Annotated in this window: 53 protein-coding genes, 1 tRNA gene and 7 pseudogenes (2 of these 61 running past the window's edge); 20 read left to right on the top strand and 41 right to left on the bottom strand. The window is 58.4% G+C overall.

Annotated elements, in window-relative coordinates:
* The 3 genes from JFV26_RS15745 to treP all read right to left on the bottom strand — a co-directional run.
* Window positions 1–583 carry the 5' portion of a maltoporin gene (locus tag JFV26_RS15745; RefSeq protein ID WP_201193749.1) on the bottom strand. 641 nt of this gene lie to the left of the window's left edge, so only the first 583 of its 1,224 coding nucleotides appear in the window; the start codon lies at window positions 581–583; its stop codon lies beyond the left edge, outside the window.
* Window positions 584–678: 95 nt separating this feature from the next.
* Window positions 679–2,328, bottom strand: coding sequence for an alpha,alpha-phosphotrehalase (gene treC / locus JFV26_RS15740; protein ID WP_201193747.1), 1,650 nt, complete (start codon window positions 2,326–2,328; stop codon window positions 679–681).
* A 134-nt stretch (window positions 2,329–2,462) separates the two neighbouring features.
* The gene (treP, locus tag JFV26_RS15735; protein ID WP_201193745.1) at window positions 2,463–3,905 is read right to left on the bottom strand and encodes a PTS system trehalose-specific EIIBC component; all 1,443 of its coding nucleotides are present in this window, start codon (window positions 3,903–3,905) and stop codon (window positions 2,463–2,465) included.
* Between the two features lie 236 nt (window positions 3,906–4,141).
* On the opposite strand from treP, the gene treR reads away from it, so the two are divergent.
* Window positions 4,142–4,846: a trehalose operon repressor gene (gene treR, locus JFV26_RS15730; RefSeq protein WP_201193744.1), complete on the top strand. Its 705-nt coding sequence runs from the start codon at window positions 4,142–4,144 to the stop codon at window positions 4,844–4,846.
* Window positions 4,847–4,918: 72 nt separating this feature from the next.
* Here the strand turns inward: treR and guaA are convergent, their stop codons facing one another.
* The 4 genes and pseudogenes from guaA to JFV26_RS15710 all read right to left on the bottom strand — a co-directional run bounded on the left by guaA (window position 4,919) and on the right by JFV26_RS15710 (window position 9,760).
* Complete coding sequence (gene guaA / locus JFV26_RS15725) at window positions 4,919–6,496, bottom strand: glutamine-hydrolyzing GMP synthase (protein ID WP_201193742.1); 1,578 nt, start codon at window positions 6,494–6,496, stop codon at window positions 4,919–4,921.
* Window positions 6,497–6,579: 83 nt separating this feature from the next.
* Window positions 6,580–8,049: an IMP dehydrogenase gene (gene guaB / locus JFV26_RS15720; protein ID WP_201193740.1), complete on the bottom strand. Its 1,470-nt coding sequence runs from the start codon at window positions 8,047–8,049 to the stop codon at window positions 6,580–6,582.
* A 218-nt stretch (window positions 8,050–8,267) separates the two neighbouring features.
* Window positions 8,268–8,816, bottom strand: a complete 549-nt coding sequence (locus JFV26_RS15715; RefSeq protein WP_201193738.1) for a sugar ABC transporter ATPase — start codon at window positions 8,814–8,816, stop codon at window positions 8,268–8,270.
* Between the two features lie 177 nt (window positions 8,817–8,993).
* Window positions 8,994–9,760, bottom strand: a pseudogene (locus JFV26_RS15710) (sulfite exporter TauE/SafE family protein).
* Window positions 9,761–9,860: 100 nt separating this feature from the next.
* On the opposite strand from JFV26_RS15710, the pseudogene JFV26_RS15705 reads away from it, so the two are divergent.
* The 4 genes and pseudogenes from JFV26_RS15705 to leuA form a co-directional block, all read left to right on the top strand.
* Window positions 9,861–10,741, top strand: a pseudogene (locus tag JFV26_RS15705) (LysR family transcriptional regulator); the annotation flags it as partial.
* A gap of 245 nt (window positions 10,742–10,986) precedes the next feature.
* Window positions 10,987–12,287, top strand: a pseudogene (xseA, locus tag JFV26_RS15700) (exodeoxyribonuclease VII large subunit).
* Between the two features lie 3 nt (window positions 12,288–12,290).
* A complete protein-coding gene (locus tag JFV26_RS15695) occupies window positions 12,291–13,112 on the top strand; it encodes a peptidoglycan DD-metalloendopeptidase family protein (RefSeq protein WP_201193737.1) in 822 nt (273 codons plus the stop codon).
* A 546-nt stretch (window positions 13,113–13,658) separates the two neighbouring features.
* Window positions 13,659–15,341: a 2-isopropylmalate synthase gene (gene leuA / locus JFV26_RS15690; protein WP_201193735.1), complete on the top strand. Its 1,683-nt coding sequence runs from the start codon at window positions 13,659–13,661 to the stop codon at window positions 15,339–15,341.
* A gap of 150 nt (window positions 15,342–15,491) precedes the next feature.
* On the opposite strand, the gene JFV26_RS15685 is transcribed toward leuA, so the two are convergent.
* The 21 genes from JFV26_RS15685 to trmJ form a co-directional block, all read right to left on the bottom strand.
* Window positions 15,492–16,283 carry an amidohydrolase gene (locus JFV26_RS15685; RefSeq protein ID WP_201193733.1) on the bottom strand — a complete coding sequence of 264 codons (792 nt, stop codon included), beginning with the start codon at window positions 16,281–16,283 and terminating at the stop codon, window positions 15,492–15,494.
* Complete coding sequence (locus tag JFV26_RS15680) at window positions 16,271–17,419, bottom strand: pyridoxal phosphate-dependent aminotransferase (RefSeq protein ID WP_201193731.1); 1,149 nt, start codon at window positions 17,417–17,419, stop codon at window positions 16,271–16,273. The genes JFV26_RS15685 and JFV26_RS15680 overlap by 13 nt, the downstream gene beginning before the upstream one ends.
* 248 nt (window positions 17,420–17,667) lie before the next feature.
* Complete coding sequence (der, locus tag JFV26_RS15675) at window positions 17,668–19,137, bottom strand: ribosome biogenesis GTPase Der (protein ID WP_201193729.1); 1,470 nt, start codon at window positions 19,135–19,137, stop codon at window positions 17,668–17,670.
* A gap of 140 nt (window positions 19,138–19,277) precedes the next feature.
* A complete protein-coding gene (bamB, locus tag JFV26_RS15670) occupies window positions 19,278–20,429 on the bottom strand; it encodes an outer membrane protein assembly factor BamB (RefSeq protein ID WP_201193727.1) in 1,152 nt (383 codons plus the stop codon).
* A complete protein-coding gene (locus JFV26_RS15665) occupies window positions 20,422–21,063 on the bottom strand; it encodes a tetratricopeptide repeat protein (protein ID WP_201193725.1) in 642 nt (213 codons plus the stop codon). Before JFV26_RS15665 ends, bamB begins: the two co-directional genes overlap by 8 nt.
* Before the next feature lie 40 nt (window positions 21,064–21,103).
* Entirely contained in the window at window positions 21,104–22,393 is a 1,290-nt protein-coding gene (gene hisS, locus JFV26_RS15660; protein WP_201193723.1) for a histidine--tRNA ligase, read from the bottom strand.
* Window positions 22,394–22,416: 23 nt separating this feature from the next.
* Complete coding sequence (gene ispG / locus JFV26_RS15655; RefSeq protein WP_133840204.1) at window positions 22,417–23,526, bottom strand: flavodoxin-dependent (E)-4-hydroxy-3-methylbut-2-enyl-diphosphate synthase; 1,110 nt, start codon at window positions 23,524–23,526, stop codon at window positions 22,417–22,419.
* 3 nt (window positions 23,527–23,529) lie between these two features.
* Window positions 23,530–24,537, bottom strand: coding sequence for a RodZ domain-containing protein (locus JFV26_RS15650; RefSeq protein ID WP_201193721.1), 1,008 nt, complete (start codon window positions 24,535–24,537; stop codon window positions 23,530–23,532).
* Window positions 24,537–25,295, bottom strand: coding sequence for a type IV pilus biogenesis/stability protein PilW (gene pilW / locus JFV26_RS15645; protein ID WP_201193719.1), 759 nt, complete (start codon window positions 25,293–25,295; stop codon window positions 24,537–24,539). The genes JFV26_RS15650 and pilW overlap by 1 nt, the downstream gene beginning before the upstream one ends.
* A 12-nt stretch (window positions 25,296–25,307) precedes the next feature.
* Window positions 25,308–26,456, bottom strand: coding sequence for a 23S rRNA (adenine(2503)-C(2))-methyltransferase RlmN (gene rlmN / locus JFV26_RS15640; protein WP_169373238.1), 1,149 nt, complete (start codon window positions 26,454–26,456; stop codon window positions 25,308–25,310).
* Window positions 26,457–26,484: 28 nt separating this feature from the next.
* Window positions 26,485–26,910: a nucleoside-diphosphate kinase gene (gene ndk / locus JFV26_RS15635; RefSeq protein WP_007916882.1), complete on the bottom strand. Its 426-nt coding sequence runs from the start codon at window positions 26,908–26,910 to the stop codon at window positions 26,485–26,487.
* Between the two features lie 205 nt (window positions 26,911–27,115).
* Entirely contained in the window at window positions 27,116–27,316 is a 201-nt protein-coding gene (gene iscX, locus JFV26_RS15630; protein ID WP_201193717.1) for a Fe-S cluster assembly protein IscX, read from the bottom strand.
* Between the two features lie 14 nt (window positions 27,317–27,330).
* Entirely contained in the window at window positions 27,331–27,672 is a 342-nt protein-coding gene (fdx, locus tag JFV26_RS15625) for an ISC system 2Fe-2S type ferredoxin (protein ID WP_201193715.1), read from the bottom strand.
* Between the two features lie 3 nt (window positions 27,673–27,675).
* Window positions 27,676–29,538, bottom strand: coding sequence for a Fe-S protein assembly chaperone HscA (gene hscA / locus JFV26_RS15620; protein WP_201193713.1), 1,863 nt, complete (start codon window positions 29,536–29,538; stop codon window positions 27,676–27,678).
* A 51-nt stretch (window positions 29,539–29,589) separates the two neighbouring features.
* Window positions 29,590–30,111 carry a co-chaperone HscB gene (hscB, locus tag JFV26_RS15615; protein WP_201193855.1) on the bottom strand — a complete coding sequence of 174 codons (522 nt, stop codon included), beginning with the start codon at window positions 30,109–30,111 and terminating at the stop codon, window positions 29,590–29,592.
* An 8-nt stretch (window positions 30,112–30,119) separates the two neighbouring features.
* Window positions 30,120–30,443, bottom strand: a complete 324-nt coding sequence (gene iscA / locus JFV26_RS15610) for an iron-sulfur cluster assembly protein IscA (RefSeq protein ID WP_007903589.1) — start codon at window positions 30,441–30,443, stop codon at window positions 30,120–30,122.
* Window positions 30,444–30,477: 34 nt separating this feature from the next.
* Window positions 30,478–30,864, bottom strand: a complete 387-nt coding sequence (iscU, locus tag JFV26_RS15605; RefSeq protein WP_003185157.1) for a Fe-S cluster assembly scaffold IscU — start codon at window positions 30,862–30,864, stop codon at window positions 30,478–30,480.
* Between the two features lie 83 nt (window positions 30,865–30,947).
* Window positions 30,948–32,162: an IscS subfamily cysteine desulfurase gene (locus JFV26_RS15600; RefSeq protein ID WP_201193711.1), complete on the bottom strand. Its 1,215-nt coding sequence runs from the start codon at window positions 32,160–32,162 to the stop codon at window positions 30,948–30,950.
* A gap of 50 nt (window positions 32,163–32,212) precedes the next feature.
* On the bottom strand, window positions 32,213–32,704 hold the full coding sequence (gene iscR, locus JFV26_RS15595) for a Fe-S cluster assembly transcriptional regulator IscR (protein ID WP_054045389.1): 492 nt from the start codon (window positions 32,702–32,704) through the stop codon (window positions 32,213–32,215).
* A gap of 311 nt (window positions 32,705–33,015) precedes the next feature.
* The gene (gene cysE, locus JFV26_RS15590) at window positions 33,016–33,792 is read right to left on the bottom strand and encodes a serine O-acetyltransferase (protein WP_201193709.1); all 777 of its coding nucleotides are present in this window, start codon (window positions 33,790–33,792) and stop codon (window positions 33,016–33,018) included.
* Window positions 33,793–33,795: 3 nt separating this feature from the next.
* On the bottom strand, window positions 33,796–34,566 hold the full coding sequence (trmJ, locus tag JFV26_RS15585; RefSeq protein WP_201193707.1) for a tRNA (cytosine(32)/uridine(32)-2'-O)-methyltransferase TrmJ: 771 nt from the start codon (window positions 34,564–34,566) through the stop codon (window positions 33,796–33,798).
* A gap of 146 nt (window positions 34,567–34,712) precedes the next feature.
* Between trmJ and suhB the strand changes: the two are divergent.
* Window positions 34,713–35,527, top strand: a pseudogene (suhB, locus tag JFV26_RS15580) (type III secretion system regulator SuhB).
* 245 nt (window positions 35,528–35,772) lie between these two features.
* On the opposite strand, the gene JFV26_RS15575 reads toward suhB, so the two are convergent.
* From JFV26_RS15575 to queA, 6 genes are all read right to left on the bottom strand, one after another.
* Complete coding sequence (locus JFV26_RS15575; protein ID WP_201193704.1) at window positions 35,773–36,321, bottom strand: glycine zipper 2TM domain-containing protein; 549 nt, start codon at window positions 36,319–36,321, stop codon at window positions 35,773–35,775.
* Window positions 36,322–36,442: 121 nt separating this feature from the next.
* Window positions 36,443–37,357, bottom strand: coding sequence for a protein translocase subunit SecF (gene secF, locus JFV26_RS15570; protein ID WP_201193702.1), 915 nt, complete (start codon window positions 37,355–37,357; stop codon window positions 36,443–36,445).
* A 9-nt stretch (window positions 37,358–37,366) separates the two neighbouring features.
* Window positions 37,367–39,235 (bottom strand): protein translocase subunit SecD, encoded by a 1,869-nt coding sequence (gene secD, locus JFV26_RS15565; protein WP_201193700.1) that lies wholly within the window; start codon window positions 39,233–39,235, stop codon window positions 37,367–37,369.
* Window positions 39,236–39,298: 63 nt separating this feature from the next.
* A complete protein-coding gene (gene yajC / locus JFV26_RS15560; protein ID WP_201193698.1) occupies window positions 39,299–39,637 on the bottom strand; it encodes a preprotein translocase subunit YajC in 339 nt (112 codons plus the stop codon).
* Window positions 39,638–39,680: 43 nt separating this feature from the next.
* Window positions 39,681–40,796 (bottom strand): tRNA guanosine(34) transglycosylase Tgt, encoded by a 1,116-nt coding sequence (gene tgt / locus JFV26_RS15555; RefSeq protein ID WP_201193853.1) that lies wholly within the window; start codon window positions 40,794–40,796, stop codon window positions 39,681–39,683.
* 5 nt (window positions 40,797–40,801) lie between these two features.
* Window positions 40,802–41,866, bottom strand: coding sequence for a tRNA preQ1(34) S-adenosylmethionine ribosyltransferase-isomerase QueA (gene queA / locus JFV26_RS15550; RefSeq protein WP_201193696.1), 1,065 nt, complete (start codon window positions 41,864–41,866; stop codon window positions 40,802–40,804).
* 108 nt (window positions 41,867–41,974) lie between these two features.
* On the opposite strand from queA, the gene JFV26_RS15545 reads away from it, so the two are divergent.
* A tRNA-Leu gene (locus tag JFV26_RS15545) sits at window positions 41,975–42,059 on the top strand.
* Between the two features lie 157 nt (window positions 42,060–42,216).
* A pseudogene (locus JFV26_RS15540) lies at window positions 42,217–42,545 on the top strand (hypothetical protein).
* 93 nt (window positions 42,546–42,638) lie between these two features.
* Here the strand turns inward: JFV26_RS15540 and JFV26_RS15535 are convergent.
* Together JFV26_RS15535 and JFV26_RS15525 are read right to left on the bottom strand one after the other, a co-directional pair.
* On the bottom strand, window positions 42,639–42,908 hold the full coding sequence (locus JFV26_RS15535; protein ID WP_201193694.1) for a hypothetical protein: 270 nt from the start codon (window positions 42,906–42,908) through the stop codon (window positions 42,639–42,641).
* A 949-nt stretch (window positions 42,909–43,857) separates the two neighbouring features.
* Entirely contained in the window at window positions 43,858–44,238 is a 381-nt protein-coding gene (locus JFV26_RS15525) for a hypothetical protein (RefSeq protein WP_201193689.1), read from the bottom strand.
* Window positions 44,239–44,917: 679 nt separating this feature from the next.
* On the opposite strand from JFV26_RS15525, the gene JFV26_RS15520 reads away from it, so the two are divergent.
* Window positions 44,918–45,229: a DUF3077 domain-containing protein gene (locus JFV26_RS15520; protein ID WP_201193687.1), complete on the top strand. Its 312-nt coding sequence runs from the start codon at window positions 44,918–44,920 to the stop codon at window positions 45,227–45,229.
* A gap of 224 nt (window positions 45,230–45,453) precedes the next feature.
* On the opposite strand, the pseudogene JFV26_RS15515 reads toward JFV26_RS15520, so the two are convergent.
* Both JFV26_RS15515 and JFV26_RS15510 read right to left on the bottom strand, forming a co-directional pair.
* Window positions 45,454–45,639 (bottom strand): annotated as a pseudogene (locus JFV26_RS15515) (PH domain-containing protein); the annotation flags it as partial.
* Window positions 45,640–45,671: 32 nt separating this feature from the next.
* Window positions 45,672–46,280: a LysE family translocator gene (locus tag JFV26_RS15510; protein ID WP_201193685.1), complete on the bottom strand. Its 609-nt coding sequence runs from the start codon at window positions 46,278–46,280 to the stop codon at window positions 45,672–45,674.
* Between the two features lie 104 nt (window positions 46,281–46,384).
* On the opposite strand from JFV26_RS15510, the gene JFV26_RS15505 reads away from it, so the two are divergent.
* The 7 genes from JFV26_RS15505 (at window position 46,385) to JFV26_RS15475 (ending at window position 50,676) form a co-directional block, all read left to right on the top strand.
* Entirely contained in the window at window positions 46,385–47,302 is a 918-nt protein-coding gene (locus tag JFV26_RS15505; protein WP_201193683.1) for a LysR substrate-binding domain-containing protein, read from the top strand.
* A gap of 13 nt (window positions 47,303–47,315) precedes the next feature.
* On the top strand, window positions 47,316–47,837 hold the full coding sequence (locus JFV26_RS15500) for an adenylate kinase (protein ID WP_242487841.1): 522 nt from the start codon (window positions 47,316–47,318) through the stop codon (window positions 47,835–47,837).
* 22 nt (window positions 47,838–47,859) lie between these two features.
* Window positions 47,860–48,321 (top strand): bleomycin resistance protein, encoded by a 462-nt coding sequence (locus JFV26_RS15495; RefSeq protein WP_201193681.1) that lies wholly within the window; start codon window positions 47,860–47,862, stop codon window positions 48,319–48,321.
* A gap of 45 nt (window positions 48,322–48,366) precedes the next feature.
* The gene (locus JFV26_RS15490) at window positions 48,367–48,951 is read left to right on the top strand and encodes a DedA family protein (RefSeq protein WP_201193680.1); all 585 of its coding nucleotides are present in this window, start codon (window positions 48,367–48,369) and stop codon (window positions 48,949–48,951) included.
* Window positions 48,941–49,201: a hypothetical protein gene (locus tag JFV26_RS15485; protein ID WP_201193679.1), complete on the top strand. Its 261-nt coding sequence runs from the start codon at window positions 48,941–48,943 to the stop codon at window positions 49,199–49,201. The genes JFV26_RS15490 and JFV26_RS15485 overlap by 11 nt, the downstream gene beginning before the upstream one ends.
* 467 nt (window positions 49,202–49,668) lie before the next feature.
* The gene (locus JFV26_RS15480; RefSeq protein WP_201193678.1) at window positions 49,669–49,971 is read left to right on the top strand and encodes a hypothetical protein; all 303 of its coding nucleotides are present in this window, start codon (window positions 49,669–49,671) and stop codon (window positions 49,969–49,971) included.
* A 420-nt stretch (window positions 49,972–50,391) separates the two neighbouring features.
* On the top strand, window positions 50,392–50,676 hold the full coding sequence (locus JFV26_RS15475) for a hypothetical protein (protein WP_201193677.1): 285 nt from the start codon (window positions 50,392–50,394) through the stop codon (window positions 50,674–50,676).
* A gap of 153 nt (window positions 50,677–50,829) precedes the next feature.
* Here JFV26_RS15475 and JFV26_RS15470 read toward each other — a convergent pair.
* Window positions 50,830–52,004 (bottom strand): annotated as a pseudogene (locus tag JFV26_RS15470) (acetylornithine/succinylornithine family transaminase).
* Between the two features lie 102 nt (window positions 52,005–52,106).
* Between JFV26_RS15470 and JFV26_RS15465 the strand changes: the two are divergent.
* The 4 genes from JFV26_RS15465 (at window position 52,107) to JFV26_RS15450 (ending at window position 55,041) form a co-directional block, all read left to right on the top strand.
* Window positions 52,107–53,012 carry a LysR family transcriptional regulator gene (locus JFV26_RS15465; RefSeq protein ID WP_201193676.1) on the top strand — a complete coding sequence of 302 codons (906 nt, stop codon included), beginning with the start codon at window positions 52,107–52,109 and terminating at the stop codon, window positions 53,010–53,012.
* A gap of 75 nt (window positions 53,013–53,087) precedes the next feature.
* Window positions 53,088–54,101 (top strand): sensor domain-containing diguanylate cyclase, encoded by a 1,014-nt coding sequence (locus tag JFV26_RS15460; RefSeq protein ID WP_201193674.1) that lies wholly within the window; start codon window positions 53,088–53,090, stop codon window positions 54,099–54,101.
* On the top strand, window positions 54,098–54,502 hold the full coding sequence (locus tag JFV26_RS15455) for a GNAT family N-acetyltransferase (RefSeq protein WP_201193672.1): 405 nt from the start codon (window positions 54,098–54,100) through the stop codon (window positions 54,500–54,502). The genes JFV26_RS15460 and JFV26_RS15455 overlap by 4 nt, the downstream gene beginning before the upstream one ends.
* Window positions 54,503–54,546: 44 nt before the next feature.
* Window positions 54,547–55,041, top strand: coding sequence for a GNAT family N-acetyltransferase (locus JFV26_RS15450; RefSeq protein WP_201193670.1), 495 nt, complete (start codon window positions 54,547–54,549; stop codon window positions 55,039–55,041).
* 7 nt (window positions 55,042–55,048) lie between these two features.
* Here the strand turns inward: JFV26_RS15450 and msrA are convergent, their stop codons facing one another.
* Both msrA and JFV26_RS15440 read right to left on the bottom strand, forming a co-directional pair.
* Entirely contained in the window at window positions 55,049–55,756 is a 708-nt protein-coding gene (gene msrA / locus JFV26_RS15445; protein WP_201193668.1) for a peptide-methionine (S)-S-oxide reductase MsrA, read from the bottom strand.
* Between the two features lie 31 nt (window positions 55,757–55,787).
* Window positions 55,788–56,673, bottom strand: the 3' portion of a protein-coding gene (locus tag JFV26_RS15440) for a cytochrome c biogenesis protein DipZ (RefSeq protein WP_201193666.1). 878 nt of this gene lie beyond the right edge of the window; 886 of the gene's 1,764 nt are visible here — the last part of the coding sequence; its start codon lies beyond the right edge, outside the window; it ends in the stop codon at window positions 55,788–55,790.

The following is a 56,673-nucleotide window of genomic DNA, read 5'->3' as shown; positions in this document are numbered from 1 at the left end:
TCTTGAACCCGGCGACGTTGAAGTCATGCCGGTTGATGTAGTTCTTCTGGTACAGGTTGTCCTTGCGCGAGAGGGCGTAGCTGTATTTCAGATCGCCGATCTGCACGTCCTCGATACCGCCGCCGGTGGCGCTCTGGTTCCAGTAGTAGAAGTCGGAAATATGGATGTCGTTCCGTTTGTAGTAACGCCGCCCGGCCCACAGCGAACCGCCATTGAGGCTTGGCAGGTTCGACCACTGCGCATACATCTGCGGCATGCGCACCGAGCCGTTGTCTCCGTTGAAGGTCAGGTCCTTGTCGTACTGGTTGTACAGCGACGCCATGCCGTCAACGCTCAACACCGAACCGTCGTCCAGGGTGAACAAGTCCTGGCGCAGTTCAAGTTCGGCGTACTGCTCGCATTCGTTGCCCAAGCGGTATTTCGACTGCGCCCCCGGCAATTGGAAACACTGTTGTTTACCGCTGTTGACCGAGGTTCCGACGCCACTACGCAAGTAACCGGCGAACTCCAGTGCCTGGGCCGACAGAGGCAAAGCCAGGCACACGCCCGCTGCTACAAGGCTGCGATTTATTGTTGTTTTCAAGAGCCACCCCATTATTTTTATTGTGTGCTGCAGCAAAAAACGGCGCGCAAAACTCCCCGCGCAGCGTTCTGCGTGTTGTTTAAAACTGGTGTTTTTTAGTCGTTAGTCAGGTGCAGGACGAATGACTCAAAGGGCCGCAGAAACACCTGCCGATTGCGCGGTGGACCGTCCGGGTAGTTGCTGATGACCAGCCGTTGCGACATCGCTTCGCTGATCACTTCATCCGGTAATTCAACTTCACAGGTTGTGCCGTAGAAGTTGTTCAACACCAGCAAACGCTCGCCCTGACCTTCACGCACATACGCCCAGATTTGCGAGTGTTCAGGCAGCAACTGCCGGTACACGCCGTCGGACATCAACGCTTGCGTGCGACGCAAAGCGATCAACTGGCGATAGTGATGCAGCACCGATTCCGGGTCGTCGAGTTGGCTGGCAACGTTGATCTGCGCGGCGTTGGCCGGCACGCCGATCCATGGCTCGGCGGCACTGAAACCGGCGTTCGGTCCGGCATTCCAGTGCATCGGCGTACGGCCGTTGTCCCGGGACTTCTGCATGATCGCGGCCATGTTGTCGGCATCGCTGACACCGGCCTCGCGCTTGAGGCGATGGATGTTCAGGGTCTCGACATCGCGGTATTGATCGATGTGATCGAAGCCCGGATTGGTCATGCCCAGTTCTTCGCCCTGGTACACAAACGGCGTGCCCTGAAGGAAGTGCAGCGCGGTGCCGAGCATCTTCGCCGACACCACCCGATGCTCGCCGTCATCACCAAAACGCGAGACCACCCGCGGCTGATCGTGGTTACACCAGAACAACGCGTTCCAACCGCCACCAGCCTGCATGCCGCTCTGCCAGTCGGAGAGGATGCGCTTGAGTTGGAGGAAGTCGAAGTCGGCGCGAATCCACTTTTGCAGGTTCGGGTAATCAACCTTCAAATGATGGAAATTGAAGGTCATCGACAGTTCTTTCGACTCTGGCCGCGAGTAGCGAATGCAGTGCTCGAGGCTGGTGGAAGACATCTCGCCGACGTTGATCAGGTCATGACCTTCAAACACTTCACGGTGCATCTGCTGCAAGTACTCGTGGACATTCGGGCCGTCGGTGTAGAAGCGCCGACCGTCACTGTTGTCCTCGGGGAAGTCCGTCGGTTTGGAGATCAGGTTGATCACGTCCAGGCGGAAACCACCGACGCCTTTGTCACGCCAGAACTGCATCATCTTGAAGACTTCGGCGCGGACCTTCGGGTTGTCCCAGTTCAAGTCAGCCTGGGTGTGGTCGAACAGGTGCAGGAAGTACTGGCCGGTCTGGGCTTCGTACTCCCAGGCCGAACCGCCGAACTTGGATTCCCAGTTGTTCGGCTGGTCGCGCCAGATATAGAAGTCGCGATACGGGTTGTCGAGGCTGCTGCGGGCCTGCTGGAACCAGGTGTGTTCGATCGAGGTGTGGTTGACCACGATGTCGAGCATCAACTTGATCCCGCGCTTGCCGGCCTCGGCGATCAGCAACTCGCAATCGGCCATGGTCCCGTAACTCGGGTCGATGGCGTAGTAATCGCTGATGTCGTAACCGTTGTCGCGCTGGGGCGAACGCAGGAACGGCGTGATCCACAGGCAATCGACACCCAGCCACTGCAGGTAGTCGAGCTTGGCCACGACGCCGAGCAAATCACCCGTGGGGTTGCCGGCGTGGCTGTGAAAACTCTTCGGGTAGATCTGGTAGATCACCGAACGTTGCCAGTCTTGCATGGCGGACTCCTTCATCAATTTTGTACAAATCCCGGTAGGAGCTGCCGAAGGCTGCGATCTTTGGCTTGAGACTCAAGTGAACCCAAGAGAAAAGATCGCAGCCTTCGGCAGCTCCTACGCGCGAATGCAATCTGTCAGGCAACCCGAAAACCGGGACGAACAATCTTCATGCTCAACCCACAGGTCAAAACAAACGGCACGACCATGGCGATGATCATCCCGATCACAAACATCGGAATGAACTGCGGAATGATCGAGATAAAACCGGGCAAGCCACCGACGCCAATCGCCGAGGCCTGGACCTTGTTCAGCGACAGGAAGATGCAGCCCAGTGCCGAGCCGATCAGGGCTGAATAAAACGGGAATTTGTAGCGCAGGTTGACCCCGAACATCGCCGGTTCAGTGATGCCGAAATATGCCGAAATCGCCGAGGTCGAGGCCATGCTTTTGTCCCGCACGTTGCGGGTCATGTAGAACACCGCCAGCGCCGCGCTGCCCTGGGCGAGGTTGGACATGACGATCATCGGCCAGATAAACGTGCCGCCCTGGGTCGAGATCAGCTGCAGGTCCACAGCGAGGAACATGTGGTGCATGCCGGTGATCACCAGCGGGGCATAGAGCAGGCCGAAAATCGCCCCACCGACCATTGGCGCCAGGTCAAACAAGGTGACCACGCCTTCGGTGATCAGAATCCCCAGATGCCGGGTCACCGGACCAATCACCGCCAGCGCCAGTACGCCGGTGACAACGATGGTGGTGATCGGCACCACCAGCAATTGCACGGCATTTGGCACCCGCGCCCGCAGCCATTTCTCGATGACGCTCATCACGTAGGCCGCCAGCAGGATCGGCAGGATCTGGCCCTGATAACCGACCTTCTCGATCTTGAACCAGCCAAAAATATCGAAGTACGGCAGGCTCTGGCCGTCGAGCCCGGCCACGGCCTTGCCGTAGTTCCAGGCATTGAGCAGGTCCGGGTGTACCAGCATCAGGCCGAGCACGATGCCGAGGATTTCGCTGCCGCCAAAACGCTTGGCCGCCGACCAGCCCACCAGCGCCGGCAGGAATACAAACGAGGTGTTGGCCATCAGGTTGATCAGGCTCCAGATGCCATCAAGGCCCGGATAGGCATCCAGCAGCGTCTTGCCCTCGATGAACATGCCCTTGGCGCCGATCAGGTTGTTGATGCCCATCAGCAGGCCGGCAATAATCAGCGCCGGCAAAATAGGCATGAACACGTCGGAGAACACCCGCACCAGCCGTTGCATGGCGTTGATCTTGTCGGCGCTCTTTTGTTTAACGTCGGCAATGGTCGAGGCAGCAAGACCGGTCTGTCGGCGCAGTTCGGCGTAGACCTTTTCCACTTCGCCGGGGCCGATGACCACCTGGAACAGGCCACCGGTGAAGAACGAGCCTTTGACCAGATCGATCTGGTTCAACGTGGCGCTGTTGACCAGGCTCGGGTCCTTGAGGGCCAGGCGCAGACGAGTGACGCAATGCGCGGCCTGCTCAAGATTGTCGCTGCCACCGAGGCTGTGCAGCAGCTCGCTGGCGATATTCGGATAGTCGTGGCTCATGCTTTTTCTTCCGTTGTAGTTTTTTGTTATTGGCAGCACGCCGAAACGAAAAGTACTCGTCTGTACGAGTTAAAGCAACAACTCGTACAGACGAGTTTGATTTTGTTTATCTCGAACCCGACCGGCGGTGATACTTCCTACCTTCGAAGTCAAAGAAACCCAATGCCGAATGGACAAACTCCTACCCTGCCCTTAAGGTTCCAAGCCTTGAGTACAGCGCGGCGTAGATCCATCCCATGAGTAAATACAACCAGATCTACACCGATCTGCTTGCCAGCATTACCACCGAACGTCTGGAACGCGGCGCCCGGTTGCCTTCCGAAACCGAACTGATGGACAGCTACCAGGCCAGTCGCGGCACCGTGCGTAAAGCCATCGAACAGTTACAGGAGCGCGGTTTCGCCCAGAAAGTCCACGGCAAAGGCACCTTTGTGCTGTCGACCAACCCGATCGAATTCCAGCTCGGCGGCATCGTCAGCTTTCAGGAGACTTATCCGCGGCTGGGCAACGACGTCAGCACCGAGGTGGTCGAGTTCGATCAGATTCCGCTGGAGGGCGCGCTGCTGGAACACATCAAGGCCGACGAAGGCAGCCTGATCACGCGGATCAAACGCGTACGGCGGATCGACGGCAAACGGGTGATCCTCGACATCAACCATTTTGTCAGCCATGTGATTCCCGGCCTGTCCCGGGACATCGCCGAGCAATCGATCTACGCCTTCATCGAACAGACCCTGCAACTGCAAATCGCCTACGCCCAGCGCACCATCGAAGCGGTGCCTCGGAGCAAGGACGATCAGTTGCATCTGGACCTCGACGGCCAGAGTCATGTGATCGTGGTGAGTAACCAGACGTTCCTGCAGGATGGCCGCCAGTTCGAGTACACCGAGTCGCGACATACGCTGGATAAGTTCTACTTTTCGGATGTGGCGCGGCGCTGAAACGCAAAAAGCCCCGTGAACTCGCGTTCACGGGGCCTTTCAGGTGTTACGGACGATCAGTTACAGCCGGGATCACTCCCACTCAATCGTCGCTGGCGGCTTGCTCGACACGTCGTAGGTGACGCGGGAGATGCCTTCGATTTCATTGATGATGCGGCCGCTGACGGTTTCCAGCAGTTCGTAAGGCAGGTGAGCCCAACGCGCGGTCATGAAGTCGATGGTTTCTACGGCACGCAGGGCCACGACCCAGGCGTAACGACGGCCATCGCCTACCACGCCAACCGATTTGACTGGCTGGAATACCACGAATGCCTGGCTGACCTTGTGGTACCAGTCGGCTTTACGCAGTTCTTCGATGAAGATGTGGTCGGCGCGACGCAGCAGGTCGGCGTATTCCTTCTTCACTTCACCAAGGATCCGCACGCCCAGGCCCGGGCCCGGGAACGGGTGACGGTAGACCATGTCGTACGGCAGGCCGAGTTCGAGGCCCAGACGACGGACTTCGTCCTTGAACAGCTCGCGCAGCGGCTCAATCAGCTTCAGGTTCATCTCTTCCGGCAGGCCACCCACGTTGTGGTGCGACTTGATCACGTGAGCCTTGCCGCTTTTGGCGCCAGCCGACTCGATCACGTCCGGGTAGATGGTGCCTTGGGCGAGGTACTTGATGTTGTCCAGTTTGTTGGACTGGGCATCGAAGACGTCGATGAAGGTACGGCCGATGATCTTGCGCTTCTTCTCTGGGTCGGACTCGCCGGCCAGGTTGTTCAGGAACTGATCTTCAGCGTTGGCGCGGATCACCTTGACGCCCATGTTCTCGGCGAACATGGCCATCACTTGCTCACCTTCGTGCAGACGCAGCAGGCCGTTGTCGACGAAGACGCAAGTCAGTTGCTCGCCGATGGCCTTGTGCAACAGCGCGGCAACGACCGAGGAGTCCACACCGCCGGACAAGCCGAGCAGTACGTTGTCGGTGCCGACCTGGGCGCGAATGTTGGCGATGGCGTCTTCGGCAATTTTCGAAGGCGTCCACAGGGCTTCGCAGCCACAGATGTCTAGGATAAAGCGCGAGAGGATGCGACCGCCCTGCTTGGTGTGGGTCACTTCCGGGTGGAACTGCACGCCGTAGTAGCCGCGAGCGTCGTCGAACATGCCGGCAATCGGGCAGCTCGGGGTGCTGGCCAGGATGTGGAATTCCTGAGGCATCCTGGTGACCTTGTCACCGTGGCTCATCCATACGTCGAGGCCGAACAGGCCGTCGGCGTCGATGTGGTCTTCAATGCCGTCGAGCAGACGGCTCTTGCCGACTACATCAACGCGGGCATACCCGAACTCACGCAGCTCGGAACCTTCGACCTTGCCACCCAGCTGTTCAGCCATGGTTTGCATGCCGTAGCAGATACCGAAGACCGGTACGCCCAGGTCCCAGACAGCTTGCGGTGCTCGCGGGCTGTCGGCAACGTGTACGGACTCGGGGCCGCCGGCGAGGATGATCCCCTTCGGTGCGAATTCGCGAATCGCTTCGTCGTCCATGTCGAACGGATGCAGTTCGCAGTACACGCCGATTTCACGCACGCGGCGGGCAATCAGCTGGGTGTACTGGGAACCGAAGTCGAGGATCAGGATGCGGTGGGCGTGAATGTCGAGGGCCATGGAGTCAGTCTCGTCTATGGAATTCAGAAACAACTCGGGGCTGAATCAAACAGCCCCGGTTACTTAGCTTTTTGCTGGAAGGCTCAACCTACGCGGTAGTTTGGCGCTTCTTTGGTGATCTGTACGTCGTGAACGTGGGACTCGGCCATGCCAGCGCCAGTGATCCGCACGAACTCAGGCTTGGTGCGCATTTCTTCGATGTCGGCACTGCCGGTGTAGCCCATCGAGGAGCGCAGGCCGCCCATCAGTTGATGGATGATGGCGCTCAGGGTGCCCTTGTACGGAACACGTCCTTCGATGCCTTCAGGTACAAGCTTCTCGGCGCCTGCCGAGGAATCCTGGAAGTATCGGTCGGAGGAACCTTGGGCCTGGGACATGGCGCCCAGCGAACCCATGCCGCGGTAAGCCTTGTACGAACGACCCTGGAACAGTTCGATCTCGCCCGGCGCTTCTTCAGTACCGGCGAACATCGAGCCCATCATTACGCAGGAAGCACCGGCTACGATGGCCTTGGACAGGTCACCGGAGAAACGGATGCCGCCGTCGGCGATCAACGGAACGCCAGTGCCTTCAAGGGCAGCGGCGACGTTGGCGATGGCACTGATTTGCGGGACGCCGACACCGGCAACGATGCGGGTGGTGCAGATCGAGCCAGGGCCGATACCGACCTTGACGGCATCGGCGCCCGCTTCGGCCAGGGCCTTGGCGGCAGCGCCGGTGGCGATGTTGCCGCCGATGACCTGCACTTCAGGGAAATTCTGTTTAACCCAGCGAACGCGGTCGATCACGCCTTTGGAGTGACCGTGTGCGGTGTCGACCACCACCACGTCAACGCCGGCAGCAACCAGTGCGGCAACGCGATCGCCGGTGTCTTTACCGGTGCCGACCGCAGCGCCGACGCGCAGACGACCTTGATCGTCCTTGCTGGCCAGCGGGTAAGCCTTGGCTTTTTCGATGTCGTTGACGGTCATCATGCCTTTGAGGGCAAACTTGTCGTCAACGATCAGGACGCGTTCAATGCGGTTTTTATGCAACAACTCGCGGACGTCGTTCTTGTCGGCGCCTTCCTTGACCGTGACCAGGCGCTCTTTAGGCGTCATCACTTCACGGACGGAGGCATCCAGGCGGTTCTCGAAACGCACGTCACGGGAAGTGACGATGCCGACCAGGTCGCCATCGTGCAGTACCGGAACGCCGGAGATGTTGTGCATGCGGGTCAGTTCGAACAGTTCACGAACCGTGGCGTCAGCCTCGATGGTGATCGGGTCCTTGACCACGCCGGCTTCGTAACGCTTGACCTTGCGCACTTCGGCAGCTTGCTGCTCGATGGTCATGTTCTTGTGGATAATGCCGATGCCACCTTCCTGAGCCATGGCAATTGCCAGACGGGCTTCAGTGACGGTGTCCATGGCGGCAGAAACCAGAGGAATATTCAGCTCGATGCCACGGGTTAGGCGGGTCTTGAGACTGACTTCGTTAGGAAGCACCTCGGAATAACCGGGCACTAGGAGAATGTCGTCGAATGTCAGAGCTTCTTGGCTGATACGCAGCATCGCGGGGGCTCCCGAGCGGGAAAATGGAAGCGCGCCATTATAGTCAGACACCCTCTCGGGTTCAATGTAAAACTCTGTCTATTATCGACCTTATAGATATACGGAACATATCGCCCCTGTAGGAGCTGCCGCAGGCTGCGATCTTTTGATCTTGCTTTTGAAGATAAAGGTCAAGAGATCGCAGCCTGCGGCAGCTCCTACAGGGTGGGGTGCAGTGATCAGAGTTCGACTTTTACCCAACTGACCGGTTGATCCAGCCAATCGGCGAATTCATCGATAAAGCTCTGCTTGAACCCGGCCTCGGCCCAGTTGTTGAAGATGAAACCCAGGTTTGAGAAACCGCATTCCTGCAAAAACAGAAACCCGTTGATGTCATCTTCATGCCCGCACTCGGGGCAGGTGAAGTTGTCGGTGCGCCCCGGCATCCACTCTTCCAGGCTATCGAACAGCGCTTCGCCGACTTCCTTGCGGCACTCGGCGCAGCCCGCCTCCTCCAGGAAACCCTTGGCCGGCGTGTAGATGCAGCGTTTGGTAATGATTTCCAGGCCATTGACCGGCTCGCCGAACGGCAGGGCCTCCGGGTGCAGCACCACGGCGCGCGCGCCGTCTGCCAGCGCGTAACCCATGCGATTGCCGGTGCGCCCGCAGGTGGTCAGTTCTTCCTTGATGATGTTCTTGCGCACCAGCCACCGAACGATTGCCCGGGCCTGGGGTTCGTGCACCGGCAAAGTGGAGATTTTCGGGACGATGATGCTTTGGGAATTCATGGTGCAAGCCTACTGCGTCAAATGGATGTTTCTGCGGCGTTCCAGTTGACGTCTTCGCGGGCAAGCCTTGCTCCTACAGGATTGTGTGATTTCGCGATTACCGCAAAACCTGTAGGAGCGAGGCTTGCCTGCGAAGGCGTCAGGACGGCCGGCAGCTTAATCCCTGACACACTGAGGTCAAGTACTCAAATACCGTCCGATCAAGGCAATACCACTGGCCAGCACCAACCAGGTCACCAGCCGTACAAAGGCCTCCGGGACAATCTCATGGTCAAGCGCCGACCGATCCACAACCCCAGCGCCATGGCCGGCAACAAGCACACGGCCAATACCAATAAGGGTAGCTCGGCATACACACCGGCGACGGCAAACAGGCTCAAACGCACCACGGTACTGCAACTGATCAGAGCACTCTGGGTCGCCCGGGCCGCGTCCTTGGGCAGACGACTGTTCAGATAGATCGCATATAAAAAACCGCCGCTGCCAAACAATGCCCCAAACATCCCGCCCACCGTGCCCATCGGCACTGCCCAACCGGCAGACAACTGCGTCGGACGGGTTTTGACCCACAAGCTGTAGACCGCATAAGCGCTGATAAACAGCCCCATCAACAACAGCAACAGATCGGATTTGAGGTTGAGCAGGAAAATCACCCCCAACGTACAGCCCACCGCCATGCACGGCAGCAGTCGCAGCAGCTCGGGTTTGTCCACATCCCGCCGTGAAGGCAGCCAATTGCCGAACGCCGCGACGAAATCCAGCAGCACCAGCAACGGCACGATTTTCGACAGTGGCATAAACAGGATCAGGATCGGCCCGGCCACCAGCGCGGTGCCAAACCCGGCAATGCCAAACACGATGTACGCCAGGACGATGCCCAGCCCGATCACCAGCCAATCGCTCGCGCCGAACGGCCATTGGCTCAACAACTCAAGCACATTCATTCCCAGTCTTTCCTTGAATACCTGTGATGACTTTAGCCAGCGCCAAGCGTTGCGACTAATATCTTCAAAGTCGCCCACCCATCTCGAAAAGGCATGCCTCGTGCTTTCAACCCGCCAATTGCGTTACTTCGTTGAAATCGCCGAGTGCGGCAGTTTCAGCGCTGCGGCCGAACGCCTGTTTATCGCGCAGTCCGCCCTGAGCCGGCAGATCAAGGACATGGAAACCCGCTTGCAAACACCGCTATTCGAACGTACCGCGCGCCAACCCCGACTGACCGCCGCCGGAGCAAGCTTTTTACCCGGGCCAGAAACCTGTTGCTTGAGCTGACCAGGGCCAGCGAGATGGCGACTCAGGTCGGCAACGGCCAACTCGGCACTTTGCGCCTGAGCCATTCCAGCACTGTGCCGATGAGCGGCCGCCTGTTACGGGGCATCAGCGCTTATCTGGATCAGCATGCCGGCGTGTCCATGGACATCGTCAAACTGTCCTCCGAAGCGCAGTTGGAAGCGTTGGCCGAAGGTCGTCTGGATGTCGGTCTGTTGCGCTTGCCGGTGCTGCGTCAGCGTGAAGGCGTGCAGATTGTTCCTTTATATAGCGAGCGTTTGCTGTTGGCGGTGCCACCGAATCATCGACTGGCTGTGGATAAGTCAGGGCAAGGCATCGATCTGGCGCAGTTGAAGGATGAAGCGTTTATCTCGATTCCTCACCCACAGCGTGGGGGCTTGAGCTACTTGTCTGCCGAGTTGTGCATGCGCCAGGGTTTCTTTCCCAAGGCCGCTCGGGTCGTGTCGCGCAAAACCACGCAACTGCAATTGATCCAGGCCGGGTTCGGCCTTGCCCTGCTGCCAGAGTCGATGCAGGACATCGCCCCGCCGGATATCCATTTCCTGCCATTGGCCGACCCGGATTGCTACAGCACCGTCGCCCTTGCCTGCCGGCAGAATCCCACAGTATTGGTCCAACAATTCACCCAACACATCACCGCCCCCTGTAGGAGCTGCCGCGGGCTCGGGCCGCGTTCGGACGATCTTTTGATTTTGATTTTGATTTTTAAGATCAAAAGATCGTCCGAACGCGGCCCGAGCCCGCGGCAGCTCCTACAGGGGGGTCGTGCATTGCGCAGGAGAATGCCTTTATCATGCGCCCCATGATTAAAGATCCCTTTGCAAGACTCGGCCTGGACCGTGAAGTCCTGACTGTCAGCCAGCTCAACGGCCGCGCGCGGGTGTTGCTTGAAGACGTGTTCAGCAATATCTGGGTCGAAGGCGAAATATCCAACCTCGCCCGCCCGGCGTCAGGCCATGTGTATTTCACCCTCAAGGACAGTGGCGCCCAGGTCCGTTGCGCGCTGTTTCGGCAAAATGCCGCACGGGTTCGTCAGGCGTTGAAGGATGGCCTGGCGGTCAAGGTCCGGGGCAAGGTCTCGCTGTTCGAGGGCCGTGGCGACTATCAACTGATCCTCGACACCGTGGAGCCGGCCGGTGACGGCGCCCTGCGCCTGGCCTTCGATGCGCTGAAAGAAAAACTCAGCGCCGAAGGCCTGTTCAGTGCCGAACGCAAAGTGCCGTTGCCGGCGCATCCGCAACGCATCGGCATCATCAGCTCGCCCACCGGCGCGGTGATTCGCGACATCATCAGCGTGTTCCGCCGCCGCGCGCCACAGATCCAACTGACGCTGATTCCGACCGCCGTGCAGGGCCGCGAAGCCACTGCGCAGATTGTCCGCGCCTTGAAACTGGCGGACGCCCGAGGCTTCGATGCATTGATCCTGGCCCGTGGCGGCGGTTCGCTGGAAGACCTCTGGTGCTTCAACGAAGAAGCCGTGGCCCGTGCCGTGGACGCCTGCGTAACGCCGATTGTCAGCGCCGTCGGCCATGAAACCGACGTCTCGATCAGTGACTTCGTCGCCGACGTTCGCGCCCCGACGCCTTCCGCCGCTGCCGAATTGCTGGCGCCGGATTCCAGCGATCTGGTGCGCCGGGTCGAGAGCCTGCACCGCCGATTGGTGATGCGGATACGCGACCGCTTGATGCGTGATCGCCTGCGCCTGGAAGGCATGTCCCGTCGCCTGCGTCATCCCGGCGAACGCCTACGCCAGCAAGCCCAGCGCCTGGACGACCTGGACATGCGCCTGCGCCGCGCGTTCGAACGTAGCCTCAATACCCGTCGCGAACGGCTGATTCGCCTGGAAACCCGCCTCGCCGGGCAACATCCGGGGCGGCAGTTGGCGATGCTGCGCCAGCGCCTCGACAGCCTCGCCGAACGTCTGCCCCGGGCCATCCGCGAAGGCCTCAAAGCCGTCGCCTGCAACTGCAAAGCCAGGTGCAGACGCTGCAAGTGGTCAGTCCGCTGGCGACCCTGGCCCGTGGCTACAGCATTTTGCTGGACGAGCGCGGCAACGCGATCCGCAGCGCCGGGCAGACCTACAACGGCCAGCGCCTGAAAGCCAAACTGGGCGACGGCGAGCTGCAAGTGCGCGTCGAAGACAATCACCTGACGCCTGTCACCCTTTCTTTACTGGATTGAACCATGCCACGTTTTTTAGCTCCGTTGCTCTTGTTGTGCCTGACCCTCAACGCCCACGCTGACAGTTACATCACCCGCCTGTTGAACAAACCGGTGCCGGGCGGCGTGGCTGTGGTAGACCTGGGCACCGCTGCCCAGGCGCCGAAAGCCACGTATCAAGGCAAACCGGTGCTGGTGGTCAAGGAACAGAGCAATTGGCTGGCCATCGTCGGTGTGCCGCTAACGGTCAAACCGGGGACCCAGCAAGTGAACAGCGGCGGCCGTAATCTGAGCTTCACGGTCGGCAACAAGAAATACCCGGAACAGCACATCACGCTGAAGAACACCCAGCAGGTCAATCCGAACCCGGCGAACCTGAAGCGTATCGAAGGCGAACTGGCCGAACAGATCCAGGCATATCGCAGCTTCAGCCCCGTCACCCCGAGCAACCTGCTGCTGGACAAACCGGTCAACGGCCCGCTGTCGAGCAAGTTTGGCGTGCGTCGGTTCTTTAATGGTGAAGAACGTAATCCCCATGCCGGGCTGGACTTTGCGGTGCCGGCGGGTACGCCGATCAAGACGCCGGCGGCGGGTAAGGTGATTTTGATCGGCAACTACTTCTTCAATGGCAACACGGTGTTTGTCGACCATGGCCAGGGCTTTATCAGCATGTTCTGCCACATGTCGAAAATTGATGTGAAGGTTGGCCAGCAACTGGCCCGTGGTGGCGTGGTAGGCAAGGTCGGTTCGACCGGGCGCGCGACCGGGCCGCATATGCACTGGAATGTCAGCCTGAATGATGCGCGGGTTGATCCGGCGATTTTTATCGGGGCGTTTCAGCCTTAAGCAAAATCAAAAGATCGCAGCCTTCGGCAGCTCCTACATCGACCGGGTACATCCGTGGAGTTGCTGCACACACACAATCTGTAGGAGCTGCCGCAGGCGGCGATCTTTTTCCGCATCGAGGTCCGAAATCCCACGCGCAGCCCGACGCTCCAGATAGCGTTTTATTTCGAGGCGCAATGGCTCACTGAAACCTAGCAAGCTTACCCCGCCACTTCAGCACCAACTTTCAATTGCGCAGCATTCCCACCCCACGCAAACATAAAAACAATCACGCCATATCACAGCAATAAAATCTCGCAAATCTCGCCTTTTCGGATATTCCTCTCAATTTTTTCCGACTGCTTGCCAACCTTAACCCCGGCGGTTAGGGTTGAAGACATGAAAACCTCTCACACCCTCATTCAGCTTCGCCAGCACCGCAGCCTGTGCCTCGTCAGTGCACGACTGCCGGGCTGAATTGCGGTGCCTCGCCTGACACGTATCCCCAAGAACTTTTGATCCACCGGCAGGCCGCCTTTTTTCGGCCCACACAATAAGGATTTCCCGATGAGCATGCTCAAAGACCCGTCTTCGAAATACCGCGCGTTCCCGACTATCGACATCCCGGACCGCACCTGGCCGTCGAAGACCATCACCGCCGCGCCGATCTGGTGCAGCTCGGACTTGCGTGACGGTAACCAGTCGCTGATCGAGCCGATGGACGCGGTCAAGAAGCTGCGTTTCTGGAAAACCCTGGTACAAGTGGGCGTGAAGGAAATCGAAGCGTCGTTCCCGGCGGCTTCGCAAACCGACTTCGACTTCGTGCGGACCCTGATCGAAGACGGCCACATCCCGGACGACACCACCATTCAGGTGCTGACCCAGGGCCGTGAAGACTTGATCGAACGCACTTTCGAATCCCTGCGTGGGGCGAAGAAAGCCATCGTTCACCTGTACAACGCGACTTCCCCTTCCTTCCGCCGCATTGTCTTCAACCAGGACAAGGACGGGATCAAGGCCATCGCCGTGAACGCTGCCAAGCTGTTCGTCAAATACGCCGCCCTGCAGCCGGACACCGAGTGGACCTTCGAATACTCGCCGGAAACCTTCAGCGCCACCGAACTCGAGTTCGCCAAAGAAGTCTGCGATGCGGTGATCGAAGTCTGGAACCCGACGCCTGAGCACAAGGTGATCCTCAACCTGCCGGCCACCGTCGAATGCGCGACCCCGAACATCTATGCCGACCAGATCGAATGGTTCGGCCGTCACATCAACCGTCGTGACAGCGTGATCATCAGCCTGCACACCCACAATGACCGTGGCACTGGCGTTGCCGCCACCGAGCTGGGCCTGATGGCTGGCGCCGACCGTGTCGAAGGCTGCCTGTTCGGCAACGGCGAGCGCACCGGTAACGTTGACCTGGTCACCGTCGCGTTGAACCTCTACACCCAGGGCATTCACCCTGAGCTGGACTTCTCCGACATCGACGGCGTGCGCAAAGTCGTCGAAGAGTGCAACCAGATCCAGGTTCACCCACGTCACCCGTACGTCGGCGACCTGGTGCATACCGCGTTCTCCGGCTCGCACCAGGATGCGATCCGCAAGGGCTTCGCCCAGCAGAAACCGGACACCCTGTGGGAAGTGCCGTACCTGCCGATCGACCCGGCCGACATCGGCCGCAGCTACGAGGCGGTGATTCGCGTCAACAGCCAGTCGGGCAAGGGCGGTATCGCCTACCTCCTGGAACAGGAATACGGCATCAGCTTGCCGCGTCGCATGCAGATCGAGTTCAGCCAGGTCGTGCAGCGTGAAACCGACCGCCTGGGTCTGGAGATGACCGCCCAGCAAATCCACGCACTGCTGCACAGCGAGTACTTGCAGGCCAACACGCCTTACGCGCTGGTCAGCCATCGCTTGCAGGAAGAGAACGGCAACAGCTCGGTCGAAGTGGAAGTCTCGGGCAAGGGCCAGGGCGAAACCAACCTGCACTGGCGCGGCAAGGGCAACGGCGCCCTGGAAGCACTGGTGGCCGGGTTGCCGATCCCGGTGGAAATCATGGACTACAACGAACATGCCATCGGCGCGGGCACCCATGCCAAGGCGGCGGCCTACATTGAACTGCGGGTTGACGGCCAGCGTGCGGTGCATGGCGTGGGTATCGATGAAAACATCACCACCGCCAGCTTCAAGGCCCTGTTCAGCGCGCTGAACCGCTCGCTGAGCCAGCCGCAAGCGAAAGAAGCGGCGTAAGCGTTCGCTGAAATGCAAAAGGCCCGGGGTGAAAACCTTGGGGCCTTTTTATTTGTGCCGTTTGAAGATCAAAAGATCGTAGCCTTCGGCAGCTCCTACAAGAGATCGCACTCCTGTAGGAGCCGCCGAAGGCTGCGATCTTTTCGGGTATCAGGTGAACTCGAAGGTATCGGCATCCAGATTCGCCGGAAACCGCGTGCGATAAGCCGCCAGTTCCGCCGCCTCCAGCACCACCTGAAACACGCCATCCGCGTCGCCTGCGCTGAGCAATGTCTCGCCCTGGAAATCCAGCACCTGACTGTCGCCGGTATACCCAAAGCCCTTGCCGTCAGTACCAATCCGGTTCACCGCCGCCACATAGCACAGGTTCTCGATCGCCCTCGCCGGCAGCAAACGGTTCCAGTGCTGACGCCGTGCACCTGGCCAATTGGCGGTGTACAGCAGCAAATCGGTGTCCTGGGCATCACGACTCCAGACCGGGAAGCGCAGGTCGTAGCAAATCAGCGGCCGAACACGCCAGCCCTTGAGTTCAAACTGCACCTGGCGCTCGCCGGGGGTGTAGTGGTTGTGCTCGCCAGCCATGCGGAACAGGTGACGCTTGTCGTAATGCAACACTTCGCCATCCGGCCGCGCCCAGAGCAGGCGATTGCGGTGGCTACCATCGGCCGCCTGAACAATCACGCTACCGGTAATCACAGCGTCCAGCTTCGCAGCCTGAACCTTCAGCCACTTAGTGGTTGGACCATTCTGCGCTTCGGCGAGGGTCTCGGACTGCATGGAGAACCCGGTGGTGAACATCTCCGGCAGGATGATCAGGTCCGCGCCGCGGGCCTGTTCCAGCAACTGCTCGAAATGCTCCAGGTTGGCCTGGCGGTCGTGCCAGGCCAGGGTGGTCTGGATCAACGCGACATTCAGGTTGGGCAGCACACTCAGATCACGCATAGCTTTTCCGCTGCTTCACGCAGGGTCTCCTCACGTTTGGCGAAGCACAGCCGCACCAGGCGCTGGCCGACCGGTGGGTTCTGGTAGAACACCGAAACCGGGATGCTCGCCACGCCGTGTTCGCGGGTCATCCACATGGCCATCTCGACGTCGTTAAGGTCCGGGCGAATCTGCGAATAATCGACCAACTGGAAATAGGTGCCGGTCACTCGAGTGAAGCTAAAGCGCGACGGCGCCAGCAGATCGCAGAACAGATCGCGCTTGGCCTGATAGAAGCCTGGCAGCTCCTCGACGTGTTCCGGATGCTCGGCCATGTAATCGGCCAACGCATATTGCAGCGGCGTCACGCCACAGAAGCTGACGTACTGGTGGACCTTGCGCAGCTCCGCCGTGAGGGCCGGAGGTGCGACGACGTAGCCGGTTTTCCAACCGGTGACGTGGTAAGTCTTGCCGAACGAACTGACGACGAAGGCACGTTTATACAGCTCTTCGTGGGCCAGAACACTGACGTGGGGCACGCCGTCGAACACCAGGTGTTCGTAGACCTCGTCACTGATCACATAAATGTCGCGGTCGCGGATCAAGGCGGCCAGTTGATCCAGCTCGGCACGGCTGATCAGCGCGCCACTGGGGTTGTGCGGGGTGTTGAGGATGATCATCCGCGTACGCGGGCTCAGGGCTTGCGCGAGCTTCTGGAAGTCGATGGAGAAGTCCTTCAGGCCCAACTGCACATGAACGCAACGGCCACCGGCCAGCTCTACCGCCGGCTCGTAGCTGTCGTAGGCCGGGTCGAACACAATCACTTCATCGCCGCTGTGGATAACCGCCTGAATCGCGCAGAAGATCGCCTGGGTCGCGCCGGGGGTGACGGTTACTTCATGGTCGGCATCAACATGGGCGCCGTAGCTGCGGGCGATCTTTGCCGCAATCTGCTGCCGCAACACCGGCAAGCCGGTCATCGGCGAATATTGGTTGTGGCCGCTGGCGATATGCCGCCCGACCGCATCGCGCAAGGCTTGAGGGCCGTCGAAATCGGGAAAACCCTGGGACAGGTTGATTGCCCCGGTTTGCGCCGCGAGTTGGGACATCTGAGTGAAGATAGTGATGCCGACATTCGGCAGCTTACTGGTGATCATCGGTGGTTCCCTGCTCTACACCCGGCTCTAACGGCGGCGCGGGAGAGCCCGAGGATAGCCCAAACGGCGTCCATAAAAAAGGGCGCTCTGGTGAGCACCCTTTTTATGATCGAACCCTGTAGGAGCTGCCGCAGGCTGCGATCTTTTCAGCGATCACACAGCCCAAGATCAAAAGATCGCAGGCTTCGCCAGCGCCTACAAAAGCCGATGAGCATTCCCACACATGAAGGCGGGAACGATCATCTCAATCAACGCTTGTCGCGGCGCTTCTTGTCGGCTTTCTTGTGGTGCGACATCATCCGACGCTTCTTGTTGACCTGACGGTCGGTGAGCGAATTCTTGTTGCCTTCGTACGGGTTCTCGCCGCCCTTGAACTCGATGCGGATCGGCGTACCAACCAGCTTCAAGACCCGACGGTAAGTGTTTTCCAGATACCGCACATAAGACTTCGGCACCTTCTCGATCTGGTTACCGTGAATCACGATAATCGGCGGGTTGGCACCACCCAAGTGGGCATAACGCAGCTTGATCCGGCGGTTGTTGACCATCGGTGGCGCGTGCTCACCGACCGCATCTTCCAGAATCGTGGTCAGGCGGTTGGTTGGCCAGCGGGTGACCGCGGACTTGAACGAGTTCTGAACCGAGGCGTAGAGGTTACCCACGCCAGTGCCGTGCAGCGCCGAGATGAAGTGGATATCGGCGAAGTCGACGAAGAACAGCCGACGTTGCAGCTCGACTTTCACGAAGTCGCGCTCGCCTGGGGTCATGCCGTCCCACTTGTTGATCGCGATCACCAGCGCACGACCGGCTTCAAGGGCGAAGCCCAGCAGGTTGAGGTCGTGGTCGACGACACCTTCACGGGCGTCCATCACGAAGATGACGACGTTGGCGTCTTTGATCGCTTGCAAGGTTTTGACCACGGAGAATTTTTCGACTTCTTCGTGGATCTTGCCGCGCTTGCGCACACCGGCGGTGTCGATCAGCGTGTACTTCTCGTCGTTACGCTCGAAAGGAATGTAGATACTGTCGCGAGTGGTGCCGGGCTCGTCATACACGATTACCCGGTCTTCACCGAGCATACGGTTGACCAGCGTCGACTTGCCGACGTTCGGACGGCCGATGATGGCGATCTTGATCCCGTCTTTTTCGCTTGGGCCAGGAATGCGCTTGGCTTCCTCGCCTTCGGCAACGATCTCTTCCTCGCCGTCTTCTGGCTCTTCTTCGTCTTTCGGGAAGGTGCTCAGGGCGATTTCGAGCATCTGGGTGATGCCACGACCGTGGGCACCGGCGATCGGAATCGCGTGGCCCATGCCCAACGGGGCAAACTCGGCGCGGGCCATTTCAGGGTCGATGTTGTCGACCTTGTTGGCAACCACGTAGGAACGCTTGTTACGTTTGCGCAAATGCTCGGCGATCATCTGGTCGGCGGCGGTGAAACCGGCCTTGGCATCTACCAGGAACAGAACGACATCGGCTTCTTCAATGGCCAGCAGCGACTGCTCGGCCATTTTTTCGTCCATACCGTGCTCGTCACCGGAGATACCGCCGGTGTCGACCAGAATGTAGGAACGCCCTTGCCACTTGGCCTCACCGTATTGGCGATCACGGGTCAGACCGGACAAGTCGCCGACGATGGCGTCACGAGTCCTGGTCAGGCGGTTGAACAAGGTGGACTTGCCGACGTTCGGTCGGCCCACCAGGGCGATTACGGGAACCATGCGGCTCTCCACTTCGTTATTTCAGAAAATACAAAAGCCGCTGCGAGGCAGCGGCTGGTGCTCGGGGCAGCGCTTGAAGGCGCCGCAAGCCTTGCAGAACAAGGCCGCTTGGGGGTTAAACCCCAAGCATAGTCAAATCTTTACTTAATGGTCAGGGCTTCCAGTTTGCCACTGTTGCCATATACATAAATCGTGTCACCCACCACCAGCGGACGGGCGCGCAGGCCGTCGCTGTCGATGCGTTCGCGGCCGACGAAGCGACCGTCCACCTGGCTCAGCAGGTGCAGGTAGCCTTCCATATCGCCGACTGCAACGTAGCTGGAGAACACTTCCGGAGCCGACAGCTGACGGCGAGCCAGCGAATCGTTGGTCCACAAGGCTGTGGTGGAACGCTCGTCAACGCCTTCGACGGTGCCCGAAGACAGGCTCACGTAGACGCTGCCAAAACCCTGGGCGACACCGGCATAGCTGGAAGCATCACGCTGCCAGAGCTGACGACCGCTTTCCAGGTCCAGTGCCGCAACGCGACCCTGGTAGCTGGCAACGTACAGTGTACCGCCGGACAGCAGCAAACCGCCGTCGATGTCGACCACGCGTTCCAGTTCCGAACGACCCTGTGGAATCGCAACCCGCTGTTCCCACACCGGCACGCCGTTGGTAATGTCGAGCGCGACCACTTTACCGGTCGACAGGCCCGCCACTGCAAGGCGGTTGGTGACGATAGGGGCACTGGTGCCGCGCAGGGTCAGGACCGCTGGCGTGCTGTCATACAACCAGCGCTGGGTACCGGTGGAAGCATCCAGGCCGATCAGACGATCGTCCTGAGTCTGAACCACTACAACGTCACCGTTGTTGGCCGGCGGTGCGAGTACTTCGCTGGAGACGCGAGCCTTCCATTTCTCTTCACCGTTGCTGGCGTCCAGGGCAACGATTTCGCCCTTGAGCGTACCGATCAGAACCAGACCGTAACCTACGCCAACGGCGCCGGAGACAGGCAGGTCGAGATCTTTCTTCCATTTGACGTCACCAGTGTTGCGATCCATCGCCACCACAACGCCTGTGACGTCGGCCGCATAAATGGTATCGCCATCGATCGCCGGCACCAGCATGTTGTAGGTTTCGCCCTGACCGTCACCGATCGAACGACTCCACTGCTTGTGCAGGACCACTTCTTCTTTGAAGTCGACCAGCTCGGCCGGCGGCAATTCTTTTTTGCTGTTGCTGCTGCAACCCGCGGCCAAAATGGCCAGGGCCAGCAATGCTGCATGTTTCCAACGGATCACGTCACGCATCCCCTTTGGCCAGGTCGTCCAGCTTGATTTGTAGGCCGCCGACTGCCGCTTCATCCGACAGTGCCGCCTTGGCTTTTTGATACGCCGTGTTCGCTTCGTCGGTACGACCCAACTGCACCAGCAGGTCGCCCTTGAGTTCTTCGCGAGTGGCCAGGAACGACTTGTCGGCATCGCCTTCAAGCAGTTTCAAGGCGTCTTCGACCTTGTTCTGCGCCGCCAGCACCTGCGCCAGACGCTGACGGGCGATTTCGCCCAGTGCCGGGTTCGCCGGTTTGTCGGTAATGGCTTTCAGCTCGCTGGCAGCATCGTCCAGCTTGCCGCTGTCGACCGCGACTTTCGCCACGAACAGGCTGCCGTATTGCGCATAAGCAGAACCGCCGAACTCGCTGTTGAGCTTGCCGGCCAGGTCCGCAACACGGGCTGCGTCAGGCTTGCCGTCAGGCGTCAGCGTGGTTTCCAGCAGTTGCTGATAGAGAATCGAGGCGCCTTGCGACTGATTGCTCTGATACTTGTGGAAGGCCTGCCAGCCGAACACGATGACCAGCGCCAACAGGCCGCCAGTGACCAGGGGCTTGCCGTTACGTGTCCACCAGTCCTTAAAATCCGCCAGTTGTTCGTCTTCGGTACTCGACACCCCAATACTCCTTAATCGCTAAATCGGCTGTTTGACAGCTTCAACCCTGCACGACGCAGGTGGCCAGGTGTGCAGCGAGCGCATCCCAGGCAATGCTTTGTTGTTCGCCCTGGCCACGCAGGGGTTTGAAACCTACCACTTGCTGGGCCATCTCGTCGTCACCGAGGATCAGCGCATACAGCGCACCGCTCTTGTCGGCTTTCTTGAACTGACTTTTGAAACTGCCAGCGCCGGCATTGACTTGCAGGCGCAGGTTGGGCAACTGGTCACGAACACGTTCACTCAAGGCCAGACCGGCCAGCTCGGCGGCTTCACCGAAGGCGCAGAGGTAGACGTCGACCTGACGGGAAATCTCTTGCGGAATCTGCTCCAGGGTTTCCAGCAACAGCACCAGGCGCTCGATGCCCATGGCAAACCCAACGCCGGTGGTCGGCTTGCCGCCCATCTGCTCGACCAGGCCGTCGTAACGACCACCGGCACACACTGTGCCCTGGGCGCCCAACTTGTCGGTGACCCATTCGAAAACGGTCTTGCTGTAGTAGTCCAGCCCGCGAACCAGCTTCGGGTTGATCACGTAAGGAATACCGGCAGCGTCGAGGCGAGCCTTGAGGCCCTCGAAGTGCACGCGCGATTCGTCGTCGAGGTAGTCGGCCATTTTCGGCGCATCGACCAATACCGCTTGAGTGTCGGCGTTCTTGGTATCAAGAACTCGCAGCGGGTTGGTTTTCAGACGACGCTGGCTGTCTTCGTCGAGCTTGTCCAGGTGAGCCGACAGGAACTCGACCAGGGCTTCGCGATAACGACCGCGAGACTCGGCGGTGCCCAGGCTGTTGAGCTCAAGCTTGACCGCATCACGGATACCCAGCTCGCCCCACAGGCGCCAGGTCAGCACGATCAGCTCGGCATCGATGTCCGGACCATCCAGGTTGAAGACTTCGCAACCGATCTGGTGAAACTGGCGATAACGACCTTTCTGTGGACGTTCGTGGCGGAACATCGGGCCGATGTACCAGAGTTTCTGCACCTGGCCACCGCCGGTAATACCGTGCTCGAGCACCGCACGTACGCAGGCCGCCGTGCCTTCAGGGCGCAGGGTCAGGGAGTCGCCGTTGCGGTCGTCGAAGGTGTACATCTCTTTTTCAACGATGTCGGTCACTTCACCGATGGAGCGCTTGAACAGCTCGGTGAATTCGACGATCGGCATGCGGATCTGCTTGTAACCGTAGTTATCCAGCAGACGCGAGACGGTGCCCTCGAAATGACGCCACAGGGGCGTCTGCTCGGGCAGGATGTCGTTCATGCCACGAATGGCTTGCAGAGACTTGCTCACTATAAATCCTTAAATTCGTTCGATCAGCCGCGAGCGATTACTGCTGCGTCGGCTTCGACCTTTTCGGCCGCTTTCTGGCGGATCAAGCGTTCAAGCTCATCCACCAGATTATCATTCGTCAGTTTCTGCGCTGGCTTGCCGTCGATGTAAATCAGGTTTGGCGTGCCGCCAGTCAAGCCGATATGGGCTTCCTTGGCTTCGCCCGGCCCGTTGACCACGCAACCGATGACCGCGACATCCAGCGGCACCAGCAAATCTTCGAGGCGCCCTTCCAGCTCGTTCATGGTTTTGACCACATCGAAGTTCTGCCGCGAGCAGCTCGGGCAGGCGATGAAGTTGATACCACGGGAACGCAGGTGCAGGGATTTGAGAATGTCGTAGCCGACTTTCACTTCCTCGACCGGGTCAGCCGCCAACGAGATGCGAATAGTATCGCCAATCCCTTCGGCGAGCAGCATACCGAGGCCCACGGCGGATTTCACCGTGCCTGAACGCAAACCACCGGCTTCGGTGATGCCCAGGTGCAATGGCTGGACGATTTCCTTGGCCAGCAAGCGGTAGGCAGCGACGGCCATGAACACGTCGGACGCCTTCACGCTGACCTTGAAGTCCTTGAAATTCAGGCGTTCCAGGTGTTCGACGTGGCGCAGGGCCGACTCGACCAGCGCGGCCGGGGTCGGCTCGCCGTATTTCTTTTGCAGGTCTTTTTCCAGGGAACCGGCGTTCACGCCGATGCGGATCGGGATCCCACGGTCACGGGCCGCATCGACCACGGCACGCACGCGATCTTCACGACCGATGTTGCCCGGGTTGATGCGCAGGCAGTCAACGCCCAGTTCGGCCACGCGCAAAGCGATCTTGTAGTCGAAGTGAATGTCGGCAACCAACGGCACCTTGACCAGTTGCTTGATCTTGCCGAAAGCCTCGGCGGCGTCCATGTCCGGCACGGAAATGCGCACGATATCGACGCCAGCGGCTTCCAGGCGATTGATCTGGGCCACGGTGGCGGCCACGTCATTGGTGTCGCTGTTGGTCATGCTCTGCACAGCGATAGGCGCATCGCCGCCAACAGGCACGTTACCGACCCAGATCTTGCGGGATTCGCGACGTTTGATTGGAGATTCGCCGTGCATGACTTATTGACCCAACTTCAGGCGAGCAGTCTCGCCACTGGTGAACGGAGCGACATCAACCACCTGCCCGTTGTAGCTGACTTGCGCGCCACGGGCAAAGCCCAGACGCACGGCAAAGGGTGGCTTGCCGCTGACGGATACGTTTTCGCCTTTGCGCTTGAGACCGCTCAACAGCACTTTGCCGCTGCCGTCAGTCACTTGCGCCCAGCAATCAGCAGTGAATTGCAGTTGAACCTGGCCCTGGCCGGCCACCGGAGCGGCTGCGGCAGTCGCGGCGGGTGCAGCAACAACCGGAGCAGCCACCGTCGGCGCGGGAGCGACTGGAGTTGCAACGACAGGCGCCGCATTGTGAACCGGTGCCGCAGGCGTTACAGCCGGGACTACGGGGACTGGAGCAGGCGTGGTCGGTTCTGCTTCGGCCGGGGCTTGAGCCGAAGTCTCGGCTGGCGGCGAGGCAAGCGTGGTTGCACCTTCAGTCTGACCTAGCGCGACAGCCTGGTCTTCCGGCTCGTCCAGCGGATGGATCTGGGTGGTGCCGTCGGCGCCTTCGACTTCAACGTGTTCCGGGGTCAGGCTGGCCAGGTCCTTGGTGCGAAGCGAAGTTTGATCCTGCCACCAGACAAAACCACCGCCAATCACCGCGATCAGCAACAGCAGGCTGACAATTCGCAAAATGGTGTGGGAAACCCGAACCGGCTCTTCAATACGACCCAGGCTATGGACGTTACTGCCCTGGGAGTCGGTGCCGGTGGACTGGTCGAACTGCTGGACCAGTACGGTCTGGTCCATACCGAGCAATTTGGCGTAAGCGCGAATATAGCCGCGAGCAAAGGTATGCCCTGGCAGCTTGTCGAAAGCGCCGGATTCCAGATTACCCAGGGAACTGACGGTGAGGTTGAGCTTGAGAGCCACTTCGGCCAGCGACCAGCCATTGCTTTCGCGGGCCTGGCGCAAAGTCTCACCGGGATTAACGCGATTCGCTGCTACAACTTCGGGATGCGCCGCTTTCATCATTGCTCCGACAGGTATTGCTGATATTCCGGCGTACCGGGATAGAGTCGTTTTAATTGCAGGCCAAAACTGGCGGCCTTGTCGCGATCTTCAAACACTTTTGCCAGCCGAACGCCGAGCAATAGACTACGTGCATTTTGCTCGGTGAGCAGGCTAAAACGGTCGTAATAGTCACGTGCGGGCACATAATGCCTGTCTTCGTAAGACAACTCAGCCATTTCCAGCAATGCGCGTGGTTGTTGGCGGTTCAAACGCAGGGCTTTTTCCAGTTGCTGGCGGGCCAGATCACGCTGGCCAAGCTTGGAAGCGGTCATGCCCAAGCTCTCGAACACCCGCGAACGCTCAGGATACAGGGTATCGGCGGCGGCCTGCTCAAAGCGTTCGTACGCTTCCTTGTAGCGTTTTTCTTCGTACAGAAAACTGCCGTAGTTGTTCAGGATTCGAGCATCGCCGGGACGGGAAGACAGCGCCTTGCGAAAATGCTGGTCGGCCAGCTCCGGCTCCATCTCCGCCTGAAACACCAGACCCAGCGCCGCGTTGGCGTCAGGGTCCGAATCATCCAGATCCAGCGCCTTTTTCAACGGCACTTTTGCCCGCTCGGTCATCCCTTGCTGCAAGTACCCCAGCCCCAGCTGCACGTAGGCGGCACGCGCTTCGTCGCGGCCCTTGCTGGTCTTCATCGGGTTGAAATCACCCGACAGGACACAACCAGCACAGAGGCTGGCCAACAGCACAAGCAGCGCAAAGCGCAGGGACATAGAGATCCTCTCTTAATTATTGTTCGCGGCGTTCTGTGCCAAATCGTTCTCGGCGCTCAATTCACGCACCGCGATATAACGCTCGCTGCGACGGGTGCGATCCAGCACCTGCCCTACCAATTGGCCACACGCGGCATCGATGTCTTCACCACGCGTAGTACGCACGGTGACATTGAAGCCGGCATGGTGAAGCTGATCCTGGAAACGGCGAATGGCGTTGTTGCTTGGACGCTCATAGCCGGAATGCGGGAACGGGTTGAACGGAATCAGGTTGATCTTGCAGGGTACATTCTTGAGCAGTTCGATCATCTCGACGGCGTGCTCAACCTTGTCGTTGATGTCCTTGAGCATGGTGTACTCAATGGTCAACACACGTTTCTCGCCCAAGGTCGCCATGTAGCGCTGGCACGATTCGAGCAGCATCTTAAGCGGATATTTCTTGTTGATCGGCACCAATTGGTTACGCAATGCGTCATTGGGTGCGTGCAGCGACAACGCCAGGGACACGTCGATGTGCTTGGACAGCTCATCGATCATCGGCACCACGCCCGAAGTGGACAGGGTCACGCGGCGCTTGGAGATCCCGTAGCCCAGGTCATCCATCATCAGATGCATGGCAGCCACGACGTTGTCGAAGTTCAGCAGCGGCTCACCCATGCCCATCATCACCACGTTGGTGATGGCACGGTCGGCGGTCGCCGGGATGCTGCCGAACGATTTATTGGCAATCCACACCTGGCCGATCACTTCGGCCGCGGTGAGGTTGCTGTTGAAACCTTGCTTGCCGGTGGAGCAGAAACTGCAATCCAGGGCACAGCCTGCCTGGGACGAAACGCACAACGTGCCGCGTTTGCCCTGGGGAATGTAAACGGTCTCGACGCAGCTGCCGGACGCCACGCGCACCACCCACTTACGGGTGCCGTCGGTGGAAATGTCCTCGCTGACGACCTCAGGACCGCGAACTTCAGCAATGACCTTGAGCTTGTCACGCAAGGCTTTGCTGACGTTCGTCATGGCGTCGAAATCATCGACGCCAAGGTGGTGAATCCATTTCATTACCTGACCGGCACGGAAACGCTTCTCCCCGATTGAGTCGAAGAATTTTTCCATTTCCAGCTGAGTCAGACCCAGCAGGTTAGTTTTAACAGTCGATGTAGTCATGGATTCACCTTCACTCATAAGCCAATGCTTAGCGAGTGGTTACTTCAGTAGCTGCGAAGAAGTACGAGATTTCGCGAGCAGCAGCGGCTTCGGAGTCCGAACCGTGTACAGCGTTGGCGTCGATCGAATCAGCGAAGTCAGCGCGGATGGTGCCGGCAGCAGCTTCTTTAGGGTTGGTAGCGCCCATCAGCTCACGGTTCAGAGCGATAGCGTTTTCGCCTTCCAGAACCTGAACGACAACCGGACCGGAGATCATGAAAGCAACCAGGTCGCCGAAGAAACCACGAGCGCTGTGCTCAGCGTAGAAGCCTTCAGCTTCAGCTTTGGACAGTTGCTTCAGTTTCGAAGCTACAACGCGCAGGCCAGCTTTTTCGAAACGAGTGGTGATCTCGCCGATAACGTTTTTTGCAACAGCGTCAGGCTTGATGATGGAGAAAGTACGTTGAACAGCCATGGTGTAACTCCAGAAACGGTAATTTGTGAAAAATTAAACCCGCGAATTATACGCGGGTTCTTGGGTATTGCCTAACTGCGTGCGGGCAGCGACCTCTGCCCTTTGCAGGAGCTGCCGAAGGCTGCGATCCTTTGATCCTGGTCTTGGGCTTGAGATTCAAGTGGCACAGGGGAAAAGATCGCAGCCTCGCTTCGCTCGTCAGCTCCTACTCTGCTTCTTCGATCCAGGCGGCCTGAATGGCTTCAAGCACCTTCTCGCCACCGCGGGTCGGATCATCACTGAACTCCGGCAATGCCAGCACCCATTTGTGCAGATCGACGAAGTTCACGTAACGCGGGTCCGTATCCGGCTTGGATTCAGCCAGTTGGATCGCGATTTCCAGCACATCAACCCATTTCAGACTCATGTCACTTCCTTGAATCAGTGCGGCGCTTCAGCCGCATGGTTGAGCGAGTATTTCGGAATTTCAACGGTCAGGTCTTCAGTCCCGACAATCGCCTGACAGCCTAGACGAGATTGCGGTTCCAGACCCCAGGCCCGATCGAGAAAGTCTTCTTCCAGCTCATCGGCTTCTTCGAGCGAGCTGAAACCTTCACGAATGACGCAGTGACAGGTGGTGCAGGCGCAAACGCCACCACAGGCGCTTTCCATCTCGATGTGGTTGTCATGGGCCACTTCGAGAATGGACTTACCGGTTTCAGCCTCGACAACCATACCGTCCGGGCAATGCTCGGCGTGAGGCAGAAAAATGATCTGCGGCATCAGTTATTCCTCGATTTCATTCAGGTTGCGCCCCGCCAGAGCGGCTTTCACCGTCGAATCCAGGCGGCGGGCAGCAAAGGCATCGGTCACTTGCGACAGACGCTTGGTCTGCTGCTCGATGGCGAAACCATCGGTGCCTTTCATCAATTCGGTCAGTTCCTGCATCTGCAACTCGATGACCATGCGCTCTTCGGCGTCGAGCAGGCGTTCGCCGTCGACATCAATGGCGCCCTGCACCGCTTCGATCAGGCGCTGGGCATCGACTTGCTGCTCACGCAGTACACGGGCGACTTTGTCGTCGTTGGCGTACTCGAACGAATCCTTGAGCATTTTGGTGATTTCGCCGTCGGTCAGGCCGTAGGACGGCTTGACCTGAATGCTGGCTTCAACACCCGAACCCAGCTCGCGTGCCGCGACGCTGAGCAGACCGTCGGCATCGACCTGGAAGGTCACGCGAATCTTCGCCGCACCGGCCACCATTGCCGGAATGCCGCGCAATTCAAAGCGTGCCAGGGAGCGGCAGTCGCTGATCAGCTCGCGCTCACCCTGCAAGACGTGGATCGCCATGGCCGACTGGCCATCTTTATAAGTGGTGAAATCCTGGGCGCGGGCGACGGGGATGGTGGTGTTGCGCGGAATCACCTTCTCCATCAGGCCGCCCATGGTTTCCAGCCCCAGAGACAACGGAATCACGTCGAGCAGCAGCAGTTCGCCACCGTCACGCTTGTTGCCTGCCAAGGTATCGGCCTGGATCGCGGCACCGATGGCCACCACTTGATCCGGATCGATTTCGGTCAACGGCTGGCGACCAAAGGCTTCGGCAACAGCGTCGCGAACACGAGGCACGCGGGTCGAACCGCCGACCATGACCACGGCGTGCACTTCATCCAGCTCGATGCCGGAATCACGTACGGCGCGACGGCAAGCTTTCAGGCTGCGGGCAACCATCGGCTCGATCAGCGCATCGAAGGCTTCGCGAGTCAGTTGGGCTTTCCAGTCACCATAAGCAACTTCAACGGTCGCGACGGTGGTCAGCGCTTCTTTTGCTGCACACGCAGCTTGCAGCAGATGACGTTGTGCCCCCGGATCGAGGTCGGCGGACAAACCGGCGCTCTCGATGATCCAGCCAGCGATGGCGTGATCGAAGTCGTCGCCGCCCAGGGCGCTGTCGCCACCGGTAGCTAGCACTTCGAACACACCGCCGGTCAGGCGCAGAATCGAAATATCGAAGGTACCGCCGCCCAGGTCATAAATAGCGACCAGGCCTTCGGCGTGTTGATCCAGACCGTAAGCCACAGCGGCAGCGGTCGGCTCATTGAGCAGACGCAGCACGTTCAGACCGGCCAGTTTGGCCGCATCCTTGGTGGCTTGACGTTGAGCATCGTCGAAATAGGCCGGAACAGTGATCACCGCGCCTACCAACTCACCGCCCAACGTCGACTCGGCGCGCTGACGCAGCACCTTGAGGATTTCGGCGGAGACTTCGACCGGGCTTTTCGGGCCTTGCACAGTGTCGATGAACGGCATGTGCGACTCGCCACCGACAAAGCGGTACGGCAGTTGGTCGCCCAATTGCTTGACGTCGGACAGACCACGACCCATCAAGCGCTTGACCGACAGCACGGTGTTCAAGGGATCAGTAGCGGCGGACAGCTTGGCGGATTCGCCCACTTCCACGCTATCAGCGTGATAGCGCACGGCAGACGGCAGGATGACCTGCCCGTCGGCGTCGGCCAGAGGTTCGGAAAGACCACTGCGCAATGCAGCGACCAGCGAATTGGTAGTGCCCAAGTCGATCCCCACAGCCAGACGACGCTGGTGCGGTTGAGGACTTTGGCCGGGTTCGGCGATCTGCAGTAGGGCCATCGTAATCAGGACTTATCTGTATATCAGGCGTGCGACCGGAGCGGCACTGGGTTAATCGTCGAGGCGCTCTTCTAACTGGCGCACTTCGTAGGTGAGCTTGTCGAGAAACTGCATGCGCCGCATCAGGCGTTCGGCCTGTTCACGTTGCGCTGCGTCATCCCAACAGGCTGCGAAGCTTTCGTTCAGCTCATCCTGCGCGACCTTCAAGCGGCGCTTGAACACGGCAATGCCGGCCAGGTCGGCGCTGTCTTGCAGGTCTTCGAGTTCTTCGCGCCATTGCATCTGCTGCAGAAGAAACTCCGGATCATGCACCGTGACCTCCAGCGGCAACTCGCGACCACCCATGGCGAGCAAGTAACGCGCGCGTTTTGGGGGATTCTTGAGCGTCTGGTAGGCCTCGTTGAGGTTCGCGGATTGCTCGAGCGCCAACCGCTGCTCGCGCTCGGAAGCGTCGGCAAAGCGATCCGGATGAACACCGCGCGCCAACTCACGATAGCGCGTGGCCAACTGCTCGAGATCCAGACGGAAACTCGGCTGCAGTTCAAATAAAGCGAAATGACAAGGAATACCCACGCGCAGCCTCAGATGTTGAAGCTTTCGCCGCAGCCACATTCACCGCGTACGTTGGGATTGTTGAACTTGAAGCCTTCGTTCAACCCTTCCTTGACGAAATCGAGCTCGGTGCCGTCCAGGTACGCCAGGCTTTTCGGGTCGATAATCACTTTCTCGCCGTGACTTTCGAACACCTGATCCTCTGCAACCACCTCATCGACGAACTCCAGCACGTAGGCAAGGCCGGAACAGCCCGTGGTGCGAACACCCAGGCGAATCCCTTCACCTTTGCCGCGCCCGTTGAGGGAGCGTCGCACGTGTTGAGCAGCCGCTTCTGTCATGCTGATAGCCATCGGTGACTCCTTACTCGTCGCCAAATCTTGAAAGTCAGATCAAGCCTTTCTTCTGCTTGTAGTCGCGAACGGCCGCTTTGATAGCGTCTTCAGCGAGTACGGAGCAGTGGATTTTCACTGGCGGCAAGGCCAGTTCTTCGGCCAGCTGAGTGTTCTTGATGGTCTCTGCTTCATCCAGAGTCTTGCCTTTCATCCACTCGGTCGCCAGGGAGCTGGAGGCGATAGCCGAACCGCAACCGTAGGTCTTGAACTTGGCGTCTTCGATGATGCCTTGCTCGTTAACCTTGATTTGCAGACGCATCACGTCGCCGCACGCCGGGGCGCCGACCATGCCAGTGCCGACATCAGGGTCTTGCGCGTCCATCTTGCCGACGTTGCGCGGGTTCTCGTAGTGGTCGATGACCTTTTCGCTGTAAGCCATGATTCTTAATCCTCACTCATCAGAGAGTCGCTCTTGAGCCCTGAAACCTTAAGTTCACAGGGCCGGTTTGCGGCGACTTGAAATCAGTGTGCCGCCCACTCGATTTTCGAAATGTCGACACCGTCTTTGTACATGTCCCACAGCGGCGACAAAGTGCGCAGCTTGGTAACGGCCTCGCAGACTTTCTGCGCGGCATAGTCGATTTCTTCTTCGGTGGTGAAACGGCCGAAGGTGAAGCGAATCGAGCTGTGTGCCAGTTCGTCGTTGCGGCCCAGGGCGCGCAGTACGTACGAAGGCTCAAGGGAAGCCGAAGTGCAGGCCGAACCGGACGAAACCGCCAGATCCTTGAGGGCCATGATCAGCGACTCGCCTTCAACGTAGTTGAAGCTCAGGTTCAGGTTGTGCGGTACGCGGGCGGTCATGCTGCCGTTGATGTACAGCTCTTCCAGGTCTTCGACCTGTTTGAAGAAGCGGTCGCTCAAGGCTTTGATGCGCACGTTCTCGGCAGCCATGTCTTCCTTGGCTACGCGGAAGGCTTCACCCATGCCGACGATCTGGTGGGTCGCCAGGGTGCCGGAACGCATGCCACGCTCGTGACCGCCGCCGTGCATGGTCGCTTCGATGCGAACACGCGGCTTGCGGCTGACGTACAGCGCGCCGATGCCTTTAGGGCCGTAGGTTTTGTGGGCAGAGAACGACATCAGATCGACTTTCAGCTTCGACAGGTCGATCTCGACCTTGCCGGTGGACTGAGCCGCGTCAACGTGGAACAGAATGCCCTTGGAGCGGGTCAGTTCGCCGATGGCTTCGATGTCGTTGATGGTGCCGATTTCGTTGTTCACGTGCATGACCGAAACCAGGATGGTGTCGTCACGCAGTGCTGCTTCGATCATTGCCGGCGTTACCAGACCATCGGTCTGAGGCTCGAGGTAGGTCACTTCGAAGCCTTCACGCTCCAGTTGGCGCATGGTGTCGAGGACAGCCTTGTGCTCAATCTTGGTGGTGATCAGGTGTTTGCCCTTGGTCGCATAGAAATGCGCCGCACCCTTGATTGCCAGGTTGTCGGACTCGGTGGCGCCGGAGGTCCAGACGATTTCACGCGGGTCGGCGTTGACCAGGTCAGCGACCTGACGACGAGCGTTTTCGACGGACTCTTCAGCTTTCCAGCCGAACACGTGGGAACGGGACGCCGGGTTACCGAAGTTTCCGTCGACCAGCAGGCATTCACTCATCTTTTGCGCGACACGCGGATCAACCGGGGTGGTCGCAGAGTAATCAAGGTAAATCGGCAATTTCATGGACTATCTCCTAAATCAGGCTGGCTGGCGTGCCGCTAGCTCTTTGGCTGTCATTCGACGGCGGACGCTTCAATCTTGTCCAGGCGTGGCGCCTTGCCATTGCAACGGCGCTGATCCTGACGCTGGGCTACTTCTTGCACCTCACGGCGAGTCACAAGATCAGCCAAGCTGATACCACTCAAAAATTCGTGAATCTGCAGGCTCAGATCGCACCACAAGTGGTGGGTCAGACAGGTGTCGCCTTGATGGCAATCACCCTGGCCCTGGCATTTGGTTGCATCAACCGATTCGTTGACCGCATCGATCACCTGGGCGACCTGGATGCCCTGCATGTCGCGGGACAGTTGGTAGCCACCGCCCGGGCCACGAACGCTGGAGACCAGATTGCTACGACGCAATTTGGCAAAAAGCTGTTCGAGGTAGGACAGGGAGATGCCTTGGCGCTCGGAGATATCGGCCAGGGACACCGGCCCGTGCTGCGCATGCAACGCCAGGTCGAGCATGGCGGTTACGGCGTATCGGCCTTTTGTAGTCAGTCGCATGGACAATTACCACGGAGTTCAGAATGGGGCGAGTATGCAATTCCCGAGTATTTAAGTCAACTATAAGACCTAGTACTTTAGTCAGGTTTACCCGCAAAAGAGCGCGCGCATCATAGCAGGGTCTGCGGCCTAATGGCACACCGGTCAACGCCGTGCCATTGCCTGATTGCGACCTGTGACGATACTGCCGCTGATTGCAAACCCTGACACAACCTATTATGTAGGAGCTGCCGAAGGCTGCGATCTTTTGATTTTGCTTTTATAAAGCGCAGATCAAAAGATCGCAGCCTTCGGCAGCTCCTACAAAGGGCTTAGCCGGCTTTGGTTTCGTCCTTGCCTTTGACGCAGGCGAAGTCTTCTTCGCGCAATTCAGGCAAATCCTTGGCGCAGTAATTACTGCCCAGATCCTTCAAGGCGCCGCACATTCCCTCCAGACGACCATCGACCGCCTGCAGGTGATCCAGCAACTGACCAATGGCACGCGCCACCGGGTCCGGCATGTCTTCACCGACGCCATAGGCATCGAAGCCGATCTTCTCGGCCATGGCCTTGCGCTTGGCATCTTGCTCTTCATCGGACTTGACGATGATCCGCCCCGGAATCCCGACGACCGTCGCACCCGGCGGAACAGCCTTGGTCACCACCGCATTGGAACCGACCTTGGCCCCGGCGCCGACCGTAAACGGGCCCAGCACCTTGGCGCCCGCGCCGACGACGACACCGTCTTCGAGGGTCGGGTGGCGCTTGCCTTTGTTCCAGCTGGTGCCTCCGAGGGTCACCCCTTGATAAAGGGTGACGTCGTTGCCGATTTCGGCGGTTTCACCGATGACAATGCCCATGCCATGGTCAATAAAGAAGCGACGACCGACCTTGGCACCTGGATGAATCTCGATCCCGGTCAACCAGCGCCCGAAGTTCGAAACCACCCGCGCCAGCCACTTCCAGCCCATGCCCCACAGGGCCGACGACAGGCGATGAATCCAGATGGCATGCATGCCGGGGTAGCAAGTCAGGACTTCAAAAGCGTTACGCGCTGCCGGATCACGGTGGAAAACACTCTGGATATCTTCACGCAAACGCTCAAACATTTTTCAATCCTTCCGTTTAAGAAGCTCACCACGGGCCGCTTTCTGGGTTTCCGTGAGGATGCCACGCAATATATTCATTTCCGCCCGGCTGACCGAGCTTCGTCCGTACAACCGACGCAGGCGCGCCATCAAGTGCCGCGGTTTTTCCGGGTCGAGGAATTCGATGGCCACCAGGGTTTGTTCCAGGTGCTCATAGAATCGCTCCAGCTCATCCATGGTCGCCAGTTCACCACTCTTGGTGGACGCCACTTCATCCTTCTCGACCTTGCTCGGCTGACCTTGGGCCGCGAGCCAGGACATGCGCACTTCATAACTCAACACCTGCACCGCTGCCCCAAGGTTCAGCGAGCTGAACTCGGGGTCTGATGGGATATGCACGTGATAATGACATCGCTGCAGCTCTTCATTGGTCAGGCCGGAATCTTCACGACCAAAGACCAAGGCGATTTCTGCGCCCTGCCCGGCTTCCTCGACCACTTTCACACCGCATTCGCGGGGATCAAGCAGCGGCCAGGGAATGCGCCGGTCTCGGGCGCTGGTGCCGAGGACCAGATTGCAGCCGACCAAGGCATCTTCCAAGGTGGCGACGACTTGCGCGTTTTCAAGGATGTCACCGGCACCGGAGGCACGGGCATCGGCCTCGTGATGCGGGAATAACCGCGGCTCGACCAGCACCAGCCGCGACAGGCCCATGTTCTTCATGGCACGCGCAGCCCCGCCGATATTGCCGGGATGGCTGGTATTGACCAGGACGACACGAATGTTTTGCAGCACGGGAGGCGATCTCGAACACTAAATTGGGGAGCAGAATCTTACAGCTCAACCTACCGTTAAGCTATGAAAGCGAACACCGACCTTCACCTGTAGAAACTTTCTGATAGAATGCCCGGCTTTCTTTAACAACCTTAGGTGACACATCCATGCAGCCCATGCTGAATATCGCGCTGCGCGCCGCCCGCAGCGCCAGTGAATTGATCTTCCGCTCCATCGAGCGCCTGGATACCATCAAGGTCGACGAAAAAGACGCCAAGGATTACGTATCCGAGGTGGATCGCGCCGCCGAACAGAAAATCATCGACGCGCTGCGCAAGGCCTACCCTACCCACGGCATTCTCGGCGAAGAAACCGGCATGCACCCGGCAGCGGCGAAGGCGAAGAATACCTGTGGATCATCGATCCGCTGGACGGCACCACCAACTTCCTGCGCGGCATTCCACACTTCGCTGTCAGCATCGCCTGCAAATACCGCGGTCGCCTGGAACACGCTGTTGTTCTGGACCCGGTTCGCCAGGAAGAATTCACCGCCAGCCGTGGTCGCGGCGCTCAACTGAACGGTCGTCGCCTGCGCGTCAGCGGTCGCACCAGCCTGGACGGCGCCCTGCTGGGTACCGGCTTCCCGTTCCGTGACGACCAGATGGACAACCTCGACAACTACCTGGGCATGTTCCGCGCCCTGGTTGGCCAGACTGCCGGCATCCGCCGCGCCGGTTCGGCGAGCCTGGACCTGGCCTACGTGGCTGCCGGCCGTTTCGATGCGTTCTGGGAATCGGGCCTGTCCGAGTGGGACATGGCGGCAGGCGCCCTGCTGATCCAGGAAGCTGGCGGCCTGGTGAGCGACTTTACCGGCGGTCACGACTTCCTTGAGAAAGGCCACGTCGTTGCCGGCAACACCAAATGCTTCAAGGCAGTCCTGACGGCCATCCAGCCGCACCTGCCGGCTTCGCTGAAACGCTAAGCAAGCGCCACAAAAAAAGCACCCTTCGGGGTGCTTTTTTTATGCCTGCACTATTCAAAACCTGGCCCTGTAGGAGCTGCCGAAGGCTGCGATCTTTTGACTTTGATTTCTGATCTTTAAGATCAAAAGATCGCAGCCTTCGGCAGCTCCTACATGATGAGTGGCCTGTATCGCGCACCCTGAGTTTTCAGGGCACAAAAAAGCACCCTTTCAGGTGCTTCTTTTTGATTCTGGCAATCAGCTCATCACTGAGCCGGTTCGTTCTGCGACAAAACCAGCTTGCCTTCCTTATCGACCGGAATCTGATTACCCGGATCGCGATCCATCCGCACCTTGCCTTCCTTGCCGTCCAGCGAGTAACGGACGTCGTAGCCGACAACCTTGTCGCTGATGTCATTCACAGTGTTACACCGGGTCTGAGTCGTGGTGTAGGTATCACGGTTCTGCATGCCTTCCTGGACCTTGTTGCCGGCATAACCGCCGCCAACAGCGCCCGCAACGGTGGCAAGCTTCTTGCCATTACCGCCACCGACCATGTTGCCCAACAGGCCACCACCGACCGCACCGAGCACCGTACCCATGATCTGGTGCTGGTCCTTGACTGGCGCTTGCCGAGTTACTGCAACGTCCTTGCACACTTCACGTGGAGTCTTGATCTGTGTTTTTACCGGCTCAACGGCCAACACTTGCGCATACTCAGGGCCGCTTTTTACCAGGCTGTAGGTGGCAACAGCGCCCCCGGCAGTCACACCGACAGCACCCAGTACCGCACCAACCAGCAACGACTTGTTCACATGAACCTCCTGACCATCACATGCGGGTCAAAGCCCGCGCTTCTCCCAGCCTTGGAGCATAAAAAAAGGCGCGAGTTCAACTCGCGCCTTTTTTGGCTGACCGCTGGAAAAACGATGGCCGTTATGGACGGTCGTCGATTTCCTTCTCGGTAGCCGCAGGAGGAATCAGATCCTCGCTGTTCAGGTTCAGCCAGATCAGCACCACGTTCGCGATGTAGATCGACGAGTAGGTACCCGCCAGCACACCGATGAACAGGGCAATGGAGAAGCCGAACAGGTTGTCACCACCGAAGAACAACAGCGCCGAGATCGCCAGCAAGGTGGAGATCGACGTCGCCATGGTCCGCAGCAGGGTTTGCGTGGTCGAGATGTTGATGTTCTCGATCAGGCTGGCCTTGCGCAGTACACGAAAATTCTCACGAACCCGGTCGAATACCACGATCGTGTCGTTGAGCGAGTAACCAATGATCGCCAGCACCGCCGCCAACACCGTCAGGTCGAAGGTGATCTGGAAGAACGACAGGATCCCGATGGTCACGATCACGTCGTGGATCAAGGACACGATGGCGCCGACTGCGAACTTCCACTGAAAGCGGAAAGCCAGGTAGATCAGGATGCCGCCCAGCGCCATCAGCATGCCGAGGCCGCCCTGGTCGCGCAGCTCTTCACCGACCTGCGGGCCAACGAACTCGACGCGCTTGACCACCGCCGGGTTGTCGCCGCCGACCTTTTTCAAGGCATCGGCCACCTGGTGACCCAACTGCGGATCTTCACCCGGCATACGCACCAGCAGGTCAGTGGTCGCACCAAAGCTCTGAACGATGGCCTCGTGGTAACCCGACTCAGCGAGCTGAGTACGCACCTTGGCCACATCGGCCGGACGCTCGTAGGTCAGCTCGATGAGCGTACCGCCGGTGAAATCCAGCCCCCAGTTCATGCCCTTGTGCCAGCAACTGAACAGTGCCAGTGCGGTAAGGAACAATGTGACGCCGAACGCAACGTTGCGAACGCCCATGAAGTTGATTGTACGTAACATGGCAGCCCCTTAAATCCACAACTTCTTGAAGTCCCGACCGCCGAAGATCAGGTTGACCATCGCGCGGGTCACCATGATGGCCGTGAACATCGAGGTCAGAACCCCGAGGGACATGGTCACTGCGAAGCCTTTGACCGGGCCGGTGCCCATCGCAAAGAGAATCCCGCCGACCAACAGTGTTGTCAGGTTGGCGTCGAGAATCGCGGTGAATGCCCGGCCGAAGCCTTCGCTGATTGCCCGTTGCACCGTCATGCCTGCCGCGATCTCTTCACGAATCCGCGAGAAGATCAGTACGTTGGCGTCGACCGCCATACCCATGGTCAGCACGATACCGGCGATACCCGGCAGGGTCAGCGTTGCACCCAGCAGCGACATCAAGGCCAGCAGCAACACCATGTTCACGCCCAGCGCGACGGTGGCGATGATGCCGAAGAAACGGTAGATGGCGATGATGAACAGCGAGACGAACAGCATGCCCCACAGCGATGCATCGATACCCTTGGTGATGTTGTCGGCACCCAGGCTCGGGCCAATGGTGCGCTCTTCAGCGAAGTACATTGGTGCAGCCAGACCACCGGCACGCAGCAGCAGCGCCAGTTCGGAGGATTCACCCTGACCGTTCAGGCCGGTAATACGGAACTGAGCACCCAGCGGCGACTGGATGGTCGCCAGGCTGATGATCTTCTTCTCTTCCTTGAACGTTTGAACCGCGACGTCTTTCTCGACACCATCAACCAATTGCTTGGTGTAGGTGGTCACCGGACGTTGCTCGATGAAGATCACCGCCATGCTGCGACCGACGTTGCTGCGCGTCGCACGACTCATCAGCTCGCCACCATGACCATCCAGGCGGATGTTCACTTCTGGCGTGCCGTGCTCGCCGAAGCCAGCCTTGGCGTCAGTGACCTGGTCACCGGTGATGATCAGGCCGCGCTCGATCTGTGCCGGCGGACGCTTGCCTTCACGGAACTCGAAGGTTTCGGAAGTGGCTTTCGAAGCGCCAGGCTCTGCAGCCAGACGGAACTCGAGGTTGGCCGTCTTGCCGAGGATACGCTTGGCTTCTGCGGTGTCCTGCACGCCCGGCAGCTCAACCACGATGCGGTTGGCGCCCTGACGCTGGACGATCGGTTCGGCAACACCCAGCTCGTTGACGCGGTTACGTACCGTGGTCAAGTTCTGCTTGATGGAGTATTCACGGATTTCCGCCAGCTTGGCCGGGGTCATCGCCAGACGCAGTACCGGTTGGCCATTGAGGTCGGCCGGAACAATATCGAAATCGTTGAAGTTCTTGCGGACCAGCGCACGGGCCTGCTCGCGGGTTGCTTCATCAGTGAAGCCCAGCTGAATGGCGCCACCCAGTTGCGGCAGGCTGCGATAGCGCAGCTTCTCTTTACGCAGCAGGCTCTTGACGTCGCCTTCGTACACTTTCAAGCGGGCGTCGAGGGCTTTGTCCATGTCCACTTCCAGCAGGAAGTGCACACCACCGGACAAGTCCAGACCCAGCTTCATCGGGTGCGCGCCAAGGCTGCGCAGCCATTGCGGGGTGGTTTGTGCCAGGTTCAGTGCAACAACGTAGTCATCGCCCAACGCCTTGCGCACGACGTCTTTGGCCGGCAACTGGTCTTCAGCCTTGGTCAGACGGATCAGGCCGCCCTTGCCGTTCGCCGACAGCGTGGCTGCCTTGACGTTGATCCCGGACTCCTTGAGCGCAGTGCTCACACGGTCCAGATCAGCCTGATTGACCAACAGTGCAGTACTTGCACCGCTGACCTGAATCGCCGGGTCATCAGGGTAAAGATTGGGAGCGGAATAAATCAGACCGACCGCCAGCACCGCCAGGATCAGAATGTATTTCCACAGAGGGTATTTGTTCAGCATCACGCCGCCCGCTTATGACGCGGGGCGCCTTGCGCGCCCCGTCGATTGAGTAGAAGTTGGAACTTAGATCGCTTTGAGCGTGCCTTTTGGCAGCGTGGCGGCGATGGCGCCTTTCTGGAACTTCATTTCCACGGTGTCGGAAACTTCCAGAACCACGAAATCATCAGCCACTTTAGTGATCTTGCCGGCGATACCGCCGGTGGTCACAACTTCATCGCCTTTTTGCAGGCTACCCAGCAGGTTCTTCTGCTCTTTGGCGCGCTTGGCCTGTGGACGCCAGATCATCAGGTAGAAGATGACCAGGAAGCCGACCAGGAAAATCCACTCAAAGCCGCCGCCCATTGGGCCTGCAGCTGCGGGTGCAGCACCATCGGCCATGGCATTAGAGATAAAAAAGCTCATTTAGCACTCCAGTTGCAAATGTTGAATCTTGGGGTCAGAAAACTCAGTCCAAAGGCGGAACGGGAAGCCCGCGTTTGGCGTAGAAGGCATCGACAAAGGCGGCCAATGTACCCTGTTGAATAGCCTCGCGCAAACCAGCCATAAGCACCTGGTAATGGCGCAAATTGTGGATGGTATTCAACATGCTACCCAGCATTTCGCCGCACTTGTCCAGATGGTGCAGATAAGCACGGGAGAAGTTCTGGCAGGTGTAGCAATCACAGGTCGGATCCAGCGGCGTATCATCATGGCGATGGAACGCGTTACGGATCTTCAGCACGCCGGTATCAATGAACAGATGCCCATTGCGGGCATTACGGGTTGGCATCACGCAATCGAACATGTCCACGCCGCGGCGCACACCCTCAACCAGATCTTCCGGTTTGCCAACGCCCATAAGGTAACGAGGTTTGTCAGCCGGCATCAGGCCCGGCAGGTAATCCAGCACCTTGATCATTTCGTGCTTGGGCTCGCCCACCGACAGGCCGCCGATGGCCAAGCCATCGAAGCCGATCTTGTCGAGGCCTTCCAGGGAGCGCATGCGCAGGTCCTGGTGCATGCCGCCCTGAACGATACCGAACAGCGCCGCCGTGTTGTCGCCATGGGCGTTTTTCGAACGCTGGGCCCAGCGCAGCGAGAGTTCCATGGACACACGGGCGACGTCTTCGTCAGCCGGATACGGGGTGCATTCGTCGAAAATCATCACAATGTCGGAGCCCAGGTCACGCTGGACCTGCATCGACTCTTCCGGACCCATGAACACTTTGGCGCCATCGACCGGGGAGGCGAAGGTCACGCCCTCCTCCTTGATCTTGCGCATGGCGCCCAGGCTGAACACCTGGAAACCGCCGGAGTCGGTCAGAATCGGGCCTTTCCACTGCATGAAATCGTGCAGGTCGCCGTGCTTCTTGATCACTTCGGTGCCAGGACGCAGCCACAAATGGAAGGTGTTGCCCAGAATGATTTCCGCGCCCGTGGCGACGATATCCCGTGGCAGCATGCCCTTGACCGTACCGTACGTGCCCACCGGCATGAAGGCCGGGGTCTCGACGGTACCGCGCGGGAAGGTCAAACGACCGCGACGCGCCTTGCCGTCAGTGGCCAGCAGTTCAAACGACATACGACTCATACAGTTTCCTCAGGGCCCGATTCTTTAGGGGCAGTCGGCGCAGGATTACGGGTGATAAACATCGCATCACCGTAGCTGAAAAAGCGGTAACCATGCTCCACCGCTGCTTTATAAGCAGCCATGGCTTCGGGATAACCGGCGAACGCCGAAACCAGCATCAACAGCGTGGATTCAGGCAAATGGAAGTTGGTGACCAGGGCATCGACCACATGAAACGGCCGGCCCGGGTAGATAAAGATGTCGGTGTCGCCACTGAATGGCTTGAGCACGCCGTCGCGGGCGGCGCTTTCCAGGGAACGCACACTGGTGGTGCCCACCGCCACCACGCGCCCACCACGAGCGCGGCAAGCGGCGACCGCATCCACCACATCCTGGCCGACTTCCAGCCATTCGCTGTGCATGTGGTGGTCTTCGAGCTTCTCGACGCGCACCGGCTGGAACGTGCCCGCGCCGACGTGCAAGGTCACGAACGCGGTCTCGACGCCCTTGGCGGCAATCGCCTCCAGCAACGGCTGATCGAAATGCAACCCCGCCGTCGGCGCCGCCACTGCGCCCAGGCGCTCGGCGTACACAGTCTGATAGCGCTCGCGGTCCGAGCCTTCATCCGGGCGGTCTATATACGGCGGCAACGGCATGTGCCCGACGCGATCGAGCAGCGGCAACACCTCTTCGGTGAACCCCAGCTCGAACAACGTATCGTGCCGCGCGAGCATTTCGGCTTCGCCACCGCCATCGATCAGGATCTTCGAACCGGGCTTGGGCGACTTGCTGGAACGCACATGGGCCAGCACGCGATGACTGTCGAGCACCCGCTCCACCAGGATTTCCAGCTTGCCGCCGGAAGCCTTCTGGCCAAACAGTCGCGCCGGAATCACCCGGGTATTGTTGAACACCATCAAATCGCCCGGGCGCAAATGCTCGAGCAAATCAGTGAATTGACGGTGTGCCAGGGCGCCGCTGACCCCATCCAGGGTCAACAGGCGACTGCCGCGACGCTCGGCCAAAGGGTGGCGAGCGATCAGCGAATCAGGGAGTTCGAAAGTAAAGTCAGCAACGCGCATGATGGGGTTCGTCTAGCAGGGGCCGGAAGTCTAGCGGAAATAGTGAAAATAGACCATGAAACGTGATTGACCAACGGTAATCTCATCTCTATACTTCGCCGCCATTGAGCCCTGATGGCGGAATTGGTAGACGCGGCGGATTCAAAATCCGTTTTCGCAAGAAGTGGGAGTTCGAGTCTCCCTCGGGGCACCAAAATCAAGAAAGGCCTTGCTTTGCAAGGCCTTTTTTTCGCCTGCAGAAAAGCGACTGGCCCCCACCACCCCGTAGGAGCTGCCGAAGGCTGCGATCTTTTGATCTTGCCTTTAAGGCGCCACAACCCAACCCAGCCAACGAATCAAGGATTCACACAATGGAATTGCCACTGGAAACCGTTGCCCTGTTCGCCCTCAAGCTGGCTTATGAGCGAGAGGGGGAAAGCCCGATCCTGCGAGATGATCCGATCATGAGCGATTACGAGCGCGAGGTTTTTGGTTTACTGGTGCGCCAGGGGGATGTCGCGGCGATCCAACTGAAGGTTAACCAATGCCTGGCGTTAGCACTGGGTGCCTTGGGGGCGCGGATAAACCGTTGGGGCGTGAGCTGCAGAGGTTGTCGGTGGATTTTTATGGCGCGCAGACTCTGCCGCAACTGGAAGCGCCGCTTCTGATGCTGCAGAACTACCTGAAAGACATTTATTGAGCGCCAAAAAATCAAACGGAAACGGCAAACCTCAAGCGTGCCACAGCGTCGCTGTTTCACGCGCGGCAAGATCCGCCAGCGTTGTCGAAAACCTTAAGCTCGTGCAACGACACCTTCAATTTTTTGGTTTTGGTTGGCCTGCATCTCCTGATTTTTTTTAATTTCACCCTCCACTTCCTCGCTCAGCCTCGTGAGCTCCTTCGTCTTGGCCGTGCCCGGACATCCAATACTGGCGGTATTCAGCAAGTTGTTGATCTTAGCCTGCGCCTCAAGCAACTTGGCCTTCTTAGCATCAAACAGCTGATTAACGGCGCTTAGCGCATCCGGATCGGACCTCAGTATGATAAAAAGCGGGATATCCATATTCTTCGCTCCGCACAGTTTTCCCCTCAGGGTTTCTATAAGTTTCGTGTCTACTTTATACGGAGGAACTACGACGGGTGATCCAACGCATTTTAAACTCAGCACATTCATAACAACCCCAAACCGTTAAAGTAATCAGTGGACACCGTCAAGCCTGTACTCAGCGCCCCCATGACATCTGTTCTACTGCGCTTCCAGACGGCAATGGAGTATGACGGCCAGTTATTCTCGCCACGCAACTGAAAGCCGTAGTCTCAAGAGACTTTTACAACGCCCTATCCCACTCGTTAATCTACGATCATAGCGATGAAATAAAACCCCACCGCCATATTTCGCTCATGCCGAGCGCAAAGCAAACAGCTGCTGACTGGCGGGCCATGCCCGATATCAAGTCTGCTCATCGCATCGTGCGTGCTTACTCCCACGAGTTTGAGCTTTGAACATAAGCGTTCGGCAAACACGCCTTCTTGATCCCAACACTTATGTGCAAAGGAGACATCGCAGCGACTCAGCAGAAAGCTGATCAATGCCTGAGCATGGCGATAAATGCTATCGGCGACGTTGATACAGCCCTGGGCCAGGAACTTCACAGACGAGCAGCACACTTCAGCGCTACGCGGACGATGGAGCAATTTGATAGCTCGCTCAATGCACTCAAAGACTAATTGAAAGACATACAGATAAAAATCTGCACGCGAGCAAACCCGATACTGAAATCATTCAACAACACCCAACTGACTTTAAAAGGGGATGAACAACTATCAGAAACAGCTATCGAGCGCACTGTTGCGCAGATTAAGGTGCAGCTGAATTACATGTACAAGGATTGATTGAAACGGCTCATCAACTGAGCCTTAGCGCACTCATCAACAGGGAAATCTGGCCTTCCACTAGCCATTGAAAAATCCTCAACCAAAGCGCTAAAAACCTAGAAACTCTTTATTTTTTATTAATAATAGTCACCATTCTTAACGTCAAGTGCACGTTGATCCATTGCCCGATTATTATTTTCCATGCCTCGTTGCTGTTCACGCTGGGAGGGCCCTCGAGTTTGAGAAGCTTGATAGCCTTGCTTAGCTGTTATTTTTTTATCGATAGCCGTATTACATTTATCTATTTTCGCATTTAGATTACTCGCGTCGCTCAACATGCCTTTCAGCTGAGTCTCTTTCATCCTGGATGCTGCGCGATTCTCCTTAACAACAACGTCTTTTAATGTTGTTAGCTTCACCACTATTTTTTCTATATTTAATTGTGCTTTTTTTGCAGTCTTACTTGCATGACTCAGAGTATCCAAGGGGTTTATTATGGCATTGCAGACTTTGGCCAACCCCCCTGCCTCATTAGTTCTTTTTTAATTCTCCCTGTAGCTTACTGATAGCTGATTTCGTGACATGAGTATCCATGCCCACCTTACCCAGCCCAAAACACGCGGATATACTAAAGCCCATAAACCCTCCTGATTATTAACCTAGCATCATATCCTCGAAATAAAAAACCTCTGCCAAATTCCGCTCAACCCTGGTGTAAAATTGCGCAATTAATTTTTCAAATGCTATTTGTATTTTTAAATACGGATAGATATCGGAAAGTTCTTAAATGGCGGCAAGTACATCTTTACTGTTTCTGAGGCCGCTGGTTTCCAGTGAAAGAGCCTGAAACAGGATGTTTTCAAAGGTTGCAGGATAAGGGCCTGCACGATACCCTCCCACCGTCGCTGCCAATTCAGCAACCGGGCTTGGAAACCCGTTCAAATCTGGGAGCGCATCAGCGTTTTATTCATGATTACAGGTGATTTTTTACTCCTGCAATCCTGATCTATGGCGGCTGTGCGTGGGACGTCTTCGGACGTGCCGGTTTACTGGATTTTCGGTTTTCCAACCTTGGAGCGTCATCATGCGCAGCATAAATCCGTACAAATTCTGGCTTTCCCCTCTACGCAATTCCCAATCGCGTAACGCCTCATCGTTCGCTCTCTCCTACCGCCTCTCCATTACCGGAGATGCCCAATGACCGATCAACCGGAACTCAAAACCATCGGCCTGACGCCCGTACTCTATTGCTCAGACCGGCCCCTGTTCCATGTCACCCGTGACGTGCCGCTCGGTGATGCGTTGTCCATGGCTTCTGACTTTCTATTCCTGGCCAAGGCGCTCACCAAAGACGCTGCTTTCAACAGAGACACGGACACTCATGCCTGGGCTGCGCATTATTTGACGTCGATGAGTAAGGCGGTGGTGGATGATGCGGTGAAGGTGTTGATGCGGGGGCGGGCTTCTACTGTGCCGCCTAAGCGGGCGGCGGAGAAGGCTGAGGAGTAGCGGCTGGGGGATGGGTTTGCTTGCGATGGGGTTGTGTCAGTTAGGTTAGGTGTCGGCTGATATATCGCTTTCGCGAGCAAGCTTGCTCCTACAGGGGGTGGGGTTGTGTCAGTTGGTTTAGGTGTTGGCTGATCTGGCGCTTTCGCGAGCAAGCCCGCTCCCACATTTTGGATCCTGTTTAGCCAGTTGGAGCCCCGAGTTTTCGGGGCTTTTTCGTGTTCGGGTCAGAGGACGTGTTGAGAGATCAGTTTTGAGATTTCCACCATAGATGTCCTGCCGGTGAATTCGAATTTCACTTTGCCCAGTGACGAGAAGTAGATTTCCAGTTCCGAATCCAGATCGAACGTGCCGCAGGTTTCCACCGAGTACGCGACGATGTTTTTGTGCGGCAACGGGGTGAAGTCTTTTTGCTGCCGGTATAGCCGCCCAACAGGCCCCCAGGCTATTTGGTCGCAGACGCCATCAATACGCCGAAGCCAAAGAAGGTCATGCCGGACAGTTTTCCGGCAATCCTGGCGCCGCGCGCAGTGGAGAGCCAGCCACGCGCGCCATTGGCCATGAACGCATAACCGCTATGGACCAACACCACCAGCAGGCTGTAAGACGACACCAACAAAAGGAACTGGGCGTAATAGTTTCCGGTCGACCTGATGAACTGGGGAAACACCGCCAGAAAAAAGAAGCCGGCCTTTGGGTTCAGCAACTGGATCGACAAGGCTTCGACAAACCGGCGCCATGGACGGGAGGACGAGACCTTGAGTTCGGGGATAAAACGCTGGGTTCGCCACATCTTGATCCCCAGGTACATCAGGTACAGCGCGCCCGCAGACTTCAACATTGTGAACGCCGTCGCCGACGTAGCGAGGACCAGTCCCGCACCGCTGGCTGAAATCCCGGCAACGATAAACGCCCCCAGGGCGATACCACCAATGCCCGGCAACGAGCCCGCCCAGCCATGACGCAACGCGTTGGAAATCGTCAACACCACACCGGGACCCGGGCTTAATACGGTTAACGTGGCGAGTATCAAAAACAGTCCGTAACTGGCCATGCTTCACTCCTGATCCGCAATCCTCTGAACGGCTGCAGATTGGCGGGACGAAACAAGCCTGACAAACGCTTTAATTGCGCCTCATATGTGACTAAATTAGACACATGATCGCCAACCTTCCCCCACTCAATGCCGTTCGCGCCTTTGCCGCCGCCGCTCGCCACCAGAGCTTCAGCCGCGCAGCCGAAGAACTGCATGTCAGCCACAGCGCCGTCAGCCGCCACGTTAAATTGCTCGAAGAGCATTTGGGGGTGTTGTTGTTTGAACGCCGAACCCGGCAATCATCGCTGACGCCCGCCGGTCAGGCGTTCTACGAGCACGTCAGCCTGGCGCTGGCTCAGATCGCCAATGCGGCGGCAAGCCTGAAAAGTGGACGGAGGGTGCGCAAGGTGAAAATCAATGTGCGCCCCTCCTTCGCGGTGCGCTGGCTGATCCCACGATTGCCCGCGTTCATGGCGCTGCATCCCGATATTCAGCCTGAGGTCGTCACCAGCACCTTGCCCCCCGATCAAACCCGCGAACGCTTCGACGTGGTCATCCGGCGAGGTGAAGCCGATTGGGCGACCAACCTCCAGCCGCAGGTGCTTCTGGACGATGAGATCATTCTGGTGGCGGCCCCTTCGCTGATTCAGAACACCGCGTTCAATAGCCCGGGCGACCTTCTGAAGCATACGTTGTTGACCGGTCGCACTCGCCGTCGGGACTGGCAGGACTGGGCCAGGCACGCCGACATTGCCATACGACGCGATCAACCCGTGCTGAAGTTCGATCACCTGCACCTGGTGCTTCAAGCGGCCGTTGATGGGCTCGGCGTTGCGCTGTGCCCGACCTCTCTGCTGGGGAAGGACCTGGCCAGCGGGCGCCTGATCAGCCCTTTTCCCGAACTGCGGCTGCCATTGACCCGCTATTACTACGGCGTCTCACAGGATGCCGGGCGCGATGCGCAGGTCTTTATTGACTGGATGTTCTCCAGGATCCAACAGGATGTCGTGGATAACGACCCCGAATTGTCATTGCAGTAAACGGCTTATGAGTATGAACAAACACCCCGACATGAACCTCACCCGAACCCTGATCATCGGCAACTCTGGCTCAGGCAAAAGTTGGCTGGCCCAGCGACTGGCTGAACACAAGCGCCTGCGCTGGACAGATCTTGACCTGATTCACTGGGTTTCAGACGAACACAGCATCGCCCGCCCTCGTGCCGAAGCCTTGGGCATGGCGCGAGTGGCAGCCAGTGAAGCGGCTTGGGTGATTGAGGGCGTTTACGGCTGGATCGTCAGCGAACTCCTGCCTCAAGCGAGCGCGCTGATCTGGCTGAGCCTGGAAGACGACGATTGCGTGGCCCGGATTCATCAACGAGAGGCGCAACGTGATGCGAACGACGCGTTGCTGACAGCGTTACTGGAATGGGCCGGCAGCTATCGCAGTCGCGAAGGGTCCTGCGGATTTTCGGCCCATCGGCGTCTGTACGAAGGATTCGCCGGTTCGAAACTTCAACTGACGGGCCAGGGCGAAATCACTGCGTTCATGAGTGCCATGCAACAACCCGACTGACGCCAATCACCCAAGGACGCGTATGTTTGCACGAAGCAAGTTAGTTCCCGAACTGATGGTCACCGACCTCCATAGAAGCCTGCACTTCTGGACCTCGCTGATCGGTTTCAACATCGCCTACGAACGCCCCGAATCGAGCTTCGCCTACCTTGATCAAAGTGGTGTTCAACTGATGCTTGAGCAATACGACCCTGGCGAAGGCCAATGGCTGACCGGCCCGCTGGAAGCACCGCTGGGGCGCGGCATCAATTTTCAGATCAGCGTCGATTCAGTCGAACCTATTCTCCAGCGGCTGGCCGAAGCTCAATGGCCGTTGTTTCGGCCCTGTACTGATGCCTGGTATCGCGCGGACGCGGCAGAAGTCGGCCAGCGTGAATTTCTGGTTCAGGATCCGGACGGTTATCTGCTCCGGTTAGTGGAAAGTCTGGGGGAACGGCGATGCCAGTCCGTTAAAAAGATCTCAGGTGAAACACATTCGTTGTAGCCGCTGGCGTTACGGCTTATCTGACTTGTATCAGGGGGAACGGCCTTGTTTGAACACATAGATCTCCACTATTTACTCGCCACTTACGGTTATTGGGCAGTGTTCTTCGGCTGTTTGCTGGAGGGCGAAACCATCCTGATCCTGGGTGGCATGGCGGCTCATCAACACTTGCTGCACCTGTGGCCGGTGATTGGCTGGGCCAGCTTGGGCGGGATGCTTGGCGATCAGTTGCTGTTCTGGAGCGGACGTTACTTCGGTGGGCGACTGTTGCCGCGCCTGCATCGGCAACAAGCGTCGATTGATCGCGTGACCGGACTGATCGCCCGGTATCCGTCGATTTCAGTGTTTGCCGTGCGCTTTCTGTACGGCATGCGGCTGGTGGGGCCGATGGTCATCGGGGCCAGCGGCCTGTCGCCACTGCGGTTCACACTGCTGAATGCAGTGGGCGCGGTGGTCTGGGCCACGCTGTTCGCCAGCGCCGGATACTGGGCCGGCCAGGCGCTTGAAACGATGTTGGGCAACCTGAAACCGTATCGCTTGCCGATTGCGCTTGGGGTTGTGGTGTTGGCGGTGGTGGTTGCGCTGGTTCGGCATTGGCGCAAGAAGGTCAAAGCGCGTCGTGTTTCATGAGTCGATAACAAAATCATCCTCTGACACCACTCCTGTAGGAGCTGCCGAAGGCTGCGATCTTTTGATCTTGATTTGTTGCGAGTTTGAAATCGCTGAAGATCAAAAGATCGCAGCCTTCGGCAGCTCCTACGGTCTGGCAATCATCTCCACTTCCCGCTCATCAATCGTCAGTGATGTTGGCGGTGGTGGTTGCGCTGGTTCGGCATTGGCGCAAGAAGGTCAAAGCGCGTCGTATTTCATGAGTCGATAACAAAATCATCCTCTGACACCACTCCTGTAGGAGCTGCCGAAGGCTGCGATCTTTTGATCTTGATTTGTTGCGAGTTTGAAATCGCTGAAGATCAAAAGATCGCAGCCTTCGGCAGCTCCTACGGTCTGGCAATCATCTCCACTTCCCGATCATCAATCGTCAGTGGTGTTGGCGGTGGTGGTTGCGCTGGTTCGGCATTGGCGCAAGAAGGTCAAAGCGCGTCGTGTTTCATGAGTCGATAACAAAATCATCCTCTGACACCACTCCTGTAGGAGCTGCCGAAGGCTGCGATCTTTTGATCTTGATTTGTTGCGAGTTTGAAATCGCTGAAGATCAAAAGATCGCAGCCTTCGGCAGCTCCTACGGATAGGTGGCGGTCACTCAGGCTGCGTTTAGCGCCCGGCAATCCCTCTGGCAATCATCTCCACTTCCCGCTCATCAATCGTCAGTGATGTTGGCGGTGGTGGTTGCGCTGGTTCGGCATTGGCGCAAGAAGGTCAAAGAGCGTCGTGTTTCATGAGTCGATAACAAAATCATCCTCTGACACCACTCCTGTAGGAGCTGCCGAAGGCTGCGATCTTTTGATCTTGATTTGTTGCGAGTTTGAAATCGCTGAAGATCAAAAGATCGCAGCCTTCGGCAGCTCCTACGGTCTGGCAATCATCTCCACTTCCCGCTCATCAATCGTCAGTGATGTTGGCGGTGGTGGTTGCGCTGGTTCGGCATTGGCGCAAGAAGGTCAAAGCGCGTCGTATTTCATGAGTCGATAACAAAATCATCCTCTGACACCACTCCTGTAGGAGCTGCCGAAGGCTGCGATCTTTTGATCTTGATTTGTTGCGAGTTTGAAATCGCTGAAGATCAAAAGATCGCAGCCTTCGGCAGCTCCTACGGTCTGGCAATCATCTCCACTTCCCGATCATCAATCGTCAGTGATGTTGGCGGTGGTGATTGCGCTGGTTCGGCATTGGCGCAAGAAGGTCAAAGAGCGTCGTGCTGCAGTGAGTTGATAAAGATAATTTTCACACCGCTCCTGTAGGAGCTGCCGAAGGCTGCGATCTTTTGATCTTGATTTGTTGCGAGTTTGAAATCGCTGAAGATCAAAAGATCGCAGCCTTCGGCAGCTCCTACGGTCTGGCAATCATCTCCACTTCCCGATCATCAATCGTCAGTGATGTTGGCGGTGGTGGTTGCGCTGGTTCGGCATTGGCGCAAGAAGGTCAAAGCGCGTCGTATTTCATGAGTCGATAACAAAATCATCCTCTGACACCACTCCTGTAGGAGCTGCCGAAGGCTGCGATCTTTTGATCTTGATTTGTTGCGAGTTTGAAATCGCTGAAGATCAAAAGATCGCAGCCTTCGGCAGCTCCTACGGTCTGGCAATCATCTCCACTTCCCGCTCATCAATCGTCAGTGGTGTTGGCGGTGGTGGTTGCGCTGGTTCGGCATTGGCGCAAGAAGGTCAAAGCGCGTAGTGCTGAGTGAGTCGATAAAGATAATTTTCTACACCGTTCCTGTAGGAGCTGCCGAAGGCTGCGATCTTTTGATCTTGATTTGTTGCGAGTTTGAAATCGCTGAAGATCAAAAGATCGCAGCCTTCGGCAGCTCCTACAGGTGGGTGCGCCCATTCAGGCTGCGTTTAGCGCCCGGCAAACTCCTCTGACAATCATCTCCACTTCCCGCTCATCAATCGTCAGCGGCGGCAGCAGGCGAATGGTTTTGCCGCGGGTCACGTTGATCAGCAGGCCATGGTCCCGGGCCGCGATCAGGGTCAGGTCGCGGATCGGTTGGGCGAGTTCGATGCCGATCATCAAGCCTTGGCCACGGATCGCCAGGACGTTCGGCTCATCGGCCAGTTCGACGCGCAACCTGGCCAGTAGGCGTTCGCCTTGTAGCCGGGCGTTCGCTAGCAGGCCTTGTTCTTCAATGATCTCCAGCACGGTGCAACCGACCCGGCAGGCCAATGGATTACCGCCGAACGTGCTGCCATGGCTGCCGGGGGTGAATAGCTCCGCGGCTCGGCCCGGGCCAGGCAGGCGCCGATGGGTACACCGTTGCCCAGGCCTTTGGCCAAGGTCATGACATCCGGGACGATGCCTTCATGCTGGAACGCGAACCACTGGCCAGTGCGGCCGATGCCTGTCTGGATTTCGTCGAGCATCAGTAGCCATGAGCGCCGGTTGCACAGTTCGCGCACCGCCTTGAGGTAACCGGGCGGGGCCCGTTGCACACCGCTTTCGCCCTGGATCGGCTCCATCAGGATCGCCACGATTCTTGGGCCGTGGGCCTGCTGCACGGTGTCCAGGGCCTTGAGGTCACCGAACGGCACTTTGATGAAATCCCCCGGCAGCTCATTGAAACCCAGGCGTACCGCCGGGCCGTCGCTGGCGGACAAGGTACCGAGGGTCCGGCCGTGGAAGGCGTTCTCCATGACCACCACCAGCGGTTGCTCGATGCCTTTGTGCCAGCCGTAAAGCCGTGCGAGCTTCAACGCCGTCTCGTTGGCCTCGGCACCCGAGTTATTGAAAAACGCCCGCTCCATGCCCGAGAGCCGAGTCAGTTTTTCCGCCAGTCGCTGCTGCCAGTCGATGCTGTAGAGGTTCGAGGTGTGCAACAGCAACCCGGCCTGTTCGCTGATGGCCGAGACGATTTTAGGATGGGAGTGGCCGACGTTGGTCACCGCAACGCCCGCCACTGCATCCAGATACTCACGACCCGCCTGGTCCCACAGGCGCGTGCCCAGGCCTTTGATGAAACTCAGGGCCAGGGGTTGGTAGGTAGTCATCAGGCAGGCGGTGGTCATGACATCAAGCTCCATCAATGGTCGGTGTTTTTGCAGTATGGTTAGCCACCTGAGCTGGATAAATGCTGCAATACTTCAATCATTTAAAAGTCGAGCTTGATAATGGACCTGTTCCAGGCAATGACCGTTTACGTCCGCGTGGTGGAAACCGGCAGCATGACCGCCGCCGCGTTGCAGTGCGAAATGTCCACGACCATGGTTGGCAATCACCTGCGCGCCCTGGAGCAACGTCTCGGTGTACGTCTGCTCAATCGCACGACCCGGCGCCAGCGGTTGACGGAGTTTGGCAGCGCTTACTATCAGCGCTGCCTCGAAGTGCTGGGCCTGGTGGCCGACTCTGAACGGCTGGCGGAACAAACCCTCGACGAGCCGAGCGGTACGCTGCGCATCACCGCGCCGTTGACCTTTGGCACTGAGCGGCTCGCGCCAGCCCTCAGCGAATTCAGCTTGCGCTGCCCGCAAGTCAAGCTGGATGTGGTATTGACCAACGGACGCCCGGACCTGCTGGAAAACGGCTTCGACGCGGCCATTCGCCTGGGCGCTATCGAGCCGTCCAACATGATTGCCCGCCCCCTCATCGACTACACCCTGACGATGTGCGCCTCCAAGGAATACCTGACGCGCCGGGGTACACCGCAAAAACCCGAGGATCTGCAGCACCACGACTGCCTCGCCTTCGCCTATCCGGCCGGAGATGACTGGCACTCGGTGGAAAAACAGTGGCGACTGACCGGCCCCGAAGGCGAGGTCCTTGTGGCGGTCAGCGGCCCGATGCTGATCAATAGCTCGGCGGGCTTGCATCAAGCGGCGCGAACCGGCATGGGTATCGTGATGGTGCCCGACGCACTGGTGGAGCAAGACCTCAGGGATGGGAAACTGGTGGCCTTGATGCAGGACTACCAACTGCCGAGCCGGCCAATGCACCTGGTCTACACCCAGGATCGTTACCGGTTGCCGAAATTGCGCAGCTTCGTCGACTTCTCCATGCAGATGTGGGGCAAGCACTAGCCGCGCCGATGCGCCTTGGACTACTCTGCTCGACGGGCAAGTGGCATCGATATAAGGGCGGCAAGGAGAGCGGTGATGGGCGACGCATCGAATATCGAATCATTGAAGTTCAATCTGTCGGACTTCAACGAAGACATGCTGCACACCATTTTGGAACTGGTCAGCGATGGTATCTGGGACTGGAACGCCAACACCGGTTTCGTCTATCGCAACCCGGGCTGGTACGAGATGCTCGGCTACGCGCCGCACTCCCTCGATAACACCGTGCTGACCTGGGAAACCGTGATGCACCCCGACGACTATTCGCGGGTCATGGCCTTGTTCGACGACTACCTGAGTCAGCGTGCCCCCGGCTATCAGGCCGAGTATCGCTGCCGCATGCAGGATGGCTCTTTCATCTGGATCGAAGATCGCGGCTATATCCTTGCCCGCAATGCTGATGGCTCGGTGGCGCGAATGGTTGGGGCGCACCGCAGTATCGAAGACAAAAAACGCCTGCTTGAAGAACTGGAGCGGCGCAATCACTCCCTCGAAGCCCTCGTCGAAGAACGCACCCGGGAGCTGTCACGGGTCAATCAACAGCTGCAAATCCAACTTGAAGAAAACCGCAAACTGGCAGAAACCGATGCCCTGACCTCGGTCGCCAATCGCTATCGCCTGGAAAAAGCCCTGCCTCAGGAGTGCGACCGCGCCCAGCGCTTCCGCCAACCGCTGTCGCTGATCGCCATGGACATCGACGATTTCAAACCCATCAACGATCACTACGGCCACGCATTGGGCGATGCGGCGTTGGTGCAGGTGGTCGAGTGCCTGAAAGACTGCGTGCGCGACGGCGATATCCTGGCCCGCTGGGGTGGCGACGAGTTCATCATGCTCCTGCCCAATACGCCGCTGGCCGATGCCCGCGAGGTCGCTGAACAAATCCGTGGGGGCCTGACGCAACTGCTGCCGGTAGGGGATTTTCAGGTGACCATGAGTTTTGGCGTGGTCCAGCGCTTTGAAGAGGAACAACAGACCGGACTGCTGGCCAGGGCCGATCAGGCGCTGTATCGGTCGAAGGTGATGGGCAAGAACCTGATTTCGGGATGAGTACTGCCCTGCATATCGGCGATGTGAAGCCTTCGCAAATCGAATCTGTAAGGTTGTTTCTTGGACACAATGGCTGGGGGCATCGCACCGGTTCGGCTGAACATTTCGCGCAATTGATCGCCAACTCCCAACACGCGGCCGTTGCCATGAAGGGTTCGCATATCGTCGGATTTGCCCGAGGCATTAGTGATGGGCTGTCCAATGGTTATCTGTCGATGGTGGTGGTGTGCGGACAGCATCGATGTGAAGGTATCGGCCGCGCGCTGGTTGAACATGTCATGGGTGAAAACCGCGATATCACCTGGGTGCTGCGTGCAGGGCGGGAAGGCGCTTCGGCGTTTTTTTCCAGTCTGGGTTTTGAAACGTCGACCCTTGCCATGGAGCGACCACGTAGCCAGTAATCCCGTGTGCATTCACTAAAACAAGTCAACGCGAAGGAAAGCGAATGAAATCCCCTCCCCTGTATCGCCGGGCCACACCGGACGATCTTCTGGCCATTTGCGAACTGGGCCAGCAACTCAACAGCCTCCATCACCGTGAACGGCCGGACATCTACGCACCGGCCACGGAGGACTTCGCGCGGGACAGCGCCCACTGGCTGCCCTATCTCGACGCCGAACATCAGGTGACCTTTCTGGCCGAGCAGGCTGGCAAAGCAATTGGCTTCATTACCGTGCAAGTCACTTCGTTCAACAGTCCGCTGATCCAGCATCAACAGGTGGGCCGGGTGGGCTCGGTCTGTGTTGACGACAATGCTCGAGGTCAAGGCGTTGGGCGTGCGCTGATGGAGCGTGCCCAAGCCTGGGCCATCGAACAGGGCGCCTCGGATCTTCGGCTCACCGTTTGGGCATTCAACGCACCGGCACTTCGGCTGTATGAGGAGTTGGGCTATGAAATGCGCGCGTTTGAAATGGGCAAGCGCCTGGACGAGACACCCTGATGCACATTTACGATCCTGCCTTCACCAACACCGCTTTCTCCTGATACCGGTCCGGATACAGCTGCTTCAACTGCGCCACCTTCGGCATATCGTTGATCACGATATACGGATAGGTCGGGTGCTCGGTGAGGAAGTCCTGGTGATAGTCCTCGGCCGGGTAGAAGCCGTTGTAGGTTTCCAGTTTGGTGACGATGGGTTTGTTGAACGAATGCGCGGCGTCGAGTTGGGCGATATAGGCCTGGGCGACGCGTTGCTGCTCAGCGTTCTCCGGGAAAACTGCCGAGCGATACTGGGTGCCGCTGTCAGGGCCCTGACGGTTGAGCTCCGTCGGGTTATGGGCCACCGAGAAGTAGATTTGCAGCAAGGTGCCATAGCTGACCTGAGTAGGATCGAAGGTGACTTCAACCGATTCCGCATGACCGGTATCGCCATCGCTGACCCGCTCGTATTGGGCGGTGTTGGCCGCGCCGCCGGCATAACCGGAGACGGCTTTCTTCACGCCTTTGACATGCTGGAACACCCCTTGCACACCCCAGAAGCAACCACCTGCGAAGACTGCGGTTTCGCTGTGGGCCTGGGTGGTTTCGTCGAGGGCCGGCGGGGCAATGACCACGGCGTCTTCAGAGGCACCGAAAGAGAACGCCGAGCATTGGCCGATAACGCTGGCCGCAGCCAGGCCCAGCAAGGTACGGCGCCAGGTGAATAAGGTTTTCATGGGGCTGACTCCTTGGAAAATGAGATCGCTATCAACCAAACGTGAAGGCATACGCCGAGACGCCCGAGTCGAGAAACTCGATGCTGAAGGTGCGGTCCGTGACATCGCCGGACTGACGCACCAACTGGTACAAGCGTTGTTCGGTCACGCTGCCACTGCCATCGGGCGCCACGTCAGTACCGTGAGCCTCACCCAGGGCCTTGCCGTCGATCAGTACTTTGAAGCGCACAGGTTTGCCGTCTGCACCCGGCCCTAGCACCAGGTGCAAATCGCGAGCGTGAAAGCGGTAGACGATACGACTGGCCGGCGCGCTTGCAGTGGCTCGCTCCGACCCGACATTCCATTGGCCACCCAGGCTCCAGTTGTTGAGGGCCAGTTGGGCCGGCGGGTTGTACGTCGCCACCTTGTCCGCCGCGAGGCTCGCTTCAGGTACGAAATTTTCCGCCCGCTGATAGCCGATATAGGTTTCCGGGGACTTGACTTCGTTCATCTGCGGAGCGAGCTGAACACCCTCGGCACTGGCATTGATCAGGCCGTCCGCGACCTTCGTCGCCCCGGCTTCCTTGAGCAATTGCTGGATCACCCGCTCCGACTCGACGTACTCGCCTTCGCCAAAGTGGTGATAACGAATGCGACCCTGAGCGTCGGCAAAATAGTGCGCCGGCCAGTACTCGTTGTTGAACGCACGCCAGATCTTGAAATCGTTATCGATGGCCACCGGGTAGTTGATGCCCAGGTCCTTCATGGCTTGGGTGACGTTGCCGACATTGCGCTCAAAGGCAAACTCCGGCGCATGCACACCAATCACCACCAGCCCCTGATCGCGGTACTTCTCGGCCCAGGCCTTCACATACGGCAGGGTGCGCAGACAGTTGATGCAGGAGTAGGTCCAGAAATCCACCAGCACCACTTTGCCC

Origin of the sequence: Pseudomonas sp. TH31 (genome assembly GCF_016650815.1) — a bacterium.
Classification (GTDB): Bacteria; Pseudomonadota; Gammaproteobacteria; order Pseudomonadales; family Pseudomonadaceae; genus Aquipseudomonas.
The sequence above is the reverse complement of the archived record's forward strand: the minus strand, read 5'-3'. Positions and strand labels throughout refer to the sequence as shown.

What these genes read in the sequence shown, in the direction of transcription:
- guaB (WP_201193740.1), bottom strand. Translation starts at nt 8,049, where the DNA reads ATGCTGCGTATCAGCCAAGAAGCTCTGACATTCGACGACATTCTCCTA.
- treR (WP_201193744.1), top strand. Translation starts at nt 4,142, where the DNA reads ATGAGTAAATACAACCAGATCTACACCGATCTGCTTGCCAGCATTACC.
- JFV26_RS15450 (WP_201193670.1), top strand. Translation starts at nt 54,547, where the DNA reads ATGAAATCCCCTCCCCTGTATCGCCGGGCCACACCGGACGATCTTCTG.
- JFV26_RS15650 (WP_201193721.1), bottom strand. Translation starts at nt 24,537, where the DNA reads ATGAAAGCGGCGCATCCCGAAGTTGTAGCAGCGAATCGCGTTAATCCC.
- pilW (WP_201193719.1), bottom strand. Translation starts at nt 25,295, where the DNA reads ATGTCCCTGCGCTTTGCGCTGCTTGTGCTGTTGGCCAGCCTCTGTGCT.
- treC (WP_201193747.1), bottom strand. Translation starts at nt 2,328, where the DNA reads ATGCAAGACTGGCAACGTTCGGTGATCTACCAGATCTACCCGAAGAGT.
- JFV26_RS15495 (WP_201193681.1), top strand. Translation starts at nt 47,860, where the DNA reads ATGTTTGCACGAAGCAAGTTAGTTCCCGAACTGATGGTCACCGACCTC.
- iscR (WP_054045389.1), bottom strand. Translation starts at nt 32,704, where the DNA reads ATGCGACTGACTACAAAAGGCCGATACGCCGTAACCGCCATGCTCGAC.
- secD (WP_201193700.1), bottom strand. Translation starts at nt 39,235, where the DNA reads ATGCTGAACAAATACCCTCTGTGGAAATACATTCTGATCCTGGCGGTG.
- secF (WP_201193702.1), bottom strand. Translation starts at nt 37,357, where the DNA reads ATGTTACGTACAATCAACTTCATGGGCGTTCGCAACGTTGCGTTCGGC.
- der (WP_201193729.1), bottom strand. Translation starts at nt 19,137, where the DNA reads ATGGTTCCCGTAATCGCCCTGGTGGGCCGACCGAACGTCGGCAAGTCC.
- iscA (WP_007903589.1), bottom strand. Translation starts at nt 30,443, where the DNA reads ATGGCTATCAGCATGACAGAAGCGGCTGCTCAACACGTGCGACGCTCC.
- JFV26_RS15600 (WP_201193711.1), bottom strand. Translation starts at nt 32,162, where the DNA reads ATGAAATTGCCGATTTACCTTGATTACTCTGCGACCACCCCGGTTGAT.
- ispG (WP_133840204.1), bottom strand. Translation starts at nt 23,526, where the DNA reads ATGCACGGCGAATCTCCAATCAAACGTCGCGAATCCCGCAAGATCTGG.
- JFV26_RS15505 (WP_201193683.1), top strand. Translation starts at nt 46,385, where the DNA reads ATGATCGCCAACCTTCCCCCACTCAATGCCGTTCGCGCCTTTGCCGCC.
- JFV26_RS15695 (WP_201193737.1), top strand. Translation starts at nt 12,291, where the DNA reads ATGCCACGTTTTTTAGCTCCGTTGCTCTTGTTGTGCCTGACCCTCAAC.
- tgt (WP_201193853.1), bottom strand. Translation starts at nt 40,796, where the DNA reads ATGTCGTTTGAACTGCTGGCCACTGACGGCAAGGCGCGTCGCGGTCGT.
- msrA (WP_201193668.1), bottom strand. Translation starts at nt 55,756, where the DNA reads ATGAAAACCTTATTCACCTGGCGCCGTACCTTGCTGGGCCTGGCTGCG.
- ndk (WP_007916882.1), bottom strand. Translation starts at nt 26,910, where the DNA reads ATGGCTGTTCAACGTACTTTCTCCATCATCAAGCCTGACGCTGTTGCA.
- rlmN (WP_169373238.1), bottom strand. Translation starts at nt 26,456, where the DNA reads ATGACTACATCGACTGTTAAAACTAACCTGCTGGGTCTGACTCAGCTG.
- JFV26_RS15510 (WP_201193685.1), bottom strand. Translation starts at nt 46,280, where the DNA reads ATGGCCAGTTACGGACTGTTTTTGATACTCGCCACGTTAACCGTATTA.
- queA (WP_201193696.1), bottom strand. Translation starts at nt 41,866, where the DNA reads ATGCGCGTTGCTGACTTTACTTTCGAACTCCCTGATTCGCTGATCGCT.
- JFV26_RS15680 (WP_201193731.1), bottom strand. Translation starts at nt 17,419, where the DNA reads ATGATCACCAGTAAGCTGCCGAATGTCGGCATCACTATCTTCACTCAG.
- JFV26_RS15685 (WP_201193733.1), bottom strand. Translation starts at nt 16,283, where the DNA reads ATGCGTGATCTGAGTGTGCTGCCCAACCTGAATGTCGCGTTGATCCAG.
- cysE (WP_201193709.1), bottom strand. Translation starts at nt 33,792, where the DNA reads ATGTTTGAGCGTTTGCGTGAAGATATCCAGAGTGTTTTCCACCGTGAT.
- guaA (WP_201193742.1), bottom strand. Translation starts at nt 6,496, where the DNA reads ATGGCCCTCGACATTCACGCCCACCGCATCCTGATCCTCGACTTCGGT.
- JFV26_RS15500 (WP_242487841.1), top strand. Translation starts at nt 47,316, where the DNA reads ATGAACAAACACCCCGACATGAACCTCACCCGAACCCTGATCATCGGC.
- JFV26_RS15465 (WP_201193676.1), top strand. Translation starts at nt 52,107, where the DNA reads ATGGACCTGTTCCAGGCAATGACCGTTTACGTCCGCGTGGTGGAAACC.
- treP (WP_201193745.1), bottom strand. Translation starts at nt 3,905, where the DNA reads ATGAGCCACGACTATCCGAATATCGCCAGCGAGCTGCTGCACAGCCTC.
- iscU (WP_003185157.1), bottom strand. Translation starts at nt 30,864, where the DNA reads ATGGCTTACAGCGAAAAGGTCATCGACCACTACGAGAACCCGCGCAAC.
- JFV26_RS15715 (WP_201193738.1), bottom strand. Translation starts at nt 8,816, where the DNA reads ATGAATTCCCAAAGCATCATCGTCCCGAAAATCTCCACTTTGCCGGTG.
- JFV26_RS15520 (WP_201193687.1), top strand. Translation starts at nt 44,918, where the DNA reads ATGACCGATCAACCGGAACTCAAAACCATCGGCCTGACGCCCGTACTC.
- bamB (WP_201193727.1), bottom strand. Translation starts at nt 20,429, where the DNA reads ATGCGTGACGTGATCCGTTGGAAACATGCAGCATTGCTGGCCCTGGCC.
- iscX (WP_201193717.1), bottom strand. Translation starts at nt 27,316, where the DNA reads ATGAGTCTGAAATGGGTTGATGTGCTGGAAATCGCGATCCAACTGGCT.
- fdx (WP_201193715.1), bottom strand. Translation starts at nt 27,672, where the DNA reads ATGCCGCAGATCATTTTTCTGCCTCACGCCGAGCATTGCCCGGACGGT.
- yajC (WP_201193698.1), bottom strand. Translation starts at nt 39,637, where the DNA reads ATGAGCTTTTTTATCTCTAATGCCATGGCCGATGGTGCTGCACCCGCA.
- JFV26_RS15455 (WP_201193672.1), top strand. Translation starts at nt 54,098, where the DNA reads ATGAGTACTGCCCTGCATATCGGCGATGTGAAGCCTTCGCAAATCGAA.
- hscA (WP_201193713.1), bottom strand. Translation starts at nt 29,538, where the DNA reads ATGGCCCTACTGCAGATCGCCGAACCCGGCCAAAGTCCTCAACCGCAC.
- JFV26_RS15535 (WP_201193694.1), bottom strand. Translation starts at nt 42,908, where the DNA reads ATGGATATCCCGCTTTTTATCATACTGAGGTCCGATCCGGATGCGCTA.
- JFV26_RS15460 (WP_201193674.1), top strand. Translation starts at nt 53,088, where the DNA reads ATGGGCGACGCATCGAATATCGAATCATTGAAGTTCAATCTGTCGGAC.
- leuA (WP_201193735.1), top strand. Translation starts at nt 13,659, where the DNA reads ATGAGCATGCTCAAAGACCCGTCTTCGAAATACCGCGCGTTCCCGACT.